General features: G+C 67.6%; 62 protein-coding genes and 1 tRNA gene (1 of these 63 running past the window's edge). 45 read left to right on the forward strand and 18 right to left on the reverse strand.

Translation table 11 applies throughout. From position 1 onward, the window contains the following. Positions 1-95 precede the first annotated feature (95 nt). Together ABZT49_RS03680 and ABZT49_RS03685 are read right to left on the reverse strand one after the other, a co-directional pair. A complete protein-coding gene (locus ABZT49_RS03680) occupies positions 96-464 on the reverse strand; it encodes a DUF6883 domain-containing protein (RefSeq protein ID WP_355283173.1) in 369 nt (122 codons plus the stop codon). Continuing rightward, positions 461-748: a DUF4926 domain-containing protein gene (locus ABZT49_RS03685; RefSeq protein WP_355283177.1), complete on the reverse strand. Its 288-nt coding sequence runs from the start codon at positions 746-748 to the stop codon at positions 461-463. Before ABZT49_RS03685 ends, ABZT49_RS03680 begins: the two co-directional genes overlap by 4 nt. Before the next feature lie 324 nt (positions 749-1,072). On the opposite strand from ABZT49_RS03685, the gene argC reads away from it, so the two are divergent. Further along, positions 1,073-2,050, forward strand: coding sequence for an N-acetyl-gamma-glutamyl-phosphate reductase (gene argC / locus ABZT49_RS03690; protein WP_355283180.1), 978 nt, complete (start codon positions 1,073-1,075; stop codon positions 2,048-2,050). A gap of 223 nt (positions 2,051-2,273) precedes the next feature. Continuing rightward, positions 2,274-3,731 (forward strand): adenylate/guanylate cyclase domain-containing protein, encoded by a 1,458-nt coding sequence (locus ABZT49_RS03695; RefSeq protein ID WP_355283183.1) that lies wholly within the window; start codon positions 2,274-2,276, stop codon positions 3,729-3,731. A gap of 14 nt (positions 3,732-3,745) precedes the next feature. Here ABZT49_RS03695 and ABZT49_RS03700 read toward each other — a convergent pair whose 3' ends face one another. Beyond that, entirely contained in the window at positions 3,746-4,123 is a 378-nt protein-coding gene (locus tag ABZT49_RS03700) for a VOC family protein (protein ID WP_355283186.1), read from the reverse strand. A 174-nt stretch (positions 4,124-4,297) separates the two neighbouring features. Here ABZT49_RS03700 and ABZT49_RS03705 point away from each other — a divergent pair. Both ABZT49_RS03705 and ABZT49_RS03710 read left to right on the forward strand, forming a co-directional pair. Continuing rightward, positions 4,298-4,387, forward strand: a tRNA-Ser gene (locus ABZT49_RS03705). 113 nt (positions 4,388-4,500) lie between these two features. Beyond that, a complete protein-coding gene (locus ABZT49_RS03710; RefSeq protein WP_355283189.1) occupies positions 4,501-5,811 on the forward strand; it encodes a tyrosine-type recombinase/integrase in 1,311 nt (436 codons plus the stop codon). A gap of 45 nt (positions 5,812-5,856) precedes the next feature. Here ABZT49_RS03710 and ABZT49_RS03715 read toward each other — a convergent pair whose 3' ends face one another. Genes ABZT49_RS03715 through ABZT49_RS03735 form a run of 5 tightly spaced genes read right to left on the reverse strand, consistent with a single transcriptional unit; the run spans position 5,857 to position 7,216 of the window. Further along, positions 5,857-6,084: a hypothetical protein gene (locus tag ABZT49_RS03715; protein ID WP_355283192.1), complete on the reverse strand. Its 228-nt coding sequence runs from the start codon at positions 6,082-6,084 to the stop codon at positions 5,857-5,859. After that, on the reverse strand, positions 6,081-6,224 hold the full coding sequence (locus tag ABZT49_RS03720) for a hypothetical protein (RefSeq protein ID WP_355283194.1): 144 nt from the start codon (positions 6,222-6,224) through the stop codon (positions 6,081-6,083). The genes ABZT49_RS03715 and ABZT49_RS03720 overlap by 4 nt, the downstream gene beginning before the upstream one ends. A 52-nt stretch (positions 6,225-6,276) precedes the next feature. Continuing rightward, on the reverse strand, positions 6,277-6,681 hold the full coding sequence (locus ABZT49_RS03725; RefSeq protein ID WP_355283197.1) for a hypothetical protein: 405 nt from the start codon (positions 6,679-6,681) through the stop codon (positions 6,277-6,279). Continuing rightward, the gene (locus tag ABZT49_RS03730; protein WP_355283200.1) at positions 6,678-6,974 is read right to left on the reverse strand and encodes a hypothetical protein; all 297 of its coding nucleotides are present in this window, start codon (positions 6,972-6,974) and stop codon (positions 6,678-6,680) included. Before ABZT49_RS03730 ends, ABZT49_RS03725 begins: the two co-directional genes overlap by 4 nt. Further along, positions 6,974-7,216, reverse strand: coding sequence for a hypothetical protein (locus tag ABZT49_RS03735; protein ID WP_355283203.1), 243 nt, complete (start codon positions 7,214-7,216; stop codon positions 6,974-6,976). Before ABZT49_RS03735 ends, ABZT49_RS03730 begins: the two co-directional genes overlap by 1 nt. A gap of 177 nt (positions 7,217-7,393) precedes the next feature. Between ABZT49_RS03735 and ABZT49_RS03740 the strand changes: the two genes are divergently transcribed. Next, complete coding sequence (locus ABZT49_RS03740; protein WP_355283206.1) at positions 7,394-7,660, forward strand: hypothetical protein; 267 nt, start codon at positions 7,394-7,396, stop codon at positions 7,658-7,660. A 227-nt stretch (positions 7,661-7,887) separates the two neighbouring features. Further along, complete coding sequence (locus ABZT49_RS03745; RefSeq protein ID WP_355283209.1) at positions 7,888-9,138, forward strand: pentapeptide repeat-containing protein; 1,251 nt, start codon at positions 7,888-7,890, stop codon at positions 9,136-9,138. A 28-nt stretch (positions 9,139-9,166) separates the two neighbouring features. Here the strand turns inward: ABZT49_RS03745 and ABZT49_RS03750 are convergent, their stop codons facing one another. Further along, a complete protein-coding gene (locus ABZT49_RS03750; protein WP_355283212.1) occupies positions 9,167-9,844 on the reverse strand; it encodes a helix-turn-helix domain-containing protein in 678 nt (225 codons plus the stop codon). Positions 9,845-9,920: 76 nt separating this feature from the next. Here ABZT49_RS03750 and ABZT49_RS03755 point away from each other — a divergent pair, with 76 nt between their 5' ends. From ABZT49_RS03755 to ABZT49_RS03825, 15 genes are all read left to right on the forward strand, one after another. Continuing rightward, complete coding sequence (locus ABZT49_RS03755; RefSeq protein WP_355283216.1) at positions 9,921-10,184, forward strand: YdaS family helix-turn-helix protein; 264 nt, start codon at positions 9,921-9,923, stop codon at positions 10,182-10,184. Further along, positions 10,181-10,351 (forward strand): hypothetical protein, encoded by a 171-nt coding sequence (locus ABZT49_RS03760; protein ID WP_355283219.1) that lies wholly within the window; start codon positions 10,181-10,183, stop codon positions 10,349-10,351. Before ABZT49_RS03755 ends, ABZT49_RS03760 begins: the two co-directional genes overlap by 4 nt. Before the next feature lie 228 nt (positions 10,352-10,579). Continuing rightward, entirely contained in the window at positions 10,580-11,104 is a 525-nt protein-coding gene (locus tag ABZT49_RS03765; protein ID WP_355283222.1) for a hypothetical protein, read from the forward strand. Next, entirely contained in the window at positions 11,101-11,520 is a 420-nt protein-coding gene (locus tag ABZT49_RS03770) for a hypothetical protein (RefSeq protein WP_355283225.1), read from the forward strand. Before ABZT49_RS03765 ends, ABZT49_RS03770 begins: the two co-directional genes overlap by 4 nt. After that, positions 11,517-12,101: a hypothetical protein gene (locus tag ABZT49_RS03775; protein ID WP_355283228.1), complete on the forward strand. Its 585-nt coding sequence runs from the start codon at positions 11,517-11,519 to the stop codon at positions 12,099-12,101. Before ABZT49_RS03770 ends, ABZT49_RS03775 begins: the two co-directional genes overlap by 4 nt. An 87-nt stretch (positions 12,102-12,188) precedes the next feature. Beyond that, positions 12,189-12,977: an ATP-binding protein gene (locus ABZT49_RS03780; protein WP_355283230.1), complete on the forward strand. Its 789-nt coding sequence runs from the start codon at positions 12,189-12,191 to the stop codon at positions 12,975-12,977. A gap of 39 nt (positions 12,978-13,016) precedes the next feature. Next, the gene (locus ABZT49_RS03785; protein WP_355283232.1) at positions 13,017-13,550 is read left to right on the forward strand and encodes a DUF669 domain-containing protein; all 534 of its coding nucleotides are present in this window, start codon (positions 13,017-13,019) and stop codon (positions 13,548-13,550) included. 82 nt (positions 13,551-13,632) lie between these two features. Next, entirely contained in the window at positions 13,633-13,827 is a 195-nt protein-coding gene (locus ABZT49_RS03790; RefSeq protein WP_355283234.1) for a hypothetical protein, read from the forward strand. Next, entirely contained in the window at positions 13,820-14,782 is a 963-nt protein-coding gene (locus tag ABZT49_RS03795) for an oxidoreductase (protein ID WP_355283237.1), read from the forward strand. The genes ABZT49_RS03790 and ABZT49_RS03795 overlap by 8 nt, the downstream gene beginning before the upstream one ends. Beyond that, complete coding sequence (locus ABZT49_RS03800; protein WP_355283239.1) at positions 14,779-15,069, forward strand: hypothetical protein; 291 nt, start codon at positions 14,779-14,781, stop codon at positions 15,067-15,069. The genes ABZT49_RS03795 and ABZT49_RS03800 overlap by 4 nt, the downstream gene beginning before the upstream one ends. A 5-nt stretch (positions 15,070-15,074) precedes the next feature. Beyond that, entirely contained in the window at positions 15,075-15,335 is a 261-nt protein-coding gene (locus tag ABZT49_RS03805) for a hypothetical protein (protein ID WP_355283241.1), read from the forward strand. After that, positions 15,332-17,326, forward strand: coding sequence for a DEAD/DEAH box helicase family protein (locus ABZT49_RS03810; RefSeq protein ID WP_355283244.1), 1,995 nt, complete (start codon positions 15,332-15,334; stop codon positions 17,324-17,326). The genes ABZT49_RS03805 and ABZT49_RS03810 overlap by 4 nt, the downstream gene beginning before the upstream one ends. 12 nt (positions 17,327-17,338) lie before the next feature. Beyond that, positions 17,339-17,668: a hypothetical protein gene (locus ABZT49_RS03815; protein ID WP_355283246.1), complete on the forward strand. Its 330-nt coding sequence runs from the start codon at positions 17,339-17,341 to the stop codon at positions 17,666-17,668. Beyond that, positions 17,665-18,033, forward strand: coding sequence for a DUF6511 domain-containing protein (locus ABZT49_RS03820; RefSeq protein WP_355283248.1), 369 nt, complete (start codon positions 17,665-17,667; stop codon positions 18,031-18,033). Before ABZT49_RS03815 ends, ABZT49_RS03820 begins: the two co-directional genes overlap by 4 nt. An 11-nt stretch (positions 18,034-18,044) precedes the next feature. Next, on the forward strand, positions 18,045-20,420 hold the full coding sequence (locus ABZT49_RS03825; RefSeq protein WP_355283251.1) for a DUF3987 domain-containing protein: 2,376 nt from the start codon (positions 18,045-18,047) through the stop codon (positions 20,418-20,420). 159 nt (positions 20,421-20,579) lie between these two features. On the opposite strand, the gene ABZT49_RS03830 is transcribed toward ABZT49_RS03825, so the two are convergent. From ABZT49_RS03830 to ABZT49_RS03865, 8 genes are all read right to left on the reverse strand, one after another. After that, positions 20,580-22,037, reverse strand: a complete 1,458-nt coding sequence (locus ABZT49_RS03830; protein ID WP_355283253.1) for a hypothetical protein — start codon at positions 22,035-22,037, stop codon at positions 20,580-20,582. Positions 22,038-22,046: 9 nt separating this feature from the next. Next, on the reverse strand, positions 22,047-24,179 hold the full coding sequence (locus tag ABZT49_RS03835) for a helicase HerA domain-containing protein (protein WP_355283256.1): 2,133 nt from the start codon (positions 24,177-24,179) through the stop codon (positions 22,047-22,049). Then, positions 24,176-25,192, reverse strand: coding sequence for a DNA adenine methylase (locus tag ABZT49_RS03840; protein ID WP_355283258.1), 1,017 nt, complete (start codon positions 25,190-25,192; stop codon positions 24,176-24,178). The genes ABZT49_RS03835 and ABZT49_RS03840 overlap by 4 nt, the downstream gene beginning before the upstream one ends. Before the next feature lie 458 nt (positions 25,193-25,650). Continuing rightward, entirely contained in the window at positions 25,651-26,127 is a 477-nt protein-coding gene (locus ABZT49_RS03845; RefSeq protein ID WP_355283261.1) for a hypothetical protein, read from the reverse strand. Positions 26,128-26,272: 145 nt separating this feature from the next. Continuing rightward, a complete protein-coding gene (locus ABZT49_RS03850; protein ID WP_355283263.1) occupies positions 26,273-26,749 on the reverse strand; it encodes a hypothetical protein in 477 nt (158 codons plus the stop codon). A 247-nt stretch (positions 26,750-26,996) separates the two neighbouring features. After that, entirely contained in the window at positions 26,997-28,109 is a 1,113-nt protein-coding gene (locus tag ABZT49_RS03855; protein WP_355283266.1) for a DUF262 domain-containing protein, read from the reverse strand. Then, positions 28,090-28,692 carry a hypothetical protein gene (locus tag ABZT49_RS03860; RefSeq protein WP_355283268.1) on the reverse strand — a complete coding sequence of 201 codons (603 nt, stop codon included), beginning with the start codon at positions 28,690-28,692 and terminating at the stop codon, positions 28,090-28,092. The genes ABZT49_RS03855 and ABZT49_RS03860 overlap by 20 nt, the downstream gene beginning before the upstream one ends. Positions 28,693-28,973: 281 nt before the next feature. Continuing rightward, on the reverse strand, positions 28,974-29,117 hold the full coding sequence (locus ABZT49_RS03865; protein ID WP_355283271.1) for a ribbon-helix-helix protein, CopG family: 144 nt from the start codon (positions 29,115-29,117) through the stop codon (positions 28,974-28,976). Between the two features lie 235 nt (positions 29,118-29,352). On the opposite strand from ABZT49_RS03865, the gene ABZT49_RS03870 reads away from it, so the two are divergent. Further along, the gene (locus ABZT49_RS03870) at positions 29,353-29,733 is read left to right on the forward strand and encodes a hypothetical protein (protein ID WP_355283274.1); all 381 of its coding nucleotides are present in this window, start codon (positions 29,353-29,355) and stop codon (positions 29,731-29,733) included. Beyond that, positions 29,730-30,416, forward strand: a complete 687-nt coding sequence (locus ABZT49_RS03875) for a BRO family protein (protein ID WP_355283277.1) — start codon at positions 29,730-29,732, stop codon at positions 30,414-30,416. The genes ABZT49_RS03870 and ABZT49_RS03875 overlap by 4 nt, the downstream gene beginning before the upstream one ends. Positions 30,417-31,113: 697 nt before the next feature. Here the strand turns inward: ABZT49_RS03875 and ABZT49_RS03880 are convergent. Continuing rightward, positions 31,114-31,986 carry a hypothetical protein gene (locus ABZT49_RS03880; RefSeq protein ID WP_355283279.1) on the reverse strand — a complete coding sequence of 291 codons (873 nt, stop codon included), beginning with the start codon at positions 31,984-31,986 and terminating at the stop codon, positions 31,114-31,116. Between the two features lie 454 nt (positions 31,987-32,440). Here ABZT49_RS03880 and ABZT49_RS03885 point away from each other — a divergent pair, with 454 nt between their 5' ends. The 22 genes from ABZT49_RS03885 to ABZT49_RS03990 form a co-directional block, all read left to right on the forward strand. Beyond that, positions 32,441-32,971, forward strand: a complete 531-nt coding sequence (locus ABZT49_RS03885) for a transcription termination/antitermination NusG family protein (RefSeq protein WP_355283282.1) — start codon at positions 32,441-32,443, stop codon at positions 32,969-32,971. A gap of 67 nt (positions 32,972-33,038) precedes the next feature. After that, complete coding sequence (locus tag ABZT49_RS03890; protein ID WP_355283285.1) at positions 33,039-33,239, forward strand: hypothetical protein; 201 nt, start codon at positions 33,039-33,041, stop codon at positions 33,237-33,239. Between the two features lie 30 nt (positions 33,240-33,269). Further along, positions 33,270-33,788 (forward strand): terminase small subunit, encoded by a 519-nt coding sequence (locus ABZT49_RS03895; protein WP_355283287.1) that lies wholly within the window; start codon positions 33,270-33,272, stop codon positions 33,786-33,788. Beyond that, the gene (locus ABZT49_RS03900) at positions 33,785-35,299 is read left to right on the forward strand and encodes a phage terminase large subunit (RefSeq protein ID WP_355283289.1); all 1,515 of its coding nucleotides are present in this window, start codon (positions 33,785-33,787) and stop codon (positions 35,297-35,299) included. Before ABZT49_RS03895 ends, ABZT49_RS03900 begins: the two co-directional genes overlap by 4 nt. A gap of 12 nt (positions 35,300-35,311) precedes the next feature. Further along, entirely contained in the window at positions 35,312-38,743 is a 3,432-nt protein-coding gene (locus ABZT49_RS03905; RefSeq protein ID WP_355283290.1) for a phage portal protein, read from the forward strand. 132 nt (positions 38,744-38,875) lie between these two features. Further along, positions 38,876-39,319, forward strand: coding sequence for a hypothetical protein (locus tag ABZT49_RS03910; RefSeq protein WP_355283293.1), 444 nt, complete (start codon positions 38,876-38,878; stop codon positions 39,317-39,319). 26 nt (positions 39,320-39,345) lie between these two features. Continuing rightward, the gene (locus tag ABZT49_RS03915; RefSeq protein WP_355283296.1) at positions 39,346-39,915 is read left to right on the forward strand and encodes a hypothetical protein; all 570 of its coding nucleotides are present in this window, start codon (positions 39,346-39,348) and stop codon (positions 39,913-39,915) included. Between the two features lie 22 nt (positions 39,916-39,937). After that, the gene (locus ABZT49_RS03920; protein WP_355283299.1) at positions 39,938-41,668 is read left to right on the forward strand and encodes a hypothetical protein; all 1,731 of its coding nucleotides are present in this window, start codon (positions 39,938-39,940) and stop codon (positions 41,666-41,668) included. A gap of 164 nt (positions 41,669-41,832) precedes the next feature. Beyond that, positions 41,833-43,344: a hypothetical protein gene (locus ABZT49_RS03925; protein ID WP_355283301.1), complete on the forward strand. Its 1,512-nt coding sequence runs from the start codon at positions 41,833-41,835 to the stop codon at positions 43,342-43,344. Between the two features lie 59 nt (positions 43,345-43,403). Next, positions 43,404-43,709, forward strand: coding sequence for a hypothetical protein (locus tag ABZT49_RS03930; protein WP_355283304.1), 306 nt, complete (start codon positions 43,404-43,406; stop codon positions 43,707-43,709). A 10-nt stretch (positions 43,710-43,719) separates the two neighbouring features. Continuing rightward, a complete protein-coding gene (locus tag ABZT49_RS03935) occupies positions 43,720-44,172 on the forward strand; it encodes a hypothetical protein (RefSeq protein ID WP_355283306.1) in 453 nt (150 codons plus the stop codon). A 5-nt stretch (positions 44,173-44,177) separates the two neighbouring features. Further along, positions 44,178-44,990, forward strand: coding sequence for a hypothetical protein (locus ABZT49_RS03940; protein WP_355283309.1), 813 nt, complete (start codon positions 44,178-44,180; stop codon positions 44,988-44,990). Continuing rightward, a complete protein-coding gene (locus ABZT49_RS03945) occupies positions 44,984-45,469 on the forward strand; it encodes a hypothetical protein (protein WP_355283312.1) in 486 nt (161 codons plus the stop codon). Before ABZT49_RS03940 ends, ABZT49_RS03945 begins: the two co-directional genes overlap by 7 nt. Beyond that, the gene (locus ABZT49_RS03950; protein WP_355283314.1) at positions 45,466-45,903 is read left to right on the forward strand and encodes a hypothetical protein; all 438 of its coding nucleotides are present in this window, start codon (positions 45,466-45,468) and stop codon (positions 45,901-45,903) included. The genes ABZT49_RS03945 and ABZT49_RS03950 overlap by 4 nt, the downstream gene beginning before the upstream one ends. A 17-nt stretch (positions 45,904-45,920) precedes the next feature. Further along, positions 45,921-46,109, forward strand: a complete 189-nt coding sequence (locus ABZT49_RS03955; RefSeq protein ID WP_355283316.1) for a hypothetical protein — start codon at positions 45,921-45,923, stop codon at positions 46,107-46,109. Positions 46,110-46,142: 33 nt separating this feature from the next. Next, positions 46,143-46,880: a hypothetical protein gene (locus ABZT49_RS03960; protein WP_355283319.1), complete on the forward strand. Its 738-nt coding sequence runs from the start codon at positions 46,143-46,145 to the stop codon at positions 46,878-46,880. Further along, positions 46,880-47,269, forward strand: coding sequence for a hypothetical protein (locus ABZT49_RS03965; protein ID WP_355283321.1), 390 nt, complete (start codon positions 46,880-46,882; stop codon positions 47,267-47,269). The genes ABZT49_RS03960 and ABZT49_RS03965 overlap by 1 nt, the downstream gene beginning before the upstream one ends. Before the next feature lie 8 nt (positions 47,270-47,277). Next, positions 47,278-47,469 (forward strand): hypothetical protein, encoded by a 192-nt coding sequence (locus ABZT49_RS03970; protein ID WP_355283324.1) that lies wholly within the window; start codon positions 47,278-47,280, stop codon positions 47,467-47,469. After that, positions 47,462-50,938, forward strand: coding sequence for a cell wall hydrolase (locus ABZT49_RS03975; RefSeq protein WP_355283327.1), 3,477 nt, complete (start codon positions 47,462-47,464; stop codon positions 50,936-50,938). Before ABZT49_RS03970 ends, ABZT49_RS03975 begins: the two co-directional genes overlap by 8 nt. A 3-nt stretch (positions 50,939-50,941) precedes the next feature. After that, positions 50,942-53,206, forward strand: a complete 2,265-nt coding sequence (locus ABZT49_RS03980) for a glycoside hydrolase TIM-barrel-like domain-containing protein (RefSeq protein ID WP_355283329.1) — start codon at positions 50,942-50,944, stop codon at positions 53,204-53,206. A gap of 17 nt (positions 53,207-53,223) precedes the next feature. Beyond that, positions 53,224-53,829, forward strand: a complete 606-nt coding sequence (locus ABZT49_RS03985; RefSeq protein WP_355283331.1) for a DUF2460 domain-containing protein — start codon at positions 53,224-53,226, stop codon at positions 53,827-53,829. After that, positions 53,826-54,623, forward strand: the 5' portion of a protein-coding gene (locus ABZT49_RS03990) for a DUF2163 domain-containing protein (RefSeq protein WP_355283334.1). 72 nt of this gene lie beyond the right edge of the window; the window shows 798 of its 870 coding nt (coding positions 1-798); the start codon lies at positions 53,826-53,828; the stop codon falls past the right edge of the window. Before ABZT49_RS03985 ends, ABZT49_RS03990 begins: the two co-directional genes overlap by 4 nt.

A 54,623-nucleotide genomic window follows, 5' to 3' on the forward strand; every position in this document is an offset into this window, starting at 1 on the left:
GCCGGGGGAGGGGCGGGTTGTCGCGGCGGGGTAGTGCGGGGAGGCGAGAGCGAGCCGCCGAGGGTTGCTGCGACATTCCGTTCGGCATGATGTCCCTATACTGACCGCACCGCTTGGCGCGTCACCGGACGGATCGTGACGAACTTAGCCGTCCCGCCATCCCCATCGTTATCGATCTGCCAGACGCTTCGGATGTAAGGATTGCGGCCATCCGGACTAAGGAGAGGCCCTTCGAAATAGTGCTTGATCCCGTGTGGAGCCTCGAAGGCTGCCGTCCATCGTGTCGGCGACGGGTGCCGGCCGAGGGCGTCCATCAGATCGAGGGGCCGATCAGGCGAGAAGCCGAACCGCATGAGAAGGGCGGCCTTCGCTGCCCCATCGTCGCTGTTCAGATTGAGGAGGTAGCCCGCGACCTTCGCTTCCGAGATCGTGAAGGCGGACGGATAGGGATAGGCGGTGGTCAACCCCCGGCGCGCTCCACCACGCTCAGGAGGGCAGCCTCCACCGTGGCGAGCGCGTCCACCGGCTGGGTGAACTCGACCTCGAAGGCCGCACCTCCCGCCCAGATCGCAACCACCGTCCCGACCGAACCCGCAGGCACCGGCACTGCGTCGTCCCCGAGAACGTCCGCCAGCACCACGACACGGTCGAGCTCTTCGATCCGACGCGGTTCGCTGCGATCCCTCCGATCCCGGGCGACGGGACGCGGGGACGTCTCGGTGACGAATGTGAGGAGACGGCTGGCCATGTCCGAAAGCTACGTCATGCAGCGCATTCCGCAAGTCCTGCCGACATTCCGCTTGACGACGAAGGCCGGCGGGAACACCATCGCCGCGCCATGATCAGGAACCCGACCCGCTGTGCCCGACGCCGACGCCGCTGCCTTCCAGCGGTGGCCCGTCCGGCTGCGCGTCAATCGGTGTCCCTCCGTGGGGTGACGGCCGCTTAAGCGGCCCCGCCCACCGGAGCGGCGATCGAGCCGCGTTCCTGAACACAGCCCCCGCAGCCCCCGGCTCCGGGGGTTTTTCTTTGCCCGCATCCCAAGTTGCCCAATTCCCGAGAGAACACACCCATGAGCATTCGCGTCGGCATCGTCGGCATCAGCGGTTTCGGCGGCGGCGAGGCGTTGCGCCTGATCGCCGGCCATCCGGAGTTCGAACTCGTCTACGCCGCGGGCGAGGGCAGCGCCGGGAGCCGCCTGGCCGACCGCTTCCCCGGCGTGCCGGCGCGCCTCGCCGACCTCGTGATCGAGAAGTGGGACCCCGCAAGCCTGCCGCCGCTCGACGTGCTGTTCGCCTCGCTGCCTACCGGTACCTCCGCCGAGGCGCTGGCGCGCGTACCGGGATCCGTGAGGATCGTCGATATCGGCGGCGACCACCGCTACGTCGAGGGCTGGGCCTACGGCCTGGCCGACATCTGGCCCGACCGGATCACGGGACGGACCCGCGTCGCCAATCCCGGCTGCTTTCCCGCCGCGACGCTGACCGCGCTGGCGCCGCTGCTGGCCGACGGGCTGATCGCGCCCGACCCCATCGTGGTCGATGCCAAGACCGGCATTTCCGGGGCCGGCCGGGGCGGCGGCGACAACCGGTTCGGCTACGCCGAGACCAACGAGAACCTGACCCCCTACGGCCTGCTCAGGCACACCCACATGCCCGAGATCGCCACGACGATCGAGCGGATGAGCGGCGGTAGCGCGGCCGGGCTGGTCTTCACGCCGCACCTCGTGCCGATGACCCGCGGCATCCTCGTGACGATCTATGGCCGCGGCCGCGCCACCACCGAGCAGTGCCTGGACGCGGCCCGGCGCTTCTACGCGGGCCGGGCCTTCGTCCGCGTGACCGACAGGCCGCCCCAGACCAAGTGGGCGACCGGCTCGAACCTCGCCTTCGTCAGCTACGCCGCCGACCCGGGGCGCGACCTGGTGATCGCGATGGGCGTCGTCGACAATCTCGGCAAGGGGGCGGCCGGCCAGGCGGTGCAGAACGCCAACCTGATCTGCGGCCTCGCGGAGACCGCCGGGCTCGAGGGCGCCCCCGTCTGGCCGTGACGGTGACGGCGAGCTTCGGCCTCGCTTCCTGCGCCGCCGAGGCGGCCGGGCGGAACCGGGTCGAGGCGGCCGGGACGTGCGCTGCGGATCCCGGCTCCGCTGCGTCGGCCTGATCGCCGCCGTGCGGGACCGCACGTGCTCACGGCCTGTTCAACCCCGGGGGGCTTCGCTCCGGCGCCGCGCGCGCTACCATGAGGGGATCGGGAGGCCTGCGACCGGATCCGTGACAGAGCACGTTGCGACGGCCCGGCCGCGGGCCTTCACCAGAGACCGCCTCACCAGGGCCCTGCCGCTCGCCCGCGCGCTGACCTTCCGGGCGGGGCTCAGGGTCGCGCGCCTGCGCCACTGGCTCGCCGGCCGGCTGCCGCCCCGGGTCCGCGGGCGGCTGGCCGGGAACGTGCGGGCCGCCGAGCTCGCCGGGCTCGCCTTCGCGTTCCGGGCCCGGGCCGTCGCCATCGTGGTCGTGTCGCTGTGGCTCCTGATTCTGGTGCCCTGGCCGCGCGACCTCTACTACCTCGCCGTCGCCGGCCTGTTCTTCCTCCTCGGCTACGTGCCCTACCGCCTGCGGCACCACGCCCGGGCGGGGACGATCAAGCTCGCCTTCACGGTGCTCGACATCGCGCTCATGACCGCGGCGATCATCGTGCCGCCGCCGGCCGGGCTCGGGGTCGACTGGCCGATCCAGACCCGGCTGCGCACCCCGGAATTCCTCTACCTGCTGCTGCTCCTCGGCGAGGCGGCGCTGACCTACTGGCCGGTGGCGGTGCTCTGGACCGGGACCTGGATCGCCGCGATCTGGTCGCTCGGCGTCTGGCTGGTCTACAGCCGCCCCGACACGGTGCGCTTCTCCAACGTCGTGCACGACGGGCGCCTGAGCGCGGAGGCCTCCCTGAAGGTCTTCCTCGACCCGGCCTATGTCGGCCTGACCCCGCTCTGGACGCAAGGGATCGTCACCGGCCTGTTCACGCTGCTGCTGGCCATCGCGGTGTGGCGGAGCCGGGGCACGATGCTGGCGCAGGTGCGCGCCGAGGTGGTGCGGGCCGACCTCGCCCGCTACGTCTCGCCCGACGTCGCGGACGCCCTGGCGGCCCGGGCCCATGCGGGCTTCGGCGCGCCGCAGACCCGGGTGGTGGCCGTGCTGTTCGCCGACGTCGTCGGCTTCACCGGCATGAGCGAGGGGATGGCGCCGGAGCGCGCCTTCGCGCTCCTGCGCGGCTTTCGCGAACGCAGCTGCAAGGTGGTGTTCCGCCACGCCGGCACCCTCGACAAGTTCCTCGGCGACGGCTTCATGGCCACCTTCGGCGGCCTCGATGGGCGCGGCGACGGCGCCGCCCGGGCGATGGCCTGCGCGGTCGCCCTCCAGGACGAGATCGACGCCTGGAACGCCAAGCGCGAGGCCCGCGGCGCGGCCCCGGTGCGGGTCGCGGTCGGGGTGCATTGCGGCCCGGTGGTGATCGGCAATATCGGCGCCGACCAACGGGTCGAGTTCACGGTGATCGGCGACGTCGTCAACGTCGCGAGCCGCCTGCAGGCCGCCACCCGCGAGGTCGGCGGCCGCATCCTCGCCTCCGATTGCTGCCTCTCGGCTGCCGGGCCGGAGGTGGCGGGCCGCTTCACCCGCACGCTGCCCCTGACCCTGCGCGGCCGCCTCCAGCCGATCGTCGTGCACGTGGCGGAGTGAGGCCGCGGACGGGCCTATCCGCGCTGCAGGATCTCGATGCGCACGCCGTCCGGTCCCTCGAAGAAGGCGATCCGCAATCCCGGCTTCACGTGGGTGATTCCTGAGACCAGCGGGATGCCGCGGGCGGCGAGATCCGCCACCGTCGCCTCAATGTCCTCGACGCGCAGCCCGATATGCTCGATGCCGCGATGCGGCGGCACAGCGCCGGGCCCAGTGCCCTCCGGCGCCTGCTCGATGAACATCCTCATTCCGCCAAGATCGAGGATGATCCGGCTCGGGCTCTCCCCGCCCTCGCGCCCGGTCTCCCGCGCCTCCAGCACCTCGACGTAGAACCGCGCCGCCGCCACCGCGTCCCGGCTGCGCAGATGGAGATGGTCGTACACGTAGGCCATGCGGGTCTCCCTCGGGGCGCTCCGTCACGCGCCTCGTCCCGGCGCGCACGGTACGTCGCCCAGGCGCCGCGCGATAGGCGTTCTTCCACCCCTCGCCCTCCTTGGGACCCCGGTTGACGCATCGCCGCCGCCCGCCCTACAGAAAGGGCATCCGGGGCTCAGGCGCCCGGAGCCGGAAGGGTGGCCGAGTGGTTTAAGGCAGCGGTCTTGAAAACCGCCGTGGGGGCAACTCCACCGTGGGTTCGAATCCCACCCCTTCCGCCAAGTCATTTTTCTATTTTATCAGCAAAATCAGATACTTAGCTTCATCGCTTGACGGATGCCCTAGCGGCAGGGCACGATTTCGTCCAACGCAACGTCCAACATCGCTGCCGCCGATGCCCGAGTTTCTGACGCGACGCCAGGGCTTCTGGCACTTCGTCCGGCGCGTCCCGGAGACGTTCGCCGCCCTCGACAAGCGAGGCATCGTCAAGCGCTCGACCCACATCCGGATCGCGGACGACCCGCGGGGCCTGCGTGCCGCGCGTGCGGCGGCGCAGATGAACGGCGAGCTGGAGGCCTACTGGCAGGGCCTCGCCGGGGGCCAGAGCGCGGAGGCTAAGGCGCGCTACGAGGCCGCGCGCAAGCGCGCGCGGCAGCTCGGCTTCAGCTACATGCCGGCCGCGGAGGTGGCAGCGCAACCGCTCGCCGAGATCCTGGCACGAATCGAGGCCCTGTCCGCGCGCAACGCGGCCGACGACCCGGCGACCCGTGCGGCGGTGCTCGGCAAGGAGCCGGTGCCGGCCGTGATGCTGTCGCAGCTGTTCGAGCAGTACGAGACCCTGACGAAGTCCTCGCGCCAGGACCTCTCGCCCGACCAGTTGCGCAAGTGGGGCAACCCGAAGAAGCGGGCGCTCGCCAACCTGCTCAAGGTGGTCGGCGACAAGCCCGTGACGGAGCTCACCCGCAACGACGCCCTCGACTTCCGCGCCTGGTGGCAGGAGCGCGTGCTCGTCGAGGGCATCGAGATCGGGACGGCCAACAAGGACGTCGGCCACATCAACCGCATGCTCCGGCAGATCGAGCGCAGCCACCGGCTCGGCATGGGTCCGGTCTTCGCCGAGCTGCGGCTGGAGGGCGAGACGCAGGGCCAGCGCGTCGCCTTCACGGCCGAATGGGTGCAGACCCGCATCCTGGCGGACGGCGCCCTGGACGCGCTCAACCCCGAGGCCCGGCGCATCCTCTACATCATGGCCGAGACGGGGATGCGGCTGTCGGAGATCTGCAACCTGACGGCAGAGACGATCCGGCTGGACCACGCGGTGCCGCACGTCGTGGTGCGGGCGGACGGCCGGCGGATGAAGACGGAGCAGTCGGCCCGGGAGCTGCCGCTGGTCGGGGTGGCGTTGACGGCCGCGCAGGCGCAGCCGGAGGGCTTCCCGCGCTACAGGGACAAAGCGGCTTCGCTTTCGGCGATCACCAACAAGGCGATGCGTTCAGCGGGATTGCTGTCGCTGCCCGGGCAGTCGGCCTACTCGTTCCGGCACTGCTTCGAGGACCGGCTGACGGCCGTGGAGGCGCCAGAGAAGCTGATCGCCGCGATGATGGGCCACAAGTACCAGAGGCCGCGCTACGGCTCGGGGCCGAGCTTGTCGCAAAAGCGCGAGTGGCTTCAGCGGATCGCGTTCAAGCCGCCAGTGCGGGTGTAGACATAGATGCACGGCCGATCTGCACGATAGCAGAATCGCCCGGGTTCAAGCCCGGATCCAGCCGGCACCATAATCCTTCAGCACACGTTCGGCCCTCTGCCGTGGCGTTCCGATCCGGCGCGCCTCGATCAGCTCGGCCTCCAGTCGCTCCAGGATCGGCAGATAGACCTCGGTCCCGTCCTGGACCACGATGGACGCGAGCCGCACCAGCGCCTGCTCGATGCGCTCGGGCGTGACCGGCTCGGGCGAGGGGAGGCGCGCGGCGGGCCTCATTGCCGCTCCCGGCGCGGCAGGGCGGCGCGCGGGCTCGACGGCTCGGAGGCGTCGCGGTCCGCGTCGGTCTCGTCCGGGTCCTCGCTCAGGGCGAGGGGCAGGCGGATGCCATGCCGGGTGAAAGGGCCGGCCTCGCTCACGGGACCGTCTCGGCGAGTGGGTCGGCGGCACTATCGGCCCTTGGCGCAGCCATCAGCATGCCGCCCGCACCGGCTGCTCCTCGCCGCCGACGATCAGACGGCCCTCGGCGGAGAAGGCGTAGGTGACTCCCGCGACGCTCGGCAGCGTGACGGTCTCGATGCGCCGCGCGGCGGGCTTGACGGTGGCCGGCGGCTCGCCGAGCAGACGCCCGATCAGGGCGGCATCGCCCGCAACGGTGAGGCGCGAGGCGGTCTCGCCCGGCAGGCGCCGGCGCGTGATCGTGACGCCGGTCTCGGCGAGCGTCAGCCGAAGCGCCCGCACCGTCTTCTTGAGCGCCTTGGGCGAGCGCTCCAGGGCGGCGGCGAGGCTGGCGTAGCTGTGGGGTTCGCCGGAGCGCGCGAGCGCGCGCAGGACGTGGCGCAGGGCCGGGGTGAGGCACGGGACTACCGGGCTCATCGCGCGCGCCCTTGGGCGAGGGTCCGCGCGTTCCATCGGGCGATGTCGGCGCGCGCATCTCCGTTCCGGGCAGCCTCGGCCCGGACGCGCTCGCATGCCGCGTCGACCGCCGCGTGGCCGACCGGGCCACGCGCGGCCCGCGCCTCGGCCAAGCGGCGTTCACGCTCGATGGCGCGCCGCTTGTACCGGTCCGAGAACCATTCCAGGGACGGCCGTCGCGAGGGCCGGCCGGCGGCCTTGGCGGCCTCGTACTGGGCGTAGGCGCCCGCGCTCGCGGAATCGATGCCGGCCATCACGCGGCCCCGCGGATCAGCAAGCCCGCCAGCGTCCCGAAGAGGAGACCGAGGGCGGTGGCGAGAATGAGGACGACGGCGTGGGCGATGCCCTCGCGGAGACTGAGGCGGCGGGCCGGCGCGCCTGAGGAGGGCGTGGTGGGCGCGTCCTCGTCGGCGGGCTGCGGAAACTCGGCGAGGCGTGCCCGCAGGGCGGGCAGCCAGCTTGGGCCGTCCAGGTGGAGGTTGGGGGGATTCGGCATGGGGCCATCCGCAAGGGGACGGCGATAACCTAAAAATCAGGTTGTTGGTTGTCAATAACCGCGGGATCGAGCGGCGATCCGGTTGTTGTCCCACAGCCATCTCCCCGCCCGCTCACTTGACGCTACGTGAACAAATGGGGAACATCTCCACCACGGGTTCAGCACGGGGAGCAGCCGGTGGTGACGGTGCATGGCGGACGCCATACCTATTACGTGGTGCAGTCGTTCTCTCTGGCCGACGGGGGCTACGTCATGGACGAGCCGATCGAGGCGCGGTCCGAGGAGGCCGCCCTCGCGGTCGCCCGCCGGCTGGCCGGGGCCAAGGCCGTGACCCTCGCGTTCTCGCGCGCCGGCGATCCCGAGACCGGCGAATTCGACGACGCGGTGCTGATCTTCAGCGACGGGGAACTGCCCGAGGAGCTTGTTGGGGCACTCTGCGCTTAGGGTCGAGGCTTAGCAGGTTTAACGGCTCAAACGGCCTCTCGCAGCCCATATCGGGCCGCCAGGGGACTCTTCATGGGTACCGCGATGCCGTTGTTGAGCACCTCACCTCGGGCGCACAATACAAGCACTTGAGTACCCAACGAATCTGTGAGATATTTCAACAGACCTGCGATGATAGCAGAATCATGACGAAAATAGCAAATGCATCCTGAAAGGTGCTACTGGCTATGGCGGTTCGTGAGCATCTACAGCAGCTGCACAAAGGGATTTCAAACTGGAATCGATGGAGGTGTGCAAATCCAAACATAAAGCCTGATCTTAGTGGAGCAAATCTTCGAGGTATCAGGCTATGTGGTGGCGATAGAGATGCTGGCCATTACAGCGCGCTGGAAGATACAACGGGCTCTTTCATTGACAGATTCAGGGATGGAGCGGACCTACGAGGGGTGAATTTTCGTGGCGCAAACTTGATAGATGCCAATTTCATTTACTGCGATCTCTCGGGCGCAGATCTGAGCGAAACAGTTATGTCTCGCGCTCTACTTGGATGGTGCATATTCAACGAAAGCAATCTATATTGGGCCTGTCTTGACGAAGCTAGGGCACATCACGCAATATTTAAAAATAGCAACTTGGATCGTGTGAATTTCGGGTGTGCAGACTTAGCATCTGCTATAATAGATGGATGTTCGGCAGTAGATATCACATTATTTGACTGTGAATTGTCCAATACAGAATTTCGTAGTACTAATTTGATCGACTCTGATTTGATACAATCTCGCTTGATCGGCACGCGCTTTGTAGGAGGCAAACTATCCGGTTGCAGTATCTACGGCGTATCCGTGTGGGATGTATCGGTTGATAATACGGCTATATCTGATTTGAATATCAGTCCGAGAGGCTTGCCGCGTATCTCCGTTGATGATTTAGACGTCGCTCAGTTTTTGTACCTGATGCTCGACAACAAAAGATTGCGAAACATCGTTGAAACTATGACCAGCAAAATCGTATTGATTATCGGCCGATTCACAGTCGAAAGGAAGGCTGTGCTGGATATGCTGCGCGACGCGCTGCGAAAACAGGGATTTGTGTCAATTTTATTTGACTTCGACAAACCAGCAAGCCGTGATATCACAGAGGTCGTTAGCTTGATTGCGCACATGTCGTGCTTTGTCCTTGCAGATATAACAGATCCTAAAAGTATACCGCAAGAACTGCAAAGGATCGTTCCTTCACTGCCATCAGTTCCTGTGCAGCCCTTAATACTTTTAAATAATGAAATTTACAGTATGTTTGTAGATTTTGGGGGAAGCCTGACAATGCTGCCGCCCATTGTTTATAAGAATGACAAGCATCTCATTTCGTTGATCGATGAGTCTATCCTACCAGCAGTAAATAAGAAATTGACCGAGATAAGAGATCGACGGAACGAATTTGAACGAGCCATAAGCCGCGCGACGCAATATAAGGACGATTGAAAAATAATCAGTCAATTGATTTCTGGACCTACTTCCGGAAATCCTTCGAAACGATCCGGTGGCAGGTCGGCCACTCGTCGCGGGAGAGTTCGAAGGTCCGCGCCGGGTTGAATTGCTGGACCCGCCATGCCTCCGCGTTGGAACCGACGAGGCGCTTGACCATCGCCCGCGGCTCGTCTCCCGCTCCAGAGTAGAACACGCAGGGCGTCGCGGACAGGCCGGGCAGGCGCGGGTTGACCATCAGGGTGTCGCCGGGCTCGAACTCCGGCGACATCGATTCGCCGACGAGGTAGATCGCGTAGCCGTCCTTGACGCCCTGCAGGGCGGGCGGGCGCTTCACCGTGCCGATCGGGTCGCGCTCGATGAGGAGCGAGCCTTCCCCGCCCTCTGCCGAGGCGAAGAGCGGCACGTCGCCGACGAGCCCCGCCGCAGCCGCCCAGTAGGCGGGATCCCGCGCGAAGTCCGGGACCGGCATCGGCGCCTGCCGCGGGGCCAGCGCCGGCCGGCCGTCCTGCGCGCCTTCGGGGAAGAGCGCCGGATCGAGGCCGAGCACCTCGATGAGCCGGGCGAGGTGCGCCGTGCTCTCGACCTGCTTGAGCTCGATCTTGGCGATCGTCGCCTGGGAGGTGCCGACCTCCTTCGCCAGCCGGGCCTGGCTGAGCTTCTTGGCGAGCCGCCCCTCGCGGATGATGTCCTGCCACTCCATGGGGCGGTAGTCTAAAACCTCGGTTGTGGCCGCGCGCGCATATTCTGGTTGTTGACAACCAACAACCAAGGCGGTTATGTCCAAGGTCATGACCGTGCGATCCCTCATTCAGGCCGCGATCACGCTGGCCGGCTCGGAAGCGAAGCTGGGCGACGCCTGCGGCGTCTCCCAGAGCGCGATCTGGAAAGCGAAGAAGGCCGGGCGGGTGTCCGGCGAGCTGGCCGTCCGGATCGACCGGGCGACCGACGGCGCGATCCCGAAGCACCGGCTGCGGCCGGACCTCTGGGAGCCGCCGACCCGCGGCGCGGCCGAATCCCACGGGCACGGGGTGGCCGCATGACGCCCCGTCCCGTCACGGCGCCGTCGCGTCCGGTCCTCCGGGCCGTCCTGCGCGACCGGCGCCTCGCCGCCATCCTCCTCTGCCTGCTCGCCTGGGGCATCGGCACGGCCAGCTGCTGGTCGAAGCGCGCCTCGCAGCCGCCGCATCCGAGATCGGAGGCCGGCTGAGGCCGGCGCTCCAGCCGTGTTCCGGGTCCCGGCCTCCGAACGGCGCCGGTCCCGGATCGCGCCCGGCCGGTCCCTTCCGCCCCCATCCGTCCGGCCGGGCGCACCCTCGTTCACACCGGAGGCAGCCATGAGGACGACCCGTCGCAAGATCCGCTACCGCCTGCGTGCCGACGGCCGCTGCGAGGTGTGCCTGGCCGACGGGTGGGTCACGCTCCTGCGGGTGGCGCGATGAGCGCCGGCGGCCTGTCCTCGCTCGCTGCCCGGCTCCACGCGGCGGCAGCCCATGCCGGCGTGGTCGCGCGCGGCACCGAGATCCTGGCGGCCCGGATGCAGGTCGGCCTGCCGGCGGGTACGCCGTGCGTGGGCCTCGACGAGGCGGTGCAGCACCATGCCGAGCAGGCCCAGGTCCTGGCCGACGCCCACGCCTTCGTCCTCCGCTGCGCGGCCCAGCCGGCCCTGCTCGAAGCCCTCGCCGCTCTCGAGCGCGGCGAGGCGGTGACACTGGACGCTGCCGGACGACGGCCTGCCAGGGCCGCCGCCGGCGCTCCGTCCCACGCGACCGTCCAGCCGTCCAAGCCCTGGTCGCGTGTCCTCGATTCCGTGCGTCCGGGACACCGCAAGTCCTCCGGCCCTGCTGCTCATGCCTCTGCGCTCTCCCCGGCGAGTGCAGAGGACCACAGGAGCGGCCCAAGGTGTCGGGATTCTCACCCAAGCTCTCGGGAGACCATCCCGAGCGTCACGAGGGTAGCATGACTGCTCAGGCAGAGGCGCGCCAGCTCGTCGAGCTGATCGCCGGGCCGGTCCGGCTCGGCGAGAACGTGAAGGCCGCGCTCGCGCGGGTCGCACGGCTCACGGGCCTCGGCGACCGCCGCGTGCGTGGTATCTGGAACGGCGAGGCCCGTCGCATCGAGGCCGAGGAGATGGACCGGCTGCGCCGGGCGGCCCTCGATGCCAGCACTCTAGAGGATGTCGATCGTGCGTACCGTGCCCACCTTGCCCGGCTCCGGGCCTGCCGGGAGATCCTCGGACACGGGGCCCTCGGGCAGGCGGCCTCCCGGCAAGCGGCCTTTCGCCTTCCGGCCGCGGACGCTGCTGGCCGGGTGGATCATGCGGAGCTCGGGCTGGCTGGCGCTCAAGATCGCCCCGTGGATCGGGGAGGGCGCCGATGACGCCGGAGGTCCGTCTCCTCGGGATTGATCCCGGCCTCACCGGCGCCCTCGCGCTCCTCGGCCTCGCGCCCGGCGGCCCGTCGCTCACTGTTGCGGACATGCCGGAGGTCCACAAGACCATCGACGCGGCGGCGCTCGCGGAGCTGATCCGCGGCTGGCCGCGCCCGGACTTCATCGTGCTCGAGGAGGTCGGCCCGCAGCCGCGCGACGGCGTGCGGCAGGCCTTCAGCTTCGGGCAGTCCTACGCCACGGCGCGCACCGTCGCGCTGATGCTGGAGATCCCGCTCCACCTCGTGCGGCCGCAGGCCTGGAAGGCTCACTTCCGCCTGCGCGGCGGCCCCGAGGGCAAAGAGGCCGGGCGCGCCCTGGCTTTGCGCCGCTTCCCGGCGAGCGCGAAGTTGTTCGCGCGCAAGAAGGACCACAACCGGGCGGAGGCGGCCCTGCTGGCGCTCTATGGCGCCGAGCGGCTCCTGCCCGCGGGCTCGCTTCCCGATCCGGACCGGGTCGGGGGCGTGGCGACGGCCGGGGGCGTGGCGGCCCCCGGCCAACCCCTCCCTCCACCGGAGCGGCCGCTGGCCTGAGCCGACGCTCGGCCCAAGGCCCGCTGACGCGCCTCCGCTCCTGCCGCCCCGGATCCACCAGAAGCAGGCGCAGACGAAAGGACCCTCATGTCGATCTCGCTCAAGAGCCTGCGCAAGCGCACCAACGAGAGCGCCGCGCGCATCCTGATCTACGGCCCGGAGGGCATCGGGAAGACGTCGCTGGCGGCGGAGTTCCCGGAGGCCGTGTTCATCCAGGTCGAGGACGGCACGCCGTCGGGCGTCACCATCGATTCGTTCGGCGTGCTCACCACGTTCGAGCAGGTGATGGAGGCGATCGGCTCGCTCTACCAGGAGGAGCACTCCTTCCGCACCGTCGTGGTCGACGGGCTGGACCGCCTTGAGCCGCTGGTCTGGGCCCGGGTCTGCGAGCTGCACCAGTGGCGCTCGATCGAGGCGCCCGGCTACGGCAAGGGCTACAAGGAGGCGGACTACCTCTGGCGCGATTGCCTCGACGGCCTGAACGCGCTGCGCACGCAGCTCGGCATGACGGTCGTGCTGCTCGCCCACTCGGCGATCGACCGCTTCGACGATCCCCAGACCGCCAGCTACTCGCGCTACGACCTGCGCCTGCACCAGCGGGCCAGCGCCATCGTCAAGGACGAGGCCGACGCCATCCTGCTGGTGAAGCAGGACGCCTCGATCAAGAGCGAGGACCAGGGCTTCGGGAAGAAGCGCGCCCAGGCCGACGGCGGCGGGCAGCGCTGGATCTACACCGAGGGCCGGCCCGCCTTCGTGGCGAAGAACCGCTTCGGCATGCCCGAGAAGCTCATGTTCCAGCCCGGCCGAGGGTTCGCCGAGCTGGCGAAGTACCTGCCGGATGCGGCCCGCCAGGCGCCGGCCGCCGACGCGGCCTGATCCCCCACCCGATCCCCACCAGCGAAGGAGACATGCAGGATGGCCAATCTCGGCGAGAGCATCGACGTCGACACCATCGAGATCGACAACAGTTACGAGCCGCTGCCGGCCGGCGAGTACATGGTCCAGGTTACCGACAGCGACGTGGTCGAGACCAAGGCCGGCAACGGGCTGATCCTGAAGCTCACCTTCGAGGTGATGGACGGGCCGAGCGCCGGCCGCAAGGTCTGGCTGAACCTCAACTACAAGAACCCCAACGCCACCGCACAGCGCATCGCGCACGAGCAGATCAAACAGATCTGCGACGCGGTCGGCTTCGCCGGGCACCTCACCGACAGCGAGGTACTGCACTACAAGCCGCTGCGCACGCGCCTGACCGTCAAGCAGGATCCCGAATACGGCCCGCGCAACGAGATGAAGAAGTTCTCGCCCCTGGCAGGCGGCGCCCCGCCCGCCGGGAAGGCCCAGCCGCAGGGCGAGGCCTCGACGGCGCGCCAGGCGCAGAGCGGCGGCACGGCGGCATCGTCGCGCTCTGGCGCCGGCGGGCGGCCCTGGGGCAACCGCGCGGCCTGAGGAAGCCGGAGCGGCCGGCGCTCGGAAGGGACGCCAGGAGCCGGCCGCTCCACCCCGCACCCTGAGGATACGGAGACGCACGATGCGATTCGCGCGCAGGGCGGAGCTATGCCCGCAGCCGTTCGGACTTCAACCCTGCCGCGCTTGCGGCTCGACCGCGGCAGTCATCGAGCTGCGCCCCGGCGCGGTGCGCCTGCGGCGCCTGTGCTGCCAGGGCGATCCTGTCGCCCTGCCGCAGGCCGGCAACGGCGACGCGGAGATCCGCCGCCATGGCTGAGCTCCCGCCGATCGAGGCGCCGACGGTCTCGGCCGTCTACGCCGCGCTCCAGCGCAACCGCCGCGACGCGGATCGCCTCTACCTCGGGATGTCGCAGTTCGGCACCGAATGCGACCGCGCGCTCTGGTACGGCTGGCGCAAGGTCCACGATCCGGAGCCGCTCGACGGCCGGCGCATCCGCCTCTTCGAGACCGGCCACCTCGAGGAGACCCGGCTCATCGGGGACCTGAGGGCCGCGGGCATGACGGTCGCCGACGTCGATCCCCGGACGGGGCGGCAGCTCGGCGTGTGGTCGCTCGGCGGCCACCTGCGCGGCCACCTCGACGGCCAGGTCGAGGGCGTGCCGAACGCGCCGAAGACCACGCACGTCCTCGAATGCAAGACGCACAACGACAGGAGCTTCAAAGCCCTTCTGAAGGACGGCGTCGCCCAATCGAAGCCAGGCCATGTCTCGCAGATGCAGTTCTACATGCATTTCACGGGGCTGACGCGCGCGCTCTACGTCGCCGTGAACAAGAACGACGACCAGCTCTACGCGGAGCGGGTGCGCTACGACGCGACCGCCGCGCTGCAGCTGGTCGCCCGGGCGGAGCGCATCATCCGGGCGGACCAGCCCCCGGCGAAGCTTCATGACGACCCGGTGGCGAAGGCCGCCTTCGCCTGCGGCTGGTGCCCGGCCCGGGCGGTCTGCCACGATGGCGCCTGGGCGCGGACGAACTGCCGGACCTGCCTGCACGCGACGCCGGTGGTGGACGAGAGCGATGCCGGCCGCTGGCACTGCGCCCGCCACGACATCAATCTGACGCCAGACGAGCAGCGCCGCGGCTGCGACCGGCACCGTTACGTGCCCGGGCTCGTGCCCGGCGAGCAGGTCGACGTCGACGAGGCGCGCGAGACGGTCACCTACCGCCTCGCCGACGGCAGCGCGTGGGTCGACGGCGCGAGGCCGTCATGACGACCGCACGCACGCCGCGCCCGTTCGAGAAGCTTCCGGCGCGGGTGCGCCGGATCGTCGAACGCTGCCGGGCCGGGCAGACCCTCTGCCTCGCCCACCGCGTCCGGGAGATCGGGCCGCCCCTGTGCTGGTTCGAGCCGTCGGGCCGGCCGACGCGCCACCGCTCTGCCCTCGACGCCATCGCCTCGGGCCACCTCGTCCCGAGCACCGACGGCCTGTTCGGCGAGGACACCGCCCAGACCTGGCAGCCGGGCGCCTCCGGGCCGTCCGCCCCGGCCGCGGGGTAGCGGCCATGTCGCGCTTCCGCGCCCTGCCGATCTTCCGGCCCGGCATCGTCGGCATCTTCACCATGGGCTCGGATGCCGTGCTCCTCACGAAGGTCATGAGGAATTTTCCGGACACCCGGGACGCGCGGGTCGCGCTGGGCGACCCGTTCAACCGCGCCCGCCGCGAGCGGGCGCTGCGGATCCTCGAGGCGCTGCCCGCGCGCCGGCAGGCCCGGATCCTCGCCGAGTACGACCGCAAGCGCCGCGACGGAGACGACGACGCATGACGCCCGGATCCGACACGCTCTTCGAGCGCCGGCCGGCCGCGGCGGCCCTGCGCTGCCGCGCCTACCAGAGGGAGACGGTGCAGGCACTGCTCGACTACTGGCGGGCCGGCGGCGGCAACCCGCTCGTCGACCTCGCCACCGGCACCGGCAAGTCGGTCTGCATCGCCCAAGTCATCGACCTCGTCCTGACCGAATGGCCCGACATGCGGGTGCTGGTGCTGGTCCACGTCAAGGAGCTGGTGGCGCAGAACGTCAAGGCGCTGCTGCGCCTGCGGCCCAACGCGCCGATCGGCATCAACGCGGCCGGCCTCGGCCGGCGCGACCGGCACGCGCAGGTGCTGTTCGCCTCGATCCAGAGCGTCTTCCGCGAGGACGGCTACTCGCTCGGCAAGCGCGACCTGGTGCTCATCGACGAGGCGCATCTCGTGCCGAAGTCGGGCGACGGCATGTACCGCACCCTCGTCGAGAAGCTGCGCGAGCGGGTGCCGGACCTGCGCGTCGCCGGCTTCACCGCCACGCCCTACCGGCTCGACAGCGGGCGCCTTGACCAGGGCGAAGACCGGCTGTTCGACCGCATCGTCTACACCTACGGCATCGGCGACGCGGTGCGCGACGGCTGGCTGGCGCCGCTCGTCAGCAAGGCGACCCTCACCGGCTTCGACCTCTCGGGCGTCGCCCGGCGCGGCGGCGAGTTCGTGGAGGGCCAGTTGCAGGCGGCTGTCGACAAGGTCGACGTCACCGCGGCGGCCTGCGACGAGATCGTGGCCCTCGGCCGGGACCGGCAATCCTGGCTCGCCTTCTGCGCCGGCGTCGAGCACGCGCTGAACGTGCGCAACGCGCTGCGCGCCCGCGGCATCGCCGCCGAGACGGTGACCGGCGAGACCCCGGCGGGAGAGCGCGACCGGCTGGTGGCTCAGTTCCGGGAGGGCCGCATCCGCTGCCTGACCAACGCCATGGTGCTCACCACCGGCTTCGACGCGCCGGGCGTCGACCTCATCGCCATGCTGCGGCCGACCCTCTCCACCGGCCTCTACGTCCAGATCCTGGGGCGCGGCACAAGGCCGGTCTACCCGGACGGCTTCGATCCCAACGCGGCGAGCCCGGAGGAGCGGCGGGCGGCGATCGCCGAGAGCGTCAAGGCCAACTGCCTCGTGCTGGACTTCGCGCAGAACGTCCTGCGGCACGGGCCCGTGGACGCGCTGACCCCGCCGGCGAGAACCGGGCCGGCGCGGGCGGCGCCCGAGATGGCCGTGAGGCCGGAGACGGTCCGGGCGAAGGCCTGCCCGCACTGCAGCACCCTCGTCGGCCTCGACGAGTACGCCTGCACCGCCCCCGGCTGCGGCTTCGAGTGGGAGCGGCCGGTGCCGAAGCACGATCCGGTGGCGGATGCCGAGCGGCCGGTGATGCAGGGCGCGCCGCCCCCGCCGCCCGACCCGTGGGTGCCTGTGACCGGCATGACTGCCGCCCGGCACGTCAAGCGGTTCGAGCCGGAGGCGCCGCCGACGCTGCGGGTGGAGTATGCCTGCGGCTTCGTGAGCCACGCCGAGTGGGTGTGCTTCGAGCACCAGGGCGTCGCCCGGGCCAAGGCCGAGAAGTGGTGGCGCGACATGCGCGGCCGCCAGCCGGCCCCGGCGAGCGTGGACGAGGCGCTGGCGCGCCTGGAGGACCGCGAGCTCGCCCGGCCGAGCCACATCGTGGTGAAGCAGGAGGGCCAGTTCAGCCGGATCGCCAGCCGCCGCTTCGCACCGGACGAACTCGCCCGGGTGCGCGCCTACGAGCCCAGCGCCGTGACCGAGCGCGAGAGCGCGGCGTGGTGGCGTGTCCTCGGCGTCGGCCGCGACGCCGGCGAGGACGAGGTGCGGGCGGCCTTCCGGCGGCTCGCCCGCGAGCATCACCCCGACCACGGCGGCTCGCATGCCGCGATGACCAACATCAACCGCGCCTATGTCGAGGGCTTGCGCGCCGCGAGCCTCTCCGACGTGCCGTTCTGAGGAGGCGAGCGCATGAGCATCCAGGGTTTGGCCTACGTGCTGGTAGTGACCGACGGCATGTCCTTGCGCACGATCCACCCGGCCGCCCTCGGCGAGGGCGACGCGCGCGCGGTCGAGGACGTCGTCCGCCGGCATGTCCTCGAACCGGCGCCCGGGCCCATAATGTCGGAGCCGCGCCAGGAAATGCCGGGCGACCGGATCCGGCGCGCCGCCCTCGTCGAGGTGGCCCGGGCCAGCGGCTTCACCGGCGATCTCTGCGACCGCTGCGGCAACATGCAGATGAAACGCTCGGGCGCCTGCCTGACCTGCCAGGCCTGCGGCGCCACGACGGGGTGCGCGTGACCGCCGTGGCGCGGGTGAAGGGCGACCGCGAGCCGGTGATCTGCGGCGTGTGCCGGCGGCGGGCGACCACCGGCTTCGGCTGGGCCGGGCGCCAGGGCCACCCGGTGCTGTGGCTGTGCGACAGCCCGGACTGCGGGCAAGCCGCGAGGAGCGTGTACGAGATGCCGACGATCGAGCTGGACCGGTACGAGCAGCGCGCGCGCGACGCCGCCGGCGAGCGGGCAGGGGCCTATCTCGACGGGATCGGCAAGACCGACCTCGCGGCCCTGACGCCCGAGGAGTGGAAGACCTTCCTGCATCAGGTCCTGGTCGGCTTCGAGGACGAGCTGCGCCGCATGCTCCTCGCCCGCGCCGCGCCGTTCTGAGGTAAGTCGCAATGCCTGCAGTGCCGGGTGCGTATGGGCAGGTCGGGGCCCGCCTCGTCGAGCGGGGCTACGCGGCGATTCCGATCATCCCCGGCACCAAGCGTCCGGGCGTGCCACGGCCCGACGGCGCCTGGATCGGCCTCGACGACTGGCAGGCCCGTTTCCGCCACCGCCTGCCTATCGAGGTCGAGGTGGAGCGCTGGTCGGAGAGCGGGGCCGGCGTCGGGATCGCGCTCGGTCCGCCCTCGGGCGGCACGGTGAGCGCCGACATCGACACCGACGACGCGGCGATCCGCGCCGTCCTGCTGACGATCCTGCCGGACACCACGGTCGGCAAGGCGGGCCGGAAGGGTGAGACGCTGTTCTACCGCGCAAGCCCGACCTTCCCGTCCCGGGCCTTCGACCTGCCCGGCCTGGACGGCAGGCCGGTGCGAGTACTCGACCTGCTCGGCCCGGGCAAGCAGACCGTGCTGCCGCCGACGCTCCACCCCGAGACCGGTGAGCCCTACCGTTGGACGCGCCTCGAGGCGCTCGACGGCGTGGCGCCCGGGGACCTGCCGTGGATCGCGGACGACGTCGGCGAGCGCATCGCCGCGGCCCTGGCGCCGTTCGGCTACAGGCCCGAGCCGCCGCGGCCGCCGCGCCGTGAGGCGCCGGCCGGGGAGGAGACGCCGCACCGCCGGGTCAACGACCTCGCCATGGCGAATCTCGGCGCCTGGGTGCCGGAGCTCGGCCTGCCGAAGCTGCGCCGGCGGGGCGGCGGCTACGTGGCGGTGCCGGTCTGGCGGCCGTCCCATACCGGCCGGCCGCTGGAGAAGCGCAGCCCCAACCTCAAGATCCACCCCGACGGCATCCGCGACTTCCACGACGGCGACCGGGCCTACACGCCCCTCGACCTCGTGATGGCGGCGCAAGGGAGCGCCCTGGACGAGGCCTTCGACTGGCTGGCGGGGCGGGTCGGCTACGGCGAGGGCCTGACCATCGACCTGCGGCCGCGGCGGGTGGAGATGCATGCGGGCGTGACGGTCGACGCCGAGACCGGCGAGGTGCTGGAGACGCCGCCGGCTCCGTCCGATTCCCGCGACTTCCCGGACGCGGACCTGCGCGTGCCCGGGCTGGTGGGCGAGATCGCGGACTGGATCATGGCCTCGAGCCCCAAGCCGATCCGGCTGTTCGCCACCGCGGCGGCCCTGGTGACGGTCGGCACGCTGATCGGCCGGCGGGTCTATTGCGGCACGCCGCGCTCGGGCGCCCACCTCTACGTGATGACGATCGCCGGCACCGGCGCCGGCAAGGAGCGGCCGCAGGAGGCGGTGCGCCAGATCCTCGACGCCGCGACTGGCGGGCAGCGGCTGCACACCGCGGCGGCCTCCTCGGCGGCGTCGCTGGCTTTGCGCCTCGCCGAGCGGCCGGTGCAGGTGCAGGTGGTGGACGAGGTCGACAAGATCCTGCGCCGGGTCGGTCACCGCAACGCCAACGCCCAGGAAGCCGAGATGCTGCAGGATTACTGCACCCTCTGGGGCCGCGGCATGGGCACGTTCATCCCCAACAGCACCACAACCCGCGGCGACATCCTGATCCAGCGGCCCTGCCTCTCGCTCTACGGCGCCACCACCTTCACGTCGTTCTACGAGCAGATGCGCTCGAAGATGGTCTCGAACGGGTTCCTCAACCGCTTCCTGGTGCTGCCGCGGTTCGAGCGGGTGAAGGTGCAGGCCCGGGTGGCGCCGGAGGAGGAGGTGCCCGACGCAATCGTGACGGCCGCCCGGCGCCTGTTCGAGTTCCAGGACGCTCCGCCGCCGGGCGCCGATCCCCGCCGACACCTCGGCGCGACCGCGACGCTGCTGGACCCGGCCCGCCCGCCGCCGCTGGTGGTGGTCGAGATGACAGCCGGCGCGCAGGCGATCTACGCTGCGTGCCGTGAGCGCGACGAGACGATGCTGGCCCGCGCCGACCACGACCCGCTCTACGAAGCCTGGAGCCGGGCGGCGGAGCTGACGAAGCGCGTGGCGCTGATCGTCGCCTGCGGGCGCTATGCGGAGGACGGGCTCGCGGGCGTCCAGGTGGAGGAGGGGGACATGGCCTGGGCGCAGCGGCTGGTGGACTGGTCGTTCAGCCTGTTCGTCACCGGGCTGCGGGAGAACATGGCCGAGAACGAGCACCAGGCGGGGCTGAAGGCGGTGCTCGGGTTCATCCGGCAGGCCGGGCGGCCGGTGAACCGGTCGGAGGTTTACCGGCGCGTGGATGGGCGGATGGATGCGCGGCAGCTGGACAATGTGATGAAATACCTCGTCACGAGCGGGCAGGTGGAGGAGATGGTGGAGCGGACGAAGGGGCGTCCTAAAACGCTATATATTTATATTTCTTCACATTTATCGCGTAGTTAAAAATCCTAAAATGAAAATTTTTATTCGAAAAAACTTTGTCTCATACCGCCGCGCCGTCTAACAGATCTGTTCGACGGCGCAAGGCAAGCCCAATCGGGCGTCGGCGCTGATGCGCCGGACGCCTTGGCATCGACACGTCGATGCCAAGGCGCGAGGGTATCACCGCTCTCGGGTAAGCTTTAATGCCTCTCGGACGAAACTGTCGAGCGAGCGTCCACCTGGCGAATGAGCGATGGATGCATATCGGTGCGCGAGGTGGACTGGGATCAGAGCATTAGAAAAGAGGTCTGTCTGCATCATTTCTATCAGCGACACCATTCGGCCAAGATCTGCACCGTAATGATTCAAATCTACCTTCGCATACTTAAATGGAACGCCATCTATCTCAGCCTTTTGCTTGAAAGGATAGGCCAAAGTTACATCGAAAATCTTGCCGTGTGAACTTCTCACGATGAAGGATTGGCCATAATAGGTGTCACCGCCAAAATTATCCGGCTGAGATGAATGAGATGGCTCAATCATGGAGTAGCGATAATCATCATCAATCGGGATAACGAACGTCCCTCTGCGCCTTTCATTGGCATCGTCGAACTGCAAAACAAACGAGATTAGCGAGGCGTGCTCAACAATCTTACCGCTCTTGGAAACGCCTATGACAAGAGGGCCAGGCAAGCCACTCTCGCGGCACTCCATACGAATATCGTGCAGCAGCGACATAATGCTTCGATGAAATCGAGCCGCTTCTCCGAAAATCGCCAATGGCCCGTCGACAATAACGTGCATTTGCCCCGTGATTGATCGGTCCGTCATGTGCGAGCACCGGATCACATGGGCGACTAAGATATGCTCCATCGCCGACATGAGGCGATTGAAACACTCGGTATTTGAGCCTTCCTCAGCAAATACGTCCTGCACTCGCAGCGCGTCTGTGACGTAAACGCGCTCAGTCGACTTGTCCAGCGTGGCAATATCGACATAGCCAGGAGACAGTGGAATAAATAAACGATCGACAAGAGCGCTGCCGTCAATCGGCGATTTTTTGCCTTTCTGCAGTACGATTCCGTCTCTGCCTCCCTCAGCTACAACCGAGCCGCTCCTTTTCAAAAGATCAATAAAAGTGTTGAAAAGCGTTTGAGAACCACATTTAAACGAGTCGTTGTGAAAAATCTCAAAAACCTTCGCGCGGAATAGCGCTTTCGTTTTTGGGATTGCCTTGGAGGAAATTCCTGCACCAGGCAGCGCGACGCTCAAGGCATTGGAGGCCTTCTTCAAATTTGCGATGTCAACGGGGTCAACAAAAATGTCGTTCCTGTCCCTGATACGCTTGTATTCGGGAATCGAGATTAGGACGTTCGCGAATTTGATGAGTCCTACCCGGACCGAGGGAAGATCCTTCTTAGCGACTGCTTCGTACGGCGAGGCGTCGGACGCGTAGATTGTGCCCTCCGGCAGGTCGGTGACTAAGTTGGTCACATCAACGACCTTCGCCCGGACCTTGTCCTCCACGCCCGAGAGGTTCGGTGAGACCTCGACACCTCTCATGAAGGCGATGACAGTCGGATCCTTGAGAACATCGAAGGCGCCTGTTGCTGAGGACGGCTCGCTACCGTAGGGCATGTCGGGACCTTAGGGGATCGGCTTGAACCAAGAGGGTGCCTTTGCCTTCGCAGCCGTGTATGCCACCAGCACTTTCGCTGGTTCAAACAAAGTGATCTGCGTGGGGGTCGTGAAGTTCGCGCTCAGCGTTTTGATGCGAGCGAAGCCGACATCTTGGCATCGTTTAAGACTTTCGGAGAAGTCATCGAAGTCGTAGTAGCGCGCCAACGAACGAATCTCGTTATCGTTGTTAAGATGCGTGACGAAGAAATTTTCAGTGTTTGACAAGATGTTCGGATGAATTGAAGACGGCTCCTGCGTCGCATAGACGAGAGATACGCCATATTTGGCTCCCTCTTTGGCGACACGCGGCCAAGTCGTGTTGAGATCGGCGTTCTTGCCGATCAGATTATGGGCCTCTTCGACATAGACGACGATCATCGGCGTCGTCTTACTGGCTGTGAAAAGCGCGGCAGATCGTTCGAAAATGCGGCGCGCGATACGTTCGGCCATTATCTCGCGAACTTTCGGAGGGCCAACTGACAGGTCGACGATGACTATTCGGCCTTGGGTAAGGTACGTGTATATGTCATCAGCGACGTTCGCAGATCCAAATTTTGAGTGGAACTGTAGGGCCGCATTCTTAATGGCGTTAGCTGACCTGATCGGCGTGTCCGTCTTGCTGGACCGTCCGACGAGCACACACAGAAGACCAAAATCCTCGTTTGACAACCACCGTTTTTTATCGGCTTTGATGCCCGTAGGCAAAGACCTTTCTAAATTTCGGACGTCCGACCAGAATGTGACAGCATCATCAGGCGTTCCTAAATAATACCCTTGGCCGTCGCTCCGCAACGAGTAGTACTGGGCAACTGCTGCCGCTCTCGCATCTTTATTTGTTGCGTTCGGAATACTTGATTGAATATCTGAAATATTATTATAAATTTCAGATAGACTATCCTTATTGGCGGAGAAGCGTATCATCATTCCATTAGTGTGTGGATACCCTGCGGTATGCAGGATGCATTGATAAATCGCTCTTCGGCGATACCAAAGGGCCATAGCTTTGTGATCGCTTGGATCCTCTGGTGCCTCGAGATCAAGCGAAATGAATGTCTGGAGATCCTCACTCAGCGAGACGCTCTCATCTCGAATATTTGAGGCAATAAACTGAATACCCATATCGATGGAGTCGTAAAAATTGATGCGGACGTCTCTAAAACCTGGCGCCGCCGCAGCCCGATATCGAATAGTGTTGTCTCCGAAAACTTCGGAGATCGAGCTGCCTGCGTCCTGATTATTGGCGTTAGAGTATTCGCCGTTGATGTCGAGAATGATCTGACCAATCGGAAGGGCGGTCTCGAACGCAGAAAGGGCGACCGCCGAGACCATTGTTTTCGTGGTGTTAGACTTGCCCGTGCGGGTCATCCCGAACACAGCGGTGCGACGCGCGAGGAAGTCACCCGGGAATACCTTCACTGGCACTTCTGCCGTTCCCGAGGCCGCGTTCATGTGGTTCGCCGACGTGAAGCGGACGGTCCCAATCTTGAAGGACTCTGGCGCTTTACCCATCCCCATGTCCGCGGCGTCCTTCACAGCTTTCGCCCGGCGGATGGGATCGACGAAGTTGACAATCTCCTCCAGCGCCTCAGGGCCAGGCTTCAAGACTTTCATCTGACGAGCTGCAAAGAAGTCCTCAACGTCGGCTCCGAACCGCAGCCGTGTGCTGTCGTCCACATAGAACGTGCCGAGCACCTTACACTTGATGCCGCTCCACTGGAGCATCCCAAACGAGATGGGTTCCATGCTGCGGAAGGCTGGATCGACGGTCTGCGGGTCGTCCTGGAAGTGCTCCATGATCGCACGGAGGGAATCTCGATCGGTCGAGATTTCGGTACGCCCTACGATCCTTAAGAGCACAACGCGCTTGTCGATCACGTCGGCCGAGGCCAGCTCCGCGGTGTTGAGGCTCGTGGCCAGCAGGTAGCTGTTCATCGGGATACCACCCGCCTCCTGGCGCCAGCGGTCATTCGTCATTACCGTCATCTCAGAGTAGGACGAGTGGATCGTGAAGCCCACGTGCCGCCCGCCCGCCTTTTCATCCACCAACCGCGCAAGAGCGTTTGAGGAGGCGGCCATAAGGTTGATGGTCTTCTGGATCATGCCTGCTGCCTCATCTTGGGTTCGACCGCGATGTCTTGCAGCACGGTAATGGCCCCCGGTTTCCGGCGGCGGAAGAGTTGGATGACGATGCCAGCTTCCTGAATCTCGCCTGCGGCCCGCAAGCTTGCGATGAGATCGGAGACGACTACCTCGGACGCTACAAGACGCGAGGCGTCGTCGATCCGGGCGCTGTACTGTAGGTTGATCCGCGCAAAGCCAGGATGCCCGGCGTACATCCTGCGTGCGTCGGGATGGTCGTCGTAAGAGAGAATCCAGTTCCCTGGCATGGATTCCACGGCGGCGGCCAAAGCCTCATGGTCTGAATTCTTGAAGCTGTGTCGGTAAAGGCGGTCGGCCTTCGCGAAAAACGGCGGGTCAAGATACCAGAGCACGGAGGTATCCCCGTGATTGTCTCGGACGTGCTGGATTGTGTCCGAGTAAGACTCGCAGCGAACAAAGGCGATGCGATTCCTCAAATGGGAGAGCTCGAGAATCCGGGCGGCGAGCTGGGAGCGATTGAAGCGGCAATCGATCTTGTAGGCGCCCTGCTGGCTCATCCCACCGATCGGGCCTGTATGGGCCATGAGCGCGCCGGAGAAGCTCGTCCGGTTCAGGAAGAGGCACTTGTAGGCGGTCTCGAGGCCAAGTGCCGGCTCCGAGAGCTTGATGCGCTTCCACTCTTCCAGAGTGACCTCGGCCGAGCTGACCATGTCGGCGAACACTGTGGCTTGATCCGAGAATACGACTTGCCAAAATCCTGCCACCAGCGGGTCAGCGTCGGCTAGACCGATCGATCGGACACGGCCACACTCGAGAAGCGAGATCGCGACAGCAGCCCCCCCTGCAAACGGCTCGACGAATAGGTCTGGGGCGAGCCTCGACCGCTCCATCAGATCTGCGATGAATGGGGCCAGCTTCCGCTTACCGCCAGGGTATCGAAGCGGAGAGATGTCGCTTCTGGTGCTCCAGGACACAGTCCGCCCGTAGATCTCGTTTTTACGCGAACGCGACATGCAGTGCCTCAATGCGGCAAGCCGCGTGCGGAAGATCGGGCGCGACAGAGATCAACCTAAGAAGGGCTAGAGCCTGCGCTGGTCCTTTCCGTCCAAGGATAGCTGACAGCGATGCGATGTCAAACGCCACGCGGCGAGTGCCTACGTTTTTCGCTGGGGATTACCCTAACGCGGATGTTATGACTGGCTGGCAGCCTTTTCTCATAGTTGTCCGCCTGGCGCGCTGGCTCGTCTACGGCCTAATGATTCACGATGTTTTCTTGATAGCCGCCGGCGCGATCAGCTTGGCACCGGCAACGATGATTATCCCGATCAGTATAATATATAGATAGTCCAGCTTTCCGTCCCGATCTGGAATTTCCGGATAGCTAGAGCAAGTCCTCTGTTCGGAGAAGCCAATAGCTATACGCACGATTGACACGCTTTGGGAAACGATGCCCCATGCGAGGGGTCACGGGCTATTCAGCCTCCGGTGCCCGACTCGGGCAGAGCGCCTTGAAAATCTGGATATTGGTCGGGTAGCCGCTCGCGCTCGAGCCGTCCGCCACCTCGCCGGACGGCAGGCTCATGACCGCGTACTTGGCCATGCTGTCCTTGTTGCGGGAGCGACCGGCGAAGCGATAGCGGCTGCCCTGGAAGTCGGTAAACTCGCCGCGCGGGCAGTTGGCGGTGATCCGGTCGTTGAGCGGGACGGCCAGTTCCTCGCTGATGCAGGCGGGCGTCACCTTGCCGACGTAGTCCCGGCAGAAGCCGACCGCGTCCTCGCGCGTGTGCTTGGTGCGGATGACCGCCTGGGCCGTGTCCAGGCCGCTCATCGACACGACGGTGACGGTCATGCCGGCACGCGACCCGTAGTAGATCTTCCCCGAGGCCGCGGCCGGCGAGACCGCGAACAGGCCCAGCGTGCAGAGTGCGGCCGGCAGAACGTGCCTCATCGCGGGCAACTCCTCCGCATTCCGTCTCTCGATCAAGCGCCTCGCGAATCGTCCCTGATGCACGGAGGCCATGACGAAGGCATGCCGGGATATCGACTTGCGGCGCCCGAGCCAACCTCCTTCCATTCATGCGCCGTGGATGGGCTCACCTCCGCCATTCGCCGCGCACGGCGAAGCAGGCCGCCACGAAGGCGGTGGCCAGGGCCGCGGGGAGCTCCCGTCCGCCCGACAGGACGAGCGTCAGGGCGAGGCAGGTGAGGAACGAGGCCGTTCCCATCAGGACCGGGCGGCCGCGGCGGCGCGGGGGAGGGGCCGGGGCTGGCTCGGGAGGCGGCGGTGGTGTAGCCGGCTGCACCATGACCGGCGCGGGATGCACCCGGAGGCCGAAGCCCACCAGCGCGCTGAGACCGCCGAGGACGATCCAGGCGGGGATCAAGAACGACGCCATGCCGAGCACCATCGTCTGCTCGGACTTGTAGTGGAAGCCTGGCCGAGTCACGGCGACGATGCCGAGGAGGGGCAGGCCCAGGCAGATCAGCGTCGTGATCCAGAAGACCCGGCGCGCCGACAGTTGCCACTCCCGGGAGATCGCCAATCCGCCCGGCCGCTCCGCCCCCGACATCCGCTCTCCCCTTTGGTAAGATCACGCGCGGAACGATAACGACGGCAGATTCGGAGGCGACGCAAGGGGGTTCCAGTCGCTACCCGATGAGCTAGGGCAGCGACGGAGCAGCGGGCGCCATATGCCGATGCTGCCAGGTCAAAACCTTATCGACCTGGCTATCCGAGGGGCTGCTTTCATGTGCGCTCAGTCATAGTGATACAAACCTGAGAATAATTTCTCTTGGTTTAATTCCACCCCCTGCCGCTCAGGTTTGGTGATTGCTTACAGTTGGCTGCTGCATCTCGACTGGGGGCTCGGCAAGCATCTCATGCGCTGGAGCATGGAGTTCCGGAAGGACATTCTTTAGTACATCACCCAACGCGCGCGCGCGCGCCCTTCGAGAGCCTAAGTCCGAGGCTGCCCGTTCGACATATCGAGCATATTCAGCCACGTTGTCATCAGATATCGCTTCATTGTTATTTAAATACTTGTCGACATTATCTCCGAATTCTCGCAATGTATCTCCAAGCGATTTTCTACGCTCCTCCGTAAGTGGGAACAGTTTCTTAACCGCGGCCAATACTAGAAACAATGTGTAGAAATCTGATTTTTTTCTAAAGCGAGTTTTTCTGATTTCCGGCAATGCTCCTTCTATTTCCCCTAATACAGAAAAAAAACAAGACCTAACATTCTCTGTTTTATCGAAATCCACTTCATACATCTGATAAAAATCTTCTAGCTTGCCTTTTTTGTTCTGAAGTCCGTTGAGATAAGCAACGGTAAGCTCACTTACAAATTCTGTGTCAAGCATTCTCCTCCTATCATTTGCTGAAAATATATTAATATTTGACCAGAATTCAAGGTCTGATAGAGATTCCATCAATTTTATAAATTCACCCCAATAAGTAGCGTGCCTCAATTCTTGGGAATTCAAAGATACCGTATTGCGATTGATTCTCTGAAAGATCGCTCTAATTTGCTCTTCAGGTATTGTCGGCAAAAGTCGGGTCACGAAGCTATATTCGTAGATTTTTATCCGATCCTCTCCGCGCAATTCAGAAAATGATAACCCCTCCCACCGAGATCCTGTGTGGGAAATTGCAAATTCGTCTGAAATAAACTCCAAAACAGCGCGAATCCGTTGTTGACCATCGACAACTATGTGCCTTTCGCCGCCATCTTCCGTTACGACATCTTGCATATATATTTCAGGGATCGGATATTCGAGCAGCACAGTTTCGATGAGTGCGCTCTTTTGCTGCTCTGACCATACCGGACCCCGCTGATAAGGAGGAGTCATTTCGAGCCGACCATCTTCATTCGTGCGGCGCAACCAAGAAATCGAACGCCGGGTTGTTTCAGTATAACGTTGGGTCATTGCTAGCTTTCTCCAATTCCTTCTGCAGGAAGCGCACACCCTTCTCATGGTACATGCGCAACGCTTTCGCGTCCCGATAAATTCTGAATTTAACTTCTCGATTGCCGATTGCATCCGTCGATGCCGCTGTCGATGCAGGCACCCACATTCTCGCGAACGGCAGGAGAGGCAACAAGCGATCGGCTTCTATTGCCCCCCAGTAGATCATGCGCTTTTCGTGGCTCTCCCACGTCAGTCTTTGCCTATTATTTGTCAATCTATATCTGCGATGGTGATTATCGCGCAGGAACAACCACGCTTCGTCGAAGTGTTTTTGTGAAATAACCGCAACGTCCATATCTGATTGCGCATCAAACTCCTTATAATTTTTGTCGGGATTCAAACTGATGCCTACTGCGCCGCTGCCCACTAATGTGATGTCGTCAACGGAGACGCCGATGGCTTGATTAAAAATTGATATCCACTCTTTAAATAAATCGAGTGTATCGAACGCAAATGGCGTCCTATCGAGCACGCGCTTGCTCACAAATTCATTAGCTGGCAAAGAACGTAGGTCGAGAAGCACCTCATCTCGAAGAGGCATGTTTAAACCTTCCAATCAAAGCTGCGATTTATCGTTCGAAGTGTAAATTTATTTGATATAAGTCATTATTTTATCCATAATTCGCAGGCAACATCCTGACCGCAGTCATGAGGATATGATTAAGATGGATTGTCGCCAACGTCAAAATCAACATCCAGCAGCCTCCCTGCGAATAACTTAGTTCAATTTTTATACTACCGCAGTCCTAACACCAAAAAACGAGATCCACGTACAACCTGCTTCGCCCATGTCGTGCCTCGTCCATTCGTGGCCAATGAGGCTCACGAGAATCGGGTCTCGGACTTTAGACACAGTGCCTGCGCCAACACCTGCCTCACCGCCTCGGGGCGCGACGGCTTCGGGTCTGGTTGCTGCGCGATGAGCGCATCGAGGGCTGCAAGCATATCCGGATCGAGGCGCAACATGATGCCCTCCTTGCGCCCGCCTGAAGGCTTGCGACCTCTACGTTTCGGGATATCCGCAATTGACGCAGTCATGATTTCGGGATATCCGATAAAAGGTGGCCCGACAAGGTGCTTGCGACACCTGCCGGGCCTGACCCGAAGCACGGAGCATCCCATGCGACAGGCCGAGCATACCCCTAACACATCCCAATGCGGCCACGTCACCTCCGCTCTGGCAGCGACCCACGAGCCCCTGATGACGCGCCGATTCTTCGTGGCACGCGCTGCCGCTTCAGCGTCAATCGCAGCGCCAGCCGATGTCATGGCGCCGACCGATGCCATTCCCGACGCCGAGCTCATCAGCTTGGGCCATGACCTGAACGAGGCGTGGAAAGCGGAGCGCGTTGCAGTTGACGAGGCAGTGGAAGGGGCCGTTCTGCGATGCTGCGACATCGTGAAGAGGATTGAACGCCAGCCCGCTACGACGCTCGCGGGCCTCACGATCAAAGTCTTGGCGCTCTCCTGGTGCCACGACGGAGATCCCTTGGCCTGGGCGAGCCTCTGCGCCTCGACGACTGATCGTCGCCTCGTCGCATCGATCCTGACCGACATCATGGCCGCAGGGGGCACAGCGTGAGCGCCATCGTCCCCTTTCTGTTCGAGGCCCGTCCGGTGCGCGTCATCGACCGCGCCGGCGCACCATGGTTCGTCGCCGCCGACGTGTGCGGCGCTCTCGCGATTGCAAACTCGCGCGATGCCATCGCGCGCCTCGACGCAGACGAGAAGGGTGTCGGAACTTCCGACACCCCTGGCGGCAAGCAGGAAGTGACCCTCATCTCGGAGAGCGGCCTCTACACCCTCATCCTGCGGTGCCAGGGAGCAACCACGCCCGGCACTCTCCCGCACCGGTTCCGAAAATGGGTCACGGGCGAGGTGTTGCCGTCGATCCGCAGCAGGGGCGGCTACGCCCCGCAGGCCGATCAGCACAGGGAAGCCCTGCGGATGGTGGCCGAGTGTCGGCGGACCTTCGGAAAGGCGGCAGCGCAGCGATTGTGGGTGAAAGTCGGCCTTCCCGCGGTGAGCGGACCGTCGGCGCCCGTCCTCCCACTGCCCGCGGACGAGATCGAGACGTTCATTCGGCAGGCCAACCGGCCCGTCACCCGCTCCGAGCTGTACCGCAGGGTGGACGGACGCATGGACGCCCGGCAGCTCGACACCGTGATGCGCGACCTCGTCGATAGCGGCCGGGTCGAGATGGTCGTCGAGCGGACGCCGGGCCGGTCCAGGACCACCTACAGGACGTTGCCGGCTCCTGAGTGAGGCGCAGCTGCCGATCGTCGTCCGAAGGCCCGCCATCCGCGCGGGCCTTCTCATTTAACGCGCCGGTCTCGTGCCCCACGGCCTCGTCCATTTCGACCGCACATCTTGCCGCGTGCCGGTGAAGCCGTACTGACCATCGACCAAGTACGGCAGCCCGAAGTGACGATCTCGGTTGACAAGACGGCATTCCCATTCAGGCCGGGGGGCTTATGGGTGGACGTCTCGTCATACCAGCTAGTCTGGAGTCATGCTCCCCAACCGGGGTGGTAATGGGGATTCCTGCAGCCAGTTTGATCACTCGTAGGGCCGCGCGCCCGCCAGCACCCACGGTCGGCCGAACCGAATGGGCGACAACAAGCCTCGCACGTTTTCTAACTTAGGCCGCCTGTCCGGTCTCACGCACGAAAATCTACTGGCGCATGAACGGGTTGCTTGACGCCCGGCAGCTCGGCGTTGTCATGGGTGTGCTGGACGCGCGGCGCTGTGCAAGCGACGCAGAAGCAAACGGGGAGCGGCCCTTAGGCGACAGCATAACGTCTGACTGGCGACACAATGCTGAGTGTTTCCGCCATGACCGCCCTCTCAAGATCAAAAGTGGTCAGCTTGGTCATGCGGTCGAACCGTGTATGATAATGCTACACCTAACGCGCAACGTTTGCATGTCATGTATGATGCGCAACATCATTACGATTTAGTTTCATCCGAAAAATTTTGCAATGGCGCCAGCTGCACCTGCCATTTCTTTAACAGCAGGCAGCACAGAAACAAGACCTTCCCAGCTCCGGCGCACCAATGACTTGCGTGGCTCAGAACGTGAAAGCTCTTCGTTTAATTGATCTGTAAGCTCTACCGCTTCCTGAATTCCCGAATTGTTTACAAAATTCGAGAGTTCTTTTACAAATTCTGCGATATCGAATTCCGACCTTTCCTCGAGTGTATTTATAGTATTTCTCAAGACAGTTTTGTCGATTTTTGAGTCAACTATTATCTGACCGGAGTTTCCGTGTATCACATGACCCATGACAAACTCCCTTTTATTGTGAGGCGTCTTCGCCGCATACATATTTAGTTCGTACAGCTGCTCCGCAAGCAATTCTCGGACAAATGCTTTTGTTCTACGTAGTTGAAATTTTGTATTCGCCCATCCCTCCAAGCTTGTGCGAGGATAATATCCCTTACGCTTGAAATATTCTTCTAGTTGCTGATAATGGTCTGTCCATTCATTCGGTTGTGGCTCCCGTCCGCGTACCTTGTTGCAAAATCGAACCACAGAATCATCCAGTTGAAACATTTCTCTTTGATTTATTATATGCGCAGCTATGTACGGATGTTCGGTTTCGTCTGCATCTTTTAAGCCTTTCCCAGCAGTGTAATCTGCACATTTTTCAGTTCTCTGAATCAGATCATCGATAGAATCTATAATTGGATGATCTGACATATGCAAATTCCTATCATCATCCAGCAACGCGCCTTGAAATCCCGAAGCTATATTTTTGGCAATCTCAGAGCGTTCGGAAATTTCACCAAAATCGCAGAGCCAAACGATTATTCTGAAAACCGTTGATGTCAAGCATCTGCTTATAAGCTGGCCCCAATCGAGTCGGTGCTGAACGCCAGCTCCCCGCCGAAGGCATCCCATACCCTCTCGGCAGATTGAAGCGAGCATTGGGCCCGCCATCGCGCATGCCATGCCGTTTTTTACGCCCTTGCCGCCACGCAGAATCGTTTTTGCACCACGGGAGAAACCCGCCCGACGTCTTCCTGCACCGCCAGCAGAAAGTCCGCAGGTGCAAAAACTTCAAGCTCTAACTCTATAAATATAAAAGAAAAAATCTTTTTACCCTTCTTCCCTCCTATCCCTCTCCCTTCTATTGTTAGACCTGCTCTCTATACCCTCTCTCCAGCGAACGGCTTTTTACACCGTCAAGAACTCGGGGGAGGGGGTTGAGGGCGCTCCGATGGTATGATCCGCTCGCCACGCCCCCGCCCGGTCCGGGTCTCCCGCCACGGAGATCCGGCCGACCATGCCGACCACCGACACCCCGACCGCGATCCGCCTCTGGGTCGCCGCCTACGTGGCGGCGAACCGCGAGACCGCCGTGCGCGACGCCGCCGAGGCCCGCGCCTATCCCGCCCTCCTGCCCACCGGCCTCGTCGAGGTCAGCCATGCCCGCCGGCGCATGCTGGTCGAGCGGCCCGTCTTCCCCCGATACGTCTTCCTCGGCGTGCCCGAGGGCGCGTCCTGGTACCCGCTGCGGGCCGTCCCGGGCGTGCTCGGCATCCTGTCGAGCGGGCAGCAGCCGCGGGCGGTGCCGAAGCGCATCGTCGGCCTCCTGGAAGAGGCCATGGCCGCCAACGCCTTCACCCGGACCGCCGAGGCGGCCTTCGCGGCAGGGGAGGCGGTGAAGGTCCGGGTCGGCTCGGCCGAACTCGACGCCTTCGTGGAGCGCGTGCGCCACACCCTGCCGGGCCAGCGCATCGACGTGGTGTTCGAGGCCATGGGCAAGCGGCACCGGGCGACGGTCCCGCTTGATCTCGTCCGTGCCGCAGGGTAATTCTGAGGCATGCAGGGCCGCGGTGAGGTTTCACCCGCCCTGCGGATGCATTGGCGGAACGACCCGCATGCTCGCCTTCCGCTCCCCCCGTACCACCACCGAGCAGCGCCAGGCCGACGGCCATCGCCGGGACGGCCTCTCCGTCCGGCCGAAGCGTCGGGCCGCGAACCTGCCCGACGCCTGGGATGACGTCCCGCGCGCCTCCACCGGCGACCGTAGCTGGAAGCGGTTCCGGGCGTCGCGCTGGCGCCGGATCCGCGAGGCCTGATCCCCGCCGGCACCGCTCATCGGGACCCCGATGCCGATCCTTCCCAACTCGCGCCACGAGCGGTTCGCGCAGGAGCTCGCCAAGGGCTCCTCGATCGGCGCGGCCTATGTCGCCGCCGGCTTCAAGGCCCATGACAGCAATGCGTCTCGCCTGAGCCGGAAAGAGCCGGTCCGGGCCCGCGTCGACGAGATCCTGGCGGCGGGCGCGACCCAGGCCGGCGTGACGGTCCAGCGCATCGTCGAGGAACTGGCGAAGGTCGGCTTCGCCAACATGCACGACTACATGCGCGTCGGCCCCGACGGCGATCCTGTCCTCGACTTTGGCCGCCTCACGCGGGAGCAGGCCGCGGCGCTCGGCGAGGTGACGGTCGAAGACTTCCGGGACGGCCGCGGCGAGGATTCCCGCGAGGTGCGGCGGGTGAAGTTCAAGCTCCACGACAAGCTGTCGGCGCTGGAGAAGCTCGGCAAGCACCTCGGCATGTTCAGCGACAAGGTCCAGCACACCGGCGAGGTCACCATCGTGTTCGACACGGTCGACGCCGAGGCGTGAGCGTCGCGTTCTCCCCCGGCCAGGAGGCGGCCCGCCGCCTGCTCGCCGGCCCGCAGCGCTACACCTGCCTCGTCGGCGGCACGCGCTCGGGCAAGACGTTCCTGACCGTGCGCACCATCGTGGTGCGCGGCCTCAAAGGGGCGGGCTCGCGCCACGCCCTGCTGCGGTTCCGGGCCAACGCCGCGCGCGCCTCGATCGCCCTCGACACGCTGCCGGCGGTGATGCGGACGTGCTTCCCGGGCGTAGCGCTCAAGGAGCACCGGCAGGACGGGTTCTTCGAGCTGCCGAACGGCTCGCAGTTCTGGATCGGCGGCCTCGACGATAAGGACCGGGTCGAGAAGATTCTGGGCCTCGAATTCGCGACGATGTTCCTCAACGAGGCGTCGCAGATCCCGCACAGTTCGGCCACCATCGCGTTCACCCGCCTCGCCCAGGTGGTGCCGGGCCTCAAGCAGCGGGCCTTCGTCGACCTCAACCCGGTCGGCAAGGCGCACTGGACCAACCAGCTGTTCGGCGAGAGGCGCGACCCGGTCTCGCGCCAGCCCCTGCCGAACCCCGACGACTACGCCCGGGCCTTCCTCAACCCGCGCGACAACGCGCACAACCTCTCGCCCGACTTCCTCCGGGCGCTGGAGGGCCTGCCCGAGAAGGCCCGCAAGCGCTTCCTGGAGGGCGTCTACGTCGACGAGATCGACGGGGCGCTCTGGACCCTGGAGGTGCTGGAGAAGCACCGCTGCCCGCCCGAGGACATCCCGGAGGGGAGGCGGGCCGTCGTGGTGGTGGCGGTCGACCCGTCCGGCGCGGCGAGCCGCCAGGACGAGGCGGCCGACGAGATCGGCATCGTGGTGGCGGCCCGCGGCACCGACAGCCACGGCTACGTGCTCGAAGACCTGTCCTGCCGCGAGGCGCCGGCGGTCTGGGCGCGCCGCGCGGTCGAGGCCTATCACCGCTACCGCGCCGACTGCATCGTGGCGGAGAGCAACTTCGGCGGGGCGATGGTCGAGGCGACGATCCGCGCTGCCGACCCGAACGTGCCGGTGCGCCTCGTGACGGCCAGCCGCGGCAAGGCGGTGCGGGCCGAGCCGGTCTCGACCCGATACGCCCAGGGGCAGGTGCATCATGCCGGGCGCTTCCCGGTGCTCGAGGACCAGCTCTGCGCCTTCGCGGGCTCGGGCTACACCGGCCCGGGCTCGCCCGACCACGCCGACGCCTGCGTCTGGGCCCTGACCTACCTGCTCGGCATCGCCGACGGCACCGGCATCCTGGAATTCTACCGCCGCGAGGCCGAGGCCGTGCCCGCCGTTCCTGCTCCGCAGCACGGCTGGTCGATGCCCTCGGGTATCGTCGCCGGGCCGATCGCGATGCGGGCCCCGCCCGGCACCGGGACCGTCATCGGGCTCACCGGGGCGCGCTACGCCCCCGACGCGGATGGGCTGGTGCGGGTGGCTTTCGAGGATGCCGGGCCGCTGCGGGCGGCCGGGTTCGTGGATGCCGGCGACGAGACGGCCTGAACACGGATCACGATGGCGAACCCGTCCCGCGGCGGCATCCAGGGCACGCCCCTGTCGCCGCTGACACTCAATCTCAGCTACGCCGCGCCCGGCCAGGGCTCGGGCTGGTTCGGGCCGGGCGCGCCGATGGCGCCCTCGGCCCCGCCGGAGGTGCGCGGCCGGGCCTGGGACTTCCCGGTCGGTCACAACCTCGCCACCACGGCGCGGTCCGCCGAACCGGTCACCTTCGAGCAGCTGCGCCGGCTCGCCGACGGCTACGACCTGCTCCGCCTCGTCATCGAGACCCGCAAGGATCAGGCGGCCCGGATGAGCTGGGCCATCCGCCCGCGCGAGGGGAGGGCGCAGGCCGACGACGCCGTGCGGGCCGTCACGCGCTTCCTCCGCCGGCCGGACGGGATCCACGGCTGGACCGACTGGCTGCGGATGGTGCTGGAGGAGATGCTCGTCCTCGACGCGCTCTCGCTGTTCAAGCAGCGCGACCGGTCCGGGCGGCTGCTGGCGTTGGAGGCGATCGACGGCGCGACGATCAAGCCGCTCCTCGACGACTGGGGCCGGGTCCCCCGGCCGCAGAGCTGGACCGGCAACGGCTTCGTCTACCACAACGGCGCGATGCTCGGCCTGGACGACCTCCTCGCCGCGGGCTGCGTCCACCGCGACGGCGTCCTCTGGCCGCCCGCCTACCAGCAGATCCTCAAGGGCATGGCCGCGGTCAACTACACCGCCCGCGACCTGCTCTACCGCCCCCGCAACATCCGGGTGAACCGCGTCCATGGGTTCAGCCCGGTGGAGCAGGTGCTCACCACGGTCAACATCGCCCTGCGCCGGCAGGTCGGGACGCTCGAATATTACACCTCCGGCAACGTCCCCGATTCGCTGATCGGCGTGCCCGACACCTGGACGCCCGACCAGATCGCGGCGTTCCAGAACCACTGGGACTCGTTGTTCGAGGGCAACCAGGCGCGCCGGCGCAAGGCCAAGTTCGTGCCCGGCGGCGTGGCCAAGACCTTCATCCAGACCCGCGAGCCGGAGCTGAAGGGCGAGTTCGACGAGTGGCTCGCGAGGGTCGTGTGCTTCGCCTTCTCGACCTCGCCGCAGGCCCTGCTCAAGCAGATGAACCGGGCCTCCGCCGACACCCAGAAGGAGATCGCCGAGGAGGAGGGGCTCGCCCCGCTCCTCGACTGGGTCAAGGACCTGATCGACGACGTCATCGCCGACGAGTTCGGGCTGCCGGAGCTGGAATTCGCCTGGGCCGAGGACGCCCAGATCGACGAGGCCAAGCAAGCCGAGATCCTGCGGGCTAAGGCCTCGTCGGGCCTGATGAGCATCAACGAGGTGCGGGCCAAGGACGGCCTCGACCCCGACCCGTCACCGGCCGCCAACCAGCTGATGGTGCTCACCGGGTCCGGCTACGTGCCGATCGACGCGAACACCCTGGAGGGCAGGAAGGCGGCGATGGCGCTGCTCGGGCCGCCGGCCGGGCCGGGTGGCGCGTCCGGGGCGCAGGGCGGCGGGCAGGAGCAGGAGCGCGAGGACGAGGTCGCCAAGCGGCTTCTCGCCAAGTTCGGTCTGTCCAAGTTCGATCCCGACCAGCCCCGTACCGCCGATGGCAGGTGGACGGGAGGCGGCGGGAGCGGCGAGGTCCCGGAGAACACCCGGGAGGAGAAGGTCCGCGAGACGTTCCGCGGAGTGGTGCGCAACACCGTGATCGCGGCGGCCCTCCTCGCCGGCGGGGCCGTCGTCACGGCGATGAGCGGCGGGACGGCACCGGCCGTGGTCGGATTGGCGACCTACGCCGCCGATTCCCTGTTGAGCAGCGCGGCCGAGAAAGTCGCCCGCCCCCTCCTGTCCGAGGCAGGCGTAGACGCGGAGGCGGCCACGGGCCTCGTCTCCGGTGCGCTCGACGCTGCCGGGCTCGGCGGGCTGCTGAAGGCCTCCGGCGCCGGACTCGTGGCCGACCTGCGCCGCGAACTCGCCGCCACGGTGGATGCCGCGCTCGACGAGATGAGCCGGCACGTCGAGGAGGCACGCGGCGACTTCGACGAGGACGTGCGCGCCGCGGCCCTGGCGGCGATCGAGGAGCGCCGGCGCGCCTGGCAGGCCAAGGTCGCGGCGATCGGGGCGCCGGCCGAGAAGGCGGCCTTCACCAAGCGGTGGAGGCGGCCGGACCCCGTCCCTTTCGACCGGCCGGCCACGCGCCGGGCCATCCGGGCGATCACGGGCCGGCTTGCGGGTGCGCTCGCCCGTATCCGTGACGAAGCCGCTGCGGCGGCGCGCGGGCTCGGCAAGCTCGCCAAGGCGGAGTCGGACCCCGAGGATGCGGAGCGGGTCCGGCGCGAGGCGGACGGCCTCGTCGACCGGTTCGACCTCTCGGAGTTCGGGGCCCTCGCGCCGGACCTCGCCGACGATCTGGCGGGTGTCGCCTCCGACACGGTGCGCCGGGCGATGGCGCAGGTCGGCGCCGACGGCCTCGACACCCTCGTCGACCAGGTCAACGCGGGGGCCGTCGCCCAGGCCCGGGCGCGCGCCGCCGAACTGGTCGGAATGCGCTGGGACGAGGACGGCGAGCTCGTGGAGGCCCGCCGCGCGTCCTACAGGATCGACGACACCACCCGGGCGAGCCTGCGCGAGACGATCGTCTCGGGGCTCACACGCAACATCGGCTCGGACGCGATCGCCGACGAGATCGAGGGCTCCTACGCCTTCTCGGCCGAACGGGCGCTCACCATCGCCGAGACCGAGGTGGCGGCGGTCAACGGGCAGGCTTCGCTCGAGAGCTACCACGCCGCCCGGGCGGACGGCATCGGGGTCCGGAAGCAGTGGTTTGCGGAAGAGGGCTGCTGCGCCGTCTGCGAGGCCAACGCCGAGGCCGGGCCGATCGACCTCGACGACGAGTTCCCGAGCGGGGACGACACCACCCCGGCGCACCCGAAATGCCGCTGCGTGGTGGGGCCGGTCGTCGAGGACGCTCCGGAGGCGGTCGGCAAGGCGTTCGATCCCACGAAGCACCCGCGCGACGCCAACGGGCAGTTCGCGGGGGCGGGCGGAAGCGGACGGGCGTCGAAGCGGCTGGCACGTCGGGCGCTCGCCGATCGCAAGCACGAGGACGTCCTCGATCTGGGTCGCGTCGATGGTGCGCGCTTCGTCGCCCATGCCGGGGTCGATCCCGACGGATGGCGTTTCGGTCTCTCGGCGCAGTTCGTTCGCCATGTCGCCGCCGAGCACGGCCCGACCTCTGCGGATCGCAATCCGGTCACGGTGGCCGACTTCGAGAACTTGCCTCGCGTGCTGAGGGTGGGAGCCGTGACCAAGGGTGGAAAGACGAAGCACCAGGCGATGCAGACCGTCATCGTCCGGCATGCCGTGCGCGGCGTGCAGTACGCCGCTGTTCTTGCCGTCCGCCCGCGCAAGCGGACGCTGACGCTGCACACGTTCTACAAATACTGAGGGTGGCGCGGCCTGCCGAGCCTCGTGCTCAGCTCTCGCTGCCCTTGGGCTACACGTCCGAAACGCACCGCAGGTCCGCGCCGACCTGAAAGTTATCCCCGGTCACCGCTGCGATCAAGTCAGGAGTGGAACATGGCCACGGCGCTGACCGGCCTCGTCCGCAACTTCGGCACGCCCAGCCTCAGCAAAGGCTTCAACGAGGAGGACCACCCGCGCGACGCCGGCGGCCGCTGGACGTCGGGCGACCACGCCGTCGACAACAGCACGTTCCAGCCCGAGGACGAGGCGCGGATGCACGCCATCGACGCCCGCCTGGATCAGCACCTCGGCACCATCCACGCGGCCCGGAAACAGGCGGCCGAGCATGTCGCCGCGCTCAAGCGGATCGGCGCGACGGTCGAGAAGGAGCACGCGAAGGCGGCCGATGCGTTCGCCGAGCACAACGAGGTCCTGGGCGAATACGGATTCGCCGAGAGCGAGTCCACCGAGGTCGACGATGCCGACGAGCTCCGCTCTGGCATCGATGATGCGCTCGACGTGCTGAAACCGCACGTCACCCCTGCCAAGCTGAAGTGAGCCTGACAATGACGATCCGGTGCGGCTTGCTGGCCTTCGGTGCGCTCGGGCTGGCGAAAGACTGGAATGAAGAGGATCACCCACGGGACGAAGGTGGACGCTGGACGTCGACCGATGGCCGGCGTGTCAACCATGATTATCTCGACGACGGCGATAGAGCGGCCGTTGAAAAAATAAATGCAAAAATCGATAAACATCTCGATATTATCCATGAGGCACGCAAACAATCTGTAAAACACGTCAAGGCACTGCGTGCTATTCAGAAAACCGTTACATCAAACTATAACAAAGCATTTGCTGCCGCCAATGAACACTACGATGTATTTGATCAATACGAAGAAGGAGTCTTTGAAGACAATCCATCCCCGGAAGATTCCGATGAAATCGACGCCGCGATGAGTTTCAGGCAGAGCCTCGAAGAGGCCACTGCTGCCCTGTTGCCCGAAATTCGCGTCGGCAAACTGAAGGACACGGGCGGATCGACCTCTTCTTCCACGTCCACCGGCAGCACCTCATCCGCGCCGTCGCATGGTGGCATCGAGGCCCAAGATCTCTCGCGCGAGCTGGCCGCGCTCATCAGCGGCGCGCGCAAGTAATGCACGACGCGAAGGAACAATCATGAGCGACCTCGCCCTCTTCATCCCCCTGACCAAGATCGATACGGAGCAGCGCCTGGTCTACGGCGTCGCGACGGCCGAGACCGCCGACCGGTCCGGCGAGGTCTGCGACTATGCTTCGACCAAGCCCTATTACGAGAAGTGGTCCGGCGGCATCCACAAGGCCACCGACGGCAAGAGCTTCGGCAACCTGCGGGCGATGCACGGCAAGGTCGCGGCCGGCAAGGTCACGGCGATCGCATTCAACGACGAGGCGAAGCAGATCGAGGTCTGCGCCAAGGTGGTCGACGACGCCGAGTGGGCGAAGGTGCTCGAGGGCGTCTACACCGGGTTCAGCCAGGGCGGCGCCTACGTGAAGCGCTGGAAGGGCGAGGACGGCGTCATGCGCTACACCGCCGACCCGAGCGAGATCAGCCTCGTCGACCTGCCCTGCCTGCCCTCGGCCACGTTCCAGGTGCTGAAGGCTGACGGCGCCGCCGAGACCAAGCACTTCGCGCCCGCAGTGACGGTGACGCCGGCCGCACCGAGCAACGCCGACGTCGTGGCCCGGGCCGAAGCGCTCGCCAAGGCGGCCGGCCAGGCGGGCAGGCCCGGCGACTTCATCGCCCCGGCGCGGCAGGCTTTGGAGGCGGAAGCCGCCGCGGCGGCGCTGGCGAAGGCGGGCGCGCCCGGCGCCCAGGAGCCGCCCGCCGCCGAGCCGGGTCCGGACTATGCCGGCGTCGAGCAGGTCTGGAAGGCGAAGGACGGCACGACCTTCGCCAGGAAGGCCGACGCGCTCGCGCACAACGCCCTCGCCGAGGCCGAGGCCGCCGCCCGCGCCACCACCGGCCCGGTCCTCGACCTGCTGGCCGACCTGACGAAGCGGGCTGGCGGCGGGGCGGAGGGCGAACCGGGCGCCCATGAGCAGCCCGCCCGCCCGGCCAAGAAGCGCCGGCGCCCGGTGGACACCGCCGCCGGCAGCTCTGTCGACAAGGTCGCCGCCTCCGACCTCGAGAAGGGCCTCTACGGCGTCTCGCGGCTGGCCTCCCTGATCGGCGAGGTGCGGGACCTCCAGTCCTCGTTCGCTTTCGACGCAGCCTATGCCGGCGCCCAGACCGACGTGCCGGCCCGTATCCGGGCCTGGGCCGCGCAGGGTCTCTCGCTCTTGGTCGCGATCGTGCAGAGCGAGATGGACGACCTCGCGGGCGGCACCGACGACGCGACGATGGCGCTCGCCGCCGGCCGGCTCAGCGACGAAGCCTGGGGTGCGCTGCGCAAGGCCGTGCCGGCGGCGAGCGCGGGCGGCCGGGCGCTGGCCAAGGTCGGGGCGCGCAACAGCCGGTCGGACCTCGACAAGATCCAGGGCGTGCACGATCACGCCGTGGCACTCGGCGCGACCTGCGGGGCCGCGAAGGCGGCGGGCGGCGACGCGCTGGCGAAGGGCGCGGACCTCGTCGAGGTCGTTCGCGCCGAGCTCGCCAAAGTGGCGGGCGAGCGCGACGCCCTGCAGAAGGCGGTCACGGACCGGATCATGCCCGAGCTGGCCAAGCTGCAGAAGATGATCGGCGACCAGCCGGTGCCGCGCCATCTCGTCGGTCGGGCCGTGACCAAGGGCGCGGAAGGCACCACCGAACCGGTCTCCGACGAGCAGGCCGTGCAACTGCTCGCCAAGATGACGTCCGAGGAGCGCGCGACGCTGATGATCAAGGTCGCGCAGGCGAATCCCCAGCAGCTTCTCCCGGCGGCGCGCTGACGCGCCGGGACTGACCACGCAGGCCAGGCCGCCCGGGGACGGGCCGGCCTCGCGCCTCGCCCGCCGGGCCCGACGGCCCACCCCCTCACGCCATCCGCCACGCCGCGCCCCGGGAACGGGGCGTGCGCGCCCGCGGCCGTTCCCTCGATCCGGATCACGCTCCCATGTTCCAGGACAATCCCGCCGCCGCCCTGGAGGCCCTGAAGAAGGCCCAGGCGATCCCGCTCAACGACCCGATCCTCGCCCAGCTCGGCCTGACCAAGGCGACCTTCTCGCAGGGCGCCTCGCCGACCTCCGGCCTCACCTTCTACGACCTCGAGCTCGGGGCGAAGTCGCTCTATCCCGTGCTCACGCCGCTGCGGAACCTCATCCCGCGCGTGCCGGGCCGCGGCGGCATCCAGGCTGCCTGGCGCGCCATCACCGGCATCAACGTGGCGGGGATGCGCATCGGCGTGTCGGGCGGCAACCGCGGCGGCGTGCAGATCGTCTCCACCGCCGACTACACGGCCTCCTACAAGGGCATCGGAATCGAGAGCAACGTCGACTTCGAGGCGCAGTATGCCGCCGCCGGCTTCGACGACGTGCGCGCCATCGCGGCCCGCACCGGTCTCCAGAGCCTGATGCTCGGCGAGGAGGCGATGATCCTGGGCGGCAACACCAGCCTCGCCCTCGGCACCACGCCGACCCCGACCCTCTCGGCCTCGTCGGCCGGCGGCAGCTTCGCCAACGGCACCCTGTCGGTGATCTGCGTCGCGCTCTCGCTCGACGGCGTGATCAACGGCTCGCTCGCCGGCGGCATCCAGTCGACCATCACCCGCACCAACGCGGACGGCTCGACCGACGTCTTCGGCGGCGGCGCGGCCCAGCGCTCGGCTGCGGCCACGGTGTCGGTCACCGGCCCCACCGGCTCGGCCGCGGCCTCGGTCGCGGCGGTCCCCGGCGCGCTCGGCTACGCCTGGTTCTGGGGCGCGGCCGGGGCCGAGGTGCTGGGCGCCATCACCCCCATCAACTCGGTCGTCATCACGGGCGCTGCGACGGGGACGCAGACGGCCGCCTCGCTCGGCGCCGCGGACCGCTCGACCAACGCGCTCGCCTTCGACGGCCTGCTGACCCAGGCGTTCAAGGCGGGCTCGGGCGCGACGGTCGCCACGATGCCGACCGGCACCCCCGGCGTCGGCACCCCGCTCACCGCCGACGGGGCGGGCGGCATCGTCGAGATCGACGCTGTCCTCAAGCAGATGTGGGACCTCTACCGGCTCTCCCCCGACACGATCTGGGTCAACAGCCAGGAGGGGCTCAACCTCTCGCGCAAGATCCTGCAGGGCTCGGCCAACAGCGCCTTCAAGTTCGAGTTCTCCGCCGCCCAGGACGCGCTCGGCGGCGGCATCATGATCCGGAAGTACCTGAACCGGTTCTCGATGCAGGGCGGCTCCGTCCTCGACATCCGCGTCCACCCGAACCTGCCGGCCGGCACCATCCTGTTCACCACCGCCGCGCTGCCGTACCCGATCAACAACATCGGCAACGTTGTGCAGATCCGGACGCGGCAGGATTACTACCAGATCGAATGGCCGCTGCGCTCGCGCAAGTACGAGTACGGCGTCTACGCGGACGAGGTGCTGCAGCACTACTTCCCGCCGTCGATGGCTGTCCTGACCAACATCGGCAACGGCTGATCGGTCAGCCGGGGCGGCGTCCATGCCACCCCGGCCTGTCCTTCTCGCGAGGGTCCATCATGGCAATGAACTGGCGCCTGTTCCCGCCCGTCGCGGTCCGGGAGCAGACCCGCACCGTCAACGGGCGCACCTACACCGGCACGCCCGGCAGCGTCGTCACCGTGCCGGAGCAGGACGGGCAGGTGCTCCAGGCGAACGGCTGGACCTTCGTCGCGCCGTCCGGCCCGACGAGCGCCCGGCCGGTCGGCAAGACCGGCCTCTACGCCGCCCACCGCGGCGCGCAGTTCTTCGACGAGGCGCTGGGCAAGCTGATCGTGTTCGACGGCCAGACCTGGCGCGACCCTCTCAACGGCAACGCGGTCTGAGGAAGCCAACATGATCACGATGCGCGCGCCCGAGGGGCTGACCGGCTTCACCCACCAGGGCTTTCCCGTCGAGATCCGCGACGGCGTCGCCCGGGTCGATCCGCGCTTCCGCGGCGAGTTCGAGACGCACGGCTTCCGGGCGGAGGACGAGGCCGGCCTGGCGCTCGCTCCCGCGCGCGCCCTCGACCTGCGCAAGCAGGTCCTGATCGGCCTGTTCTCCGACCGGCTCGACGCCATGACCGACGACGAGCTCGACGCGATGCTGGCCGACGCCCGGGCGGCGCAGCAGCGGGAGCAGGACGGCGCGTCGACCCTCGACCCGGCCGCAGTGACGCCCGAGGCCATCGACGCGATGACCCGGCCCGAGCTGTTCGCCTTCCTCAAGCTGAAGAACGTGACGGCCGTGCCGCCGATCACCAACGAAGCCCTGCGCGAGAAGGCGCGGGCGGCGCTGGCGGGCTGACCCCGGTGGGCCCGAATCCCTCCGACCTCGTGCGGCTTGCCGACCTGCGCGCGGTGCCGGACCCCGACACCGATCCGGCGCTGCAGCGGCTGATCACGGCGGTGAGCCGGACGATCCTGAGCGCCATCAACCGGCCGTCGATCCTGCCGCATTCCTACACCGAGACCCGCGAGGTGGGCCGCCACGGCCTGCTCCTGCGCGCCTATCCGGTGACCCGGGTGGACGCCGTCGCGGTGGCCGGTGTGAGCGTGCGTCCGCTCGTGCCAGGGTCGGGCTTGCTCGCAGGCTACGAGATCGACCCCGCCGACGAGGCGCCGCCGGGCCGGCCGCAGATGCTGCGCTTCGGCACCGGCACGCCGCTCGGCTTCGCCGGCGCCCGGGCCACGGTGACCTACACGGCCGGCTACCAGGTCACGGCGGAGGCCGCCCTGGTGCCCCCGGACGGGGCCGTCACGGCGCTCCAGCTCTACGGCGCCTGGGCGAGCGATGGCGGCGTGATCGATGCCGACGGCTCCGCCCTGACCCGCGTCGCCTCGGCTCCGGCGGCCGGCCAATACGCCGCCGATGGCGCGGGCGGCTACACCTTCGCGGCGGCCGATGCCGGCCGGCCGGTCGCGCTCACCTACGGCTACGTGCCGGCCGACCTCGCCAATGCCGCCCGGGAGTGGATCCTGGAGCGCCAAGCCTATGCCGAGCGCGTCGGACTGCAATCCAAGAGCCTCGGCGGCCAGGAGACGGTGAGCTTCCGCATCGCCGCCGTGCCGGACTTCGTCGCGCCGGTCCTGCAGCAATACACCAACGTGGTGCCGCCGTGCTGACTGGGATCGAGGTCGACGAGACGAAGGTCGTCGCCCGGTTCGAGCGGGTCGTCGGCGACGTGCTGCGCGAGCTGCGCGCCGCGGTCGACGTCGAGCGCCTGATCCTGGAAGCGCTGATCAAGCGCAAGCTCTCCGGGGAGGTGCTGAACGTCGTCACCGGCAGGCTCCGGCGGTCGATCTACAGCACCATCGAGGCCGAGGGCGACCGGATCTCGGGCGTGGTCGCGCAGTCCGGCGACGTGAAGTACGGCCGGCGCTGGGAGTTCGGCTTCACCGGCGACGAGGTCGTGCGGGCGCATGTCCGCACGATCACCCAGGCCTTCGGCGCGGCAATCGCCCCGCGCGAGGTGGAGGTGCGCGAGTTCACCCGGCACGTCGACCAGCCGGCCCGGCCGTACATGCGCCCGAGCCTCGCCGAGCGGGCGGCGGCGATCATGGCGCGCCTCAAGGGGGCTGCCGCCCGCGGAGCCGGCGCATGAGCCGCAACGCCGCCGTCGAGGCGCTGAAGGTCGTCGTGGCAGGCATCTGGGCGTGGAAGACGCCGCCCTCGCGCCGCCTCAGGCTGTTCGCCGACGTGCCGGCGGCCCAGCGCCCCTGCGCCTTCCTGCACGAGGGCGGCGACGAGACCTACACCTGGCAGAACGGCGCGATCCCGCGGCGAAAGATCGAGGTGAAGGTCTTCGTCTACGTCGACGCCCGGGACCCGAAGACGATCGGCGCGGCGCTCCTCAACGACATCATGGACGCCTTCGACGCCGCCCTGACCCCCAAGGGCGCCGACCTGATGCGCGGGCGCGTCACGCTGGCCGGCACGGCCTACCTCGCCCGCGTCGCAGGCCGCCCGATCAAGGTGCCGGGCGACCTCGACGGCGACGGGCTGCTGATCGTGCCCGTCGAGATCGACCTTCCCTGAATCCACAGGACGACATCATGCAGGACGATCCCAACGCCCCGGCCGCGCCGGAGGCGGCGCCCGCTGCCGTACCCCTCGCCGAGCAGATCGACCGGCTTCACCACGAGCTGTTCGCCGGCTCGGGCCTCGGCCACCACACCGAGCTCTGGAACCTCGTCCACGCCTTCAAGGAGCGCGTGAAGGCACTTGTGGCCGCCGAGGCCTGATCCCCCGCCAATCCCACCACCGAGGAGGTCCCCGTGTATTCCTTCGGCTCCGGCGTGCTGATCGGCACGCGCACCGACGTGCCCAACGCCACCCCGGTCAATTTCGGCCTGGTGCAGGAAGTGACGATCGACGAGAGCGCGACCGTCAAGGAACTCTACGGCCAGTTCCAGCGCCCGGTCGCCATCGCCCGCGGCACGATCAAGACCACCGGCAAGGCCAAGGCGGCGCAGATCTCGGGCCTCGCCTTCGCCAGCCTGTACTACGGCGTCACGCCGGTGGCCGGGCAGCTGATGACCGCCTTCGGCGAGGCCGCCGCCGTCCCGAGCGCGTCGACCTACACCAGGACGGTCGCCAACGCCGCCGGATTCGTGGACGATCTCGGCGTCCTCAACGCCGCAACCGGCCTGCCCTTCGTGAAGGTCGCCTCGGCGCCCGCAGCCGGCCAGTACAGCGTCGCGGCCGGGACCTACACTTTCGCAGCGGCCGATGCCGGCAAGGCAGTCCTAATCACCTACACCTACACGCTGGCCGGCAGCGGCCAGCGTTTCACCGTCACCAACCAGCTGCTCGGCACCACGCCGACCTTCGCCTGCCAGTTCTACACCACGTTCCAGGGCCAGGCGGTCAACGTGAGGTTCGCCAACTGCACCTCGTCCAAGCTCGGGTTCAGCACCAAGCTGGAGGACTTCGTGATGCCGGAGTTCGATTTCTCGGTGTTCGCGGACGCGTCGGGCAACGTCGCAACCTGGTCGTTCGGAGATGCCGCGTGATGACACCCATCTCAACGGCGCCCACGCCGCGGACGATCTCCCTCGGCGGGCGCGCGTGGACGATCCGGCCGCTCACCCTCGCGCAGCTGGAGGAGCTGGATCCGGTCGTGCAGGCTGGGCCGGGCATGGGCCCGACCGTCTACGGTGCCGCGGTGATCGCCGCCGGCCTGCGGCGGGACCATCCGGAGGATGCCGCCCTGGCCGACCGGCGCGAGCTTGAGGCGACCGGCCCCGAGGTCGCCGCGGCCTCCTCCACCATCCTGCGGCTCGGCGGCTACCTGCCGGAGACCGCGCCGGGGGAAGGGCGCGCGGCGGAGAGCGCCGCGGCCTCGACTTCGGCTTCATCTACGGACGCCTCGCCACCGGCTGCGGCTACGCCCCCGGCGTGATCGCCGGGATGACGATCTGGGACGTGGAGCGGATCTTCGCCTACTGGCGGGACGCCCCGCCCACGCACGAGCTCGTGGCCGCCTACCTCGGCTACAAGCCGCCGCCCGCGCCGGCGACGGTCGCTCCGTCCGCCGACGACCCCAGCGGCATCGGCTCGATGATCATGCGGTTCCCCGACGGTGCGGTGAAGCATGGCTGACGACATCCAAGTCCGCTTCGGTGGCGACGCCTCCGGCATCCGTGCGGCCGCGCAACAGGCCAAGGCCGCCGTCCAGGATCAGGCTGCGGCGGCACAAGCGGCCAACGCAACGACCGCCCAGGCCCTGCGCGACCTCGGCGCGGAGATGCGCGCCACCCGCGAGGCGATGCAGGCGCAGGTCGCGGCGGCCCAGCAGACCGCCGCGGCGACGGCCCGCATCGCGGCGGCCACCCGCCAGGCGAGCGACTGGCAGACCGACCTCAAGGCGGCGCTCGAGCGGACGACGCTCGGCTACCTCGCCGTCAAGGCGGCGGCGTGGGAAGCCGCCGCAACGATGGCGGTCTGGAATGCCGCCGTGTCGATCGACCGGAGCGCGGCCGGCTCGTGGGGGGCGCTGCCAGGGCAGATCCGTGAGGCCGCGGTGGCGGCACGCGACTACTACACGTCGGTCGCCTATGCCGAGCATGGCGGGCGCCTGTTCGCCCAGGCCAACGAGGGCGTGCGCGCGTCGATCGGCCGGATGATCCTCGACGTCGAGCAGTTCGTGGACCGGATGCGGGCCTCCTCTGCGGAGATGGTCCGCAACCAGGTCGTCGCCATCTCGGCGGCCGAGGGCCTGGAACGTTTCCGTACCGCGCTCGGCCTCACCGATTCCGGAGCGAAGGACGTTCTCCTCCGCTTCACCGCCGAGTTGCAGAAGATCCCGGGGCTCAGCCGCGAGGCGGCGGCCGGCATCGAGGTCATGCTGGCGACGGTGCCGAACTACTCGGTCGATACCAACATGATCCTGGTCAACCTCCTCCAGACCATCTCGAAGACGGGCGACGAGGCCGTCGCCAACGCGCAGAAGATCGGTTCGGCGTTCCGAGACCAGCAGAACGGCGGCCGGATCCTCGGCGACCTGACGGCCGACCTGCGCAACCTCGAGGACATCCAGGTGCTCGCGCGCCGCATCGCGGCTTCGCTGACGCCGCAGCAGGCGATCTCCTACTTCGACACGATCGAGGGCCGCCTGAAGAAGCAGGCCGAGCAGCAGGCGTTCATCGCCGAGGAGAACGACAAGGCGATCCGCCGCTACCCCCTGATCGGCAACGCGCTGGCCGACATCAACGAACGCCTCTACGGGGCGCAGGCGGCGCAGCGCAGCCTCAACGACGAGATCCGGGTCGCGACGCTCGAGCTGCGGAACCAGCGGCGCGAGCGCGAGGGGATCGTGGCCGCGCAGCAGCGCGAGGCGGACACTCAGAAGGCGATCAATTTCGAGGCCTCGCAGGCCGGCCGGCTGCAGCAATCCGAGACGGCCTCGACCCTGCTGCGCGGCCGGCTTGGCAACGCCGAGGCGGCGAGCCGGATGACCCCGGCCGAGCGCGACCTGATGATCCGCACCGTCTACGGCGAAGCCGGGGGCGAGGGTGCCGAGGGGCAGGAAGCGGTCGCCAACGTCATCCGCAACCGGGTGCTCAGCGGGCGCTACGGCGGCAGCTACCAGGACGTCATCACGGCGCCGCGCCAATTCTCGGTCTGGAACCCGGGCGACCCGGCCGGGACCCGGGCCCGGGGCCTGAGCCCGGACAGCGAGACCTACCGGCGCACCGGCGAGATCGTCGACAAGGTCTACCTGACCGAGGCGGCCGACCCGACCAAGGGAGCGACGAACTACTACAACCCGAAGGCCGCCGATCCGGCCTGGGGCCGGACGCTCGGGAACGTCACCGATATCGGCAATCACCGGTTCGGCAACACGCCCGAGAGCCCGCCGGTCGGCGATGCTGCGCAGCAGGACGCGATCCGGCAGCGCCTCGAGGAGCAGGCCGACCTCCGCCGGCGGATCGCCGACGAGCAGCGCGGCGGCACGCAGGCGGACGTGGCCAGCCTGGCGATCGCGCAGGAGAACCTCACGGCCGCCCGCGATGCCGTGGCCGAAGCGCAGCGCCTGGTGGAGGCCCGCCGTCACGAGGTCGAAGCCGCCAGGGCCGGCACGCCGGCCTCGCGCCTCGCTGCCGCCCGCTCCCTCGCCGAGGCCGAGCAGACCCTGCGGGACCGGCAACGGGCGCAGGAGCAGAGCGAGACCGACCTGCGCGTGGCCGGCATGGAGACGTCGAGCGCCGAGCGCGTCCGCATCGTCAACGAGGAGGTCACGAAGCAGCAGGCCGCCTACCACCGCGGCTCGGCCGAATGGAACCGGCTCGAGCTGCAGAAGACGAACAACCTCCGGGCCAAGGAGAAGGCCGCGGCCCAGGAGGCGGAGGCCATGCTGCGGGCCCGCACCGCGCTCAAGACGGTCGGATCGGACAACAGCGATTCGGACACCGCCAGGGTCCGGATCGCGATGCTCGACCAGCTCCTCGCCAAGGAGGAGGTGGGCTCGCTCAAGTCGATCCAGTTGGCGCGGGAGAAGGCCGAGATCGAGACGGCGCTGGAGCGCGCCTCCGCCGCCGAGAAGGCCACCGCCGAGGACACCGCCTACCAGAACGCCCGCCGCGTGCTCGACGACCGGATCAAGGACATCCGCGCCGAGGCGGGTGAGCGCCAGCTCTCGTTCGAGGAGCGGCGGTCCCAGACGCTGGCGGTGCTCACCGAGATCGAGGCGCTCGAGCGCGGCCACCAGGAGCGGCTGAAGCAGATCTGGGGCGACGGCACCAGCCAGTACCGCCAGGCCAAGGCGCAGCTGCTGCAGCTCGACGGGCAATCCGCCGCCCGCCGCGCCCAGGCCGAGCGCGAGGTCAACAAGGCGGTCTACCAGGACACGCGGCGCTCCTACGAGCAGATCGGCGCGACGCTCACCAGCAACGCCTTCGCGGTGCTGCAGGGCCAGCAGACCGTCGCCCAGGCCGCCAAATCCACGGCCATGTCGATTGTCCAGAGCTACGTCCAGGCCAAGGTCCGGCTCGCCGCCGACTGGCTCGCGGGCGTCACCACCCACCAGGCCGGCGAGGCCGCCAAGACCGCCGCCACGGTCGCCGGCGTGACCACCCGCACGAGCGCCGAGGAGGCCGGGGCCGCGACCTCGCTCGCCACGCAGACCGGGGCGATGATCAAGAGCATCATGGCCTCCGCCGCCGAGACCTTCGCGGGCATCTTCGGCTTCCTGTCGCCGCTGATGGGCCCGGCCGCGGTCGGGCCGGCCGTCGCCGGGCAGGCCACCGTCGCGGCGGCCGCGGCAGCGATCCCGAGCTTCGCCGTCGGCGCGTGGTCGCTGCCCGGCGACACACTGGCGAACGTCCACCGCGGCGAGATGATCGTGCCGGCCGCCGCCACGCCCTGGGCGCAGAGCCTGATGGCCCAGGCCGCCGGCGGCGGTGCCGGCGCCGCATCGGCGGGTGGCGGCGACGTGCACTTCCACGTCTCGGCGATGGACGCGGCCGGGGTGCGGTCGTTCTTCCGCGCGAACGCCCGCCACATCATGGAGGCGATCAACGACGGCGTGCGCACCGGCTCGCATCTCGGCCTGTCCAAGCTGCGCAGCTGACCGATGGCGACGTTCCTCGGGGTGAACCTGCTGCCGGCCTCCGGCGAGTGGGTCTACGACACCGTGCCCCACCGCGGCCTGCATGCCGGCGAGAGCGCCTTCGTCGCGCTCAACCTCAACGCGGCCTTAGGCAGCACGAAGACCGACTACAGCGTCTCGCTCGACCAGCTGCAGGCGCAGTACCCTCTGTGCAAGACGGTCAACCTGATCGTGGCGTGGTTCGGCTCCTCCACCGACGTTGCGGCATGCCGGATCTATCCCTCGACCACCTTCATCGGCGGCCAGTTCCAGGCGCTCGTGTCCGGCAGCTGGACGGCCGATCCGTGGCGCTGCTCGGGGCTGACGCAGGCCTCCCCCGGGCTGATCCCGATCTCGACCCTCGGCAGCAGCAGCGCCTATGGCGGGACGCCGTCCGACCAGGCGGTGGTGCGCTGCATCCGCGACCTGAAGGCCCGCGGCCTGCGCGTCGTGTTCTATCCCTTCCTGCTGATGGACTGCCCCGGCTACCCGTGGCGGGGCCGCATCGGCTGGACGGGGGCCCACAAGTCGGCCGCGGCGGCGAGCGCCGTCTCCGCCTTCCTGGGCGCGGCTGCGCCCGGGCAGTTCACCCGTGACGCCACCAACCTCACGGTCGCCTACGCGGGCCCACCCACGGACTTCACCTTCCGGCGCATGATCCTGCACTACGCCCATCTCTGCGTGGTGGCTGGCGGCGTCGACCTGTTCCTCGTCGGCTCGGAGCTGCGCGGCCTCGAGGCGATCCGCGGCCCGAGCTGGACCAAGGCCGGCGTCACGGGCAGCGACGGGTACGCCATATGGGACTATCCCTTCGTCGCCGGCCTCGCCCAGCTCGCTGCCGACGTGCGCGGGATCTTCGACGCCGCCGGGCTCGCCCGGGACACGGCAGGCCTGAAGAACCTGGTCTCCTACGCGGCCGACTGGTCGGTCTGGACCGGGTACCAGCATCCGGACGAGGCCGGCCAGTGGCCGCATCTCGACCAGCTCTACGCCGCGCCCGCCATCGACCTCGTGGCGATCGACAACTACCTGCCGATCTCCGACTGGACCACCGGCACCGGCGGCCTCGACGCGGCGAACTGGAGCGCCCCGGCCCCGACCACCTGGCCGCCCACCGCCGCGACCATGAACGGCCTCGGCCTGTCCGGGCCGCCGATGCTGGCCTCGCTCGCCTACCTGAAGGCCAACATCGAGGGCGGCGAGAAATACGCCTGGTTCTACGCCGACTCCAGCAACCTCGGCCCGGGCCTCGACCCGCTCGGCTCGGGGTTGACCGTCTCGCGCCCGCGCGGCGACCGCGCCACACAGACCCGCACGCCCTACGCCGCCGGCCAGCAGATCCTCGCACCGAAGATGCTGCGCTGGTGGTGGAACAACCCCCACCGGGCGGTCTACGACACCGGCGACGGCCAGGGCTGGGTGCCGCGCGGGCTCGCGACGAAATGGGTGCCGCAGTCGAAGTCGATCACCTTCACCGAGTACGGCTTCCCGACCTGCGACCGCTGCACCAACCAGCCCAACGTCTTCTACGACCCGAAATCCACCGAGAGCTTCACGCCGTACTGGTCGGCCTGGGACCCGGCCGAGGGCGACCGGCTCGCGCCGCGGCGCGACGACACCCTGGCGGCGCTCGGCCTGCAGGCGGTCTACGAGTACTGGGTGGTCGACGGGAAGAACGCCGCCTCGCCGGCCGGGCTCAAGATGGTCGAGCCCGCCTTCATGGCGGCGTGGAACTGGGACGCGCGGCCGTTCCCGACCTTCCCGCTCCTCGGCTCGGTCTGGGGCGACGCGGCGAACTGGCGCGTCGGCAACTGGCTCGGCGGCAAGGGGCCGGCCCTGCCGCCGCCCGCCGCCGACGCGCCGCCTTCGCCCGGCGGACTCTATCCGGCCTTCCCGACGCTGGCGGGCCGCGGGTGGTCGACCCGCTACCGGCCGGTCTTCGCGACCGCGGTGGCCGGCCACGTCTCGGGCCGCGAGAGCCGCGCCACCCGCCGCAGCCAGCCCACCTGGGAGATCGAGATGACCTTCGACGTGCTGCGCATGGACGTCGCCGCCGACCTGCAGGCCCTCGTCGGCTTCTTCGGCCGCATGCGCGGGCGGGCGACGCCGTTCACCGTCCCGGTACCGACCTCTCTCGGCCTAGGCTCGTCGCTGCTCTGCCGCTTCGCCGAGGACGTGATCGCGCCCGAGCAGTTCATGGCGCGGCTGTGGGAGCTGCGCTCGCTCAAGCTCGTCAGCGTGCTGGCCTGATGTCCGGTGCCGGCCTGATGCCCCCGACCTTCCCGAGCCTGCCCGGCATCGCTTGGCCGGTGACCAAGCGGCCCATCACGGCGACCCGGGTGGCGGCGCACGCCTCGGGGCGGGAGGTGCGCAGCGCGCTCTACCCGGCCGCGCTCTACGAGTTCACGCTGCCGGTGGAGGGGCTGACCCCGGACGCTACGCATCCCGGCCTCGGCGCGGCGAGCCTGCAGGCGCTGCTCGGCCTCTACGTCCAGTGCCGCGGGACCTGGGGGACGTTCCTGTTCACCGACCCGACCGACGGCGCCGTGACCGGCCAGGCGCTGGCGGCCGGCGACGGCGCGACGACGGCGTTCCCGTTCGTGCGCACCCTGGGCGGCCTCACCGAGACGGTGGGCTGGGTGACCGCGGTGAGCCGGGTGACGGTGGCAGGCGCGGCGAAGGCCGGCGGCTGGAGCCTGACCGCCCCGAACCTCCTCACCTTCGCGACGGCGCCCGCCGCCGGCGCGGTGATCGCCGCCGACTTCGCCTACGCCTTCCTGTGCCGGTTCGTGGACGAGGGCGTGGACTTCGACCACCTGATGCAGGGCCTGTGGCAGGTGAGGAGCCTGCGCTTCCGGAGCGTCACGCCGTGAGGGCCGCGTCCCCGGCGCTCGTCGCCTTCCTGACCGGCCTGCGGGCCCGGCGCGACGTCGCGCTGCTCTACGCCGACTGCTACACCCTCACCCTGCGCTCGGGCACGGCGATCGCGGTCACCAACGCCGACGTGGCCGTCCCGCTCAACGGGTTCGTCTACCTCGCCGATTCGCTGATGGTCGACGGCCTCCGGTTCCGCTGCTCGGTCGGCCTCGAGGTCGATCAGCAGCAGGTCACGCTCTCGGCCCGCCCGACCGACCTGATCGGCGGCGTGCCCGCGATGGTGGCGATCCGCAACGGCGCCCTCGACGGGGCGCGGATCCGGCGGGAGCGCGCCTTCCTGACCGACTGGACCCTGCCGCCGGTCGGCGCGGTTCTGCTGTTCCAGGGCCGCGTCTCGACGGTGGACGCCGTCGGGCGCACCTCGGCCCGGATCACGGTCGCGTCGGATCTCGTGCTGCTCGACGTCGACATGCCGCGCAACGTCTGGCAGCCGACCTGCAATCACGTCCTGTTCGACTCCGGCTGCGGCCTGCCCAAGGAGGCGTTCGGCGCCGCGGGCACCGTGGGCGCCGGCGCCACCCCGACGCGGATTCCATGGGCGGGCGCCTCGCCGACCTACGCGCAGGGCACGCTCACGGTCACGGGCGGGGCCAATGCCGGCGCCACCGCCACCATCAAGACGGCCGATGCCGCGGGCCTGACCCTGGCCTACCCGCTCCTGACCGCGCCGGCGCCGGGCGACACCTTCGTGGCCTACCAGGGCTGCGACCACACCCTGGCGACCTGCCGG

Source organism: Methylobacterium sp. EM32 (assembly GCF_040593685.1).
Taxonomy (GTDB): Bacteria; Pseudomonadota; Alphaproteobacteria; order Rhizobiales; family Beijerinckiaceae; genus Methylobacterium.

What these genes read in the sequence shown, in the direction of transcription:
- ABZT49_RS03840 (WP_355283258.1), bottom strand. Translation starts at nt 25,192, where the DNA reads ATGTCGCGTTCGCGTAAAAACGAGATCTACGGGCGGACTGTGTCCTGG.
- ABZT49_RS03905 (WP_355283290.1), top strand. Translation starts at nt 35,312, where the DNA reads ATGGCGAACCCGTCCCGCGGCGGCATCCAGGGCACGCCCCTGTCGCCG.
- ABZT49_RS03865 (WP_355283271.1), bottom strand. Translation starts at nt 29,117, where the DNA reads ATGTTGCGCCTCGATCCGGATATGCTTGCAGCCCTCGATGCGCTCATC.
- ABZT49_RS03855 (WP_355283266.1), bottom strand. Translation starts at nt 28,109, where the DNA reads ATGACCCAACGTTATACTGAAACAACCCGGCGTTCGATTTCTTGGTTG.
- ABZT49_RS03775 (WP_355283228.1), top strand. Translation starts at nt 11,517, where the DNA reads ATGACGCCGGAGGTCCGTCTCCTCGGGATTGATCCCGGCCTCACCGGC.
- ABZT49_RS03715 (WP_355283192.1), bottom strand. Translation starts at nt 6,084, where the DNA reads ATGAGGCCCGCCGCGCGCCTCCCCTCGCCCGAGCCGGTCACGCCCGAG.
- ABZT49_RS03745 (WP_355283209.1), top strand. Translation starts at nt 7,888, where the DNA reads ATGGCGGTTCGTGAGCATCTACAGCAGCTGCACAAAGGGATTTCAAAC.
- ABZT49_RS03750 (WP_355283212.1), bottom strand. Translation starts at nt 9,844, where the DNA reads ATGGAGTGGCAGGACATCATCCGCGAGGGGCGGCTCGCCAAGAAGCTC.
- ABZT49_RS03825 (WP_355283251.1), top strand. Translation starts at nt 18,045, where the DNA reads ATGCCTGCAGTGCCGGGTGCGTATGGGCAGGTCGGGGCCCGCCTCGTC.
- ABZT49_RS03845 (WP_355283261.1), bottom strand. Translation starts at nt 26,127, where the DNA reads ATGAGGCACGTTCTGCCGGCCGCACTCTGCACGCTGGGCCTGTTCGCG.
- ABZT49_RS03850 (WP_355283263.1), bottom strand. Translation starts at nt 26,749, where the DNA reads ATGTCGGGGGCGGAGCGGCCGGGCGGATTGGCGATCTCCCGGGAGTGG.
- ABZT49_RS03965 (WP_355283321.1), top strand. Translation starts at nt 46,880, where the DNA reads ATGACACCCATCTCAACGGCGCCCACGCCGCGGACGATCTCCCTCGGC.
- ABZT49_RS03910 (WP_355283293.1), top strand. Translation starts at nt 38,876, where the DNA reads ATGGCCACGGCGCTGACCGGCCTCGTCCGCAACTTCGGCACGCCCAGC.
- ABZT49_RS03810 (WP_355283244.1), top strand. Translation starts at nt 15,332, where the DNA reads ATGACGCCCGGATCCGACACGCTCTTCGAGCGCCGGCCGGCCGCGGCG.
- ABZT49_RS03835 (WP_355283256.1), bottom strand. Translation starts at nt 24,179, where the DNA reads ATGATCCAGAAGACCATCAACCTTATGGCCGCCTCCTCAAACGCTCTT.
- ABZT49_RS03930 (WP_355283304.1), top strand. Translation starts at nt 43,404, where the DNA reads ATGGCAATGAACTGGCGCCTGTTCCCGCCCGTCGCGGTCCGGGAGCAG.
- ABZT49_RS03760 (WP_355283219.1), top strand. Translation starts at nt 10,181, where the DNA reads ATGACGCCCCGTCCCGTCACGGCGCCGTCGCGTCCGGTCCTCCGGGCC.
- ABZT49_RS03735 (WP_355283203.1), bottom strand. Translation starts at nt 7,216, where the DNA reads ATGCCGAATCCCCCCAACCTCCACCTGGACGGCCCAAGCTGGCTGCCC.
- ABZT49_RS03700 (WP_355283186.1), bottom strand. Translation starts at nt 4,123, where the DNA reads ATGGCCTACGTGTACGACCATCTCCATCTGCGCAGCCGGGACGCGGTG.
- ABZT49_RS03755 (WP_355283216.1), top strand. Translation starts at nt 9,921, where the DNA reads ATGTCCAAGGTCATGACCGTGCGATCCCTCATTCAGGCCGCGATCACG.
- ABZT49_RS03765 (WP_355283222.1), top strand. Translation starts at nt 10,580, where the DNA reads ATGAGCGCCGGCGGCCTGTCCTCGCTCGCTGCCCGGCTCCACGCGGCG.
- ABZT49_RS03985 (WP_355283331.1), top strand. Translation starts at nt 53,224, where the DNA reads ATGCCCCCGACCTTCCCGAGCCTGCCCGGCATCGCTTGGCCGGTGACC.
- ABZT49_RS03815 (WP_355283246.1), top strand. Translation starts at nt 17,339, where the DNA reads ATGAGCATCCAGGGTTTGGCCTACGTGCTGGTAGTGACCGACGGCATG.
- ABZT49_RS03805 (WP_355283241.1), top strand. Translation starts at nt 15,075, where the DNA reads ATGTCGCGCTTCCGCGCCCTGCCGATCTTCCGGCCCGGCATCGTCGGC.
- ABZT49_RS03780 (WP_355283230.1), top strand. Translation starts at nt 12,189, where the DNA reads ATGTCGATCTCGCTCAAGAGCCTGCGCAAGCGCACCAACGAGAGCGCC.
- ABZT49_RS03730 (WP_355283200.1), bottom strand. Translation starts at nt 6,974, where the DNA reads ATGGCCGGCATCGATTCCGCGAGCGCGGGCGCCTACGCCCAGTACGAG.
- ABZT49_RS03800 (WP_355283239.1), top strand. Translation starts at nt 14,779, where the DNA reads ATGACGACCGCACGCACGCCGCGCCCGTTCGAGAAGCTTCCGGCGCGG.
- ABZT49_RS03935 (WP_355283306.1), top strand. Translation starts at nt 43,720, where the DNA reads ATGATCACGATGCGCGCGCCCGAGGGGCTGACCGGCTTCACCCACCAG.
- ABZT49_RS03790 (WP_355283234.1), top strand. Translation starts at nt 13,633, where the DNA reads ATGCGATTCGCGCGCAGGGCGGAGCTATGCCCGCAGCCGTTCGGACTT.
- ABZT49_RS03770 (WP_355283225.1), top strand. Translation starts at nt 11,101, where the DNA reads ATGACTGCTCAGGCAGAGGCGCGCCAGCTCGTCGAGCTGATCGCCGGG.
- ABZT49_RS03890 (WP_355283285.1), top strand. Translation starts at nt 33,039, where the DNA reads ATGCTCGCCTTCCGCTCCCCCCGTACCACCACCGAGCAGCGCCAGGCC.
- ABZT49_RS03785 (WP_355283232.1), top strand. Translation starts at nt 13,017, where the DNA reads ATGGCCAATCTCGGCGAGAGCATCGACGTCGACACCATCGAGATCGAC.
- ABZT49_RS03925 (WP_355283301.1), top strand. Translation starts at nt 41,833, where the DNA reads ATGTTCCAGGACAATCCCGCCGCCGCCCTGGAGGCCCTGAAGAAGGCC.
- argC (WP_355283180.1), top strand. Translation starts at nt 1,073, where the DNA reads ATGAGCATTCGCGTCGGCATCGTCGGCATCAGCGGTTTCGGCGGCGGC.
- ABZT49_RS03975 (WP_355283327.1), top strand. Translation starts at nt 47,462, where the DNA reads ATGGCTGACGACATCCAAGTCCGCTTCGGTGGCGACGCCTCCGGCATC.
- ABZT49_RS03920 (WP_355283299.1), top strand. Translation starts at nt 39,938, where the DNA reads ATGAGCGACCTCGCCCTCTTCATCCCCCTGACCAAGATCGATACGGAG.
- ABZT49_RS03710 (WP_355283189.1), top strand. Translation starts at nt 4,501, where the DNA reads ATGCCCGAGTTTCTGACGCGACGCCAGGGCTTCTGGCACTTCGTCCGG.
- ABZT49_RS03955 (WP_355283316.1), top strand. Translation starts at nt 45,921, where the DNA reads ATGCAGGACGATCCCAACGCCCCGGCCGCGCCGGAGGCGGCGCCCGCT.
- ABZT49_RS03980 (WP_355283329.1), top strand. Translation starts at nt 50,942, where the DNA reads ATGGCGACGTTCCTCGGGGTGAACCTGCTGCCGGCCTCCGGCGAGTGG.
- ABZT49_RS03860 (WP_355283268.1), bottom strand. Translation starts at nt 28,692, where the DNA reads ATGCCTCTTCGAGATGAGGTGCTTCTCGACCTACGTTCTTTGCCAGCT.
- ABZT49_RS03830 (WP_355283253.1), bottom strand. Translation starts at nt 22,037, where the DNA reads ATGCCCTACGGTAGCGAGCCGTCCTCAGCAACAGGCGCCTTCGATGTT.
- ABZT49_RS03885 (WP_355283282.1), top strand. Translation starts at nt 32,441, where the DNA reads ATGCCGACCACCGACACCCCGACCGCGATCCGCCTCTGGGTCGCCGCC.
- ABZT49_RS03950 (WP_355283314.1), top strand. Translation starts at nt 45,466, where the DNA reads ATGAGCCGCAACGCCGCCGTCGAGGCGCTGAAGGTCGTCGTGGCAGGC.
- ABZT49_RS03970 (WP_355283324.1), top strand. Translation starts at nt 47,278, where the DNA reads ATGACGATCTGGGACGTGGAGCGGATCTTCGCCTACTGGCGGGACGCC.
- ABZT49_RS03870 (WP_355283274.1), top strand. Translation starts at nt 29,353, where the DNA reads ATGACGCGCCGATTCTTCGTGGCACGCGCTGCCGCTTCAGCGTCAATC.
- ABZT49_RS03895 (WP_355283287.1), top strand. Translation starts at nt 33,270, where the DNA reads ATGCCGATCCTTCCCAACTCGCGCCACGAGCGGTTCGCGCAGGAGCTC.
- ABZT49_RS03685 (WP_355283177.1), bottom strand. Translation starts at nt 748, where the DNA reads ATGGCCAGCCGTCTCCTCACATTCGTCACCGAGACGTCCCCGCGTCCC.
- ABZT49_RS03795 (WP_355283237.1), top strand. Translation starts at nt 13,820, where the DNA reads ATGGCTGAGCTCCCGCCGATCGAGGCGCCGACGGTCTCGGCCGTCTAC.
- ABZT49_RS03725 (WP_355283197.1), bottom strand. Translation starts at nt 6,681, where the DNA reads ATGAGCCCGGTAGTCCCGTGCCTCACCCCGGCCCTGCGCCACGTCCTG.